Raw genomic sequence first — 57311 nt, forward strand, 5'->3', positions numbered from 1 at the left:
GAAATTTGAGGGGTTATTGCAAAGGTCTCAAGTTGCTAAAAAATTACTAGATTAAGTCGACTTAAGTTGAAATTAAATGCGACGGTTAACATCATAGTTGATTTTAAGGTGAATGAGAACGGTTATTATTCTTATTTTGATAAATTTTTAAGAATTAAAACGTTAATACTAAAAACTTCTACCTGTTATCTGCTTATCACAGTAAGCTAGCCTTGTTTTATTTAGGGCTTAGTGATGTGGTATTGAATAGCAAAGCAACCGCATTCAACATGATTCGATGTCACCCTACACACCGTATCCAATCCATTGACTAGAGGAGAAGACGGCCGGCGAGCGTATCAGTCAGTCGCGTATGCCGACCTTGATTAAGGGCTACTTAAAGCTTGGCGCCCGTATTTGCGGCGAACCTGCTTGGGGTAAAGACGTTAATGCGGTGGATTTTCCGGTGATTGTGGATAGTGAGAAGATGGATCATCGCTAGCGACGCCATGTTGGTTTTGACTGATTGGCTTGATTTGAAAGTTAAAGCCACAGGCCTCCCACAGCGCTTTTTCATTCGTTAGACTGAATTCGGTCAGTGGGTGATTTTCAAGCCAGCGCTTACCGATAGTAAGCGTGATATCCTTAGCTTCAATTTTAAGCGCCAAGTTTTCCATATGGATGGCTTGACGTTTGCGTAAAAATATTAGCGCTAAGCGTATACATAGGATGGCTTGCCATTCTTCATCGGCTAATGACTTGATATCGCTTTTGTTTAACTTGCCTTGCGACTCAAGATTCAGGCGCGCCATAATCGTTTGTTCATCTTTGGAGAAACCCGGCATATCTGCATGTTGTAACACATAGGCAGAGTGGCGATGATAGGAGGATTGGGCGATGCTTAAACCGATTTCATGCAGATCACACGCCCATTTAAGTAGCAAATGCATATCATGGGGCCAGCTTTCTTGCGCTTCCTTGCTAAGCGTTAAGGCAGACTCATAAAAAGCACTCGCTAGTTGACGCACTCGCAGAGCTTGCTTAGTATCCACCCGATAGCGGTGCATATATTGAGCCACGGTACCGGCACGAATATCGGCAGCTGATTTACGACCCAGCATATCATACAGTACACCCACTCGGAGTGCGCCATCACCCTGGTTCATCTGCTTGATTTTCAGTTCTTTAAAGGCGGCCATCATAATGGCTAAGCCTGCAGGTAGTACTTCAATACGATCAGTTTTGAGATCGAGTAGCAGCGGCGAGTTGGCTGAACCGGTTTTTATTAAGATACGCTTTAGCTTCTCCATACCCTCCATCGTAATGCCGCGTTCAGAAAAACCTGAAGCCTGTAATACGGCTACTAAGGCTTTAGCCGAACCGGAGGAACCAAAGGCCTCGGCCCAACCCATATTGCGGTAGCTTTTACTCAATACCTGGATTTGGTTGCGTGCATTAATCTCCGCTTGTTTAAATGCTTTGGCGCTGACCATACCGCCAGGGAAATAAAGCTTGGTAAATGAAACGCAACCAATGGGTAAGGACTTAACCAGCAAGGATTGAAAACCCTTGCCAATAATAAACTCCGTCGAGCCGCCGCCAATATCAATCACTAAGCGGTTTTTATCGGATAAGGGCAACTCATGCGCCACCCCGGAGAAAACCAAACGCGCTTCCTCTGGACCGGACACCACCTCTATAGGAAAACCTAGCGCAGCTTCAGCGCGTTGTAATAATACATTGCGATTTTTAGCAACCCGGAAGGTATTGGTCGCAACCGCGCGTACTTGGTGTGGATGGAAATTTTGAATGCGCTCAGCAAAGCGTTGTAGTACACCAACTGCTCGCTCAATCGCTTCGTCACTGAGTACCTTGTCCTCATCTAAGCCGGCTGCTAATCGCACGGTTTCCTTTAAACGGTCAATGGCGAAGATATAAGACTCACCATTGCGCTCCTCAATGCGTCCAACGGTCAATCGAAAGCTGTTAGAACCTAAGTCTACAGCAGCTAGTAAGTTATTATTTTCCATAAAAATCGGATCTTATAATGATGTCATTATTGTACCTAAGAAATAATGGCTTAAGAGACAATAAGTGAAGTATTTAAACGACAAACTAAATGATGATAGAGGGCGCACGTGATGTCATATTCTTGTCATATATGCTTTGTACAATTCCTTATGTAAAGTGAAACACCATGGTATGTTATTTACCCAATAATTTACCAACTTACCTAATCTGATATCAACAAAGGATGATCATGTTAAAACAAGCTTTTTCTCGCGTTACTTTAGCAGTTGCTCTTGGTGCCGCTGCGTTTTCTGTACAAGCAGCTGCTGTAACAGGTGCTGGCGCTTCTTTCCCTTATCCAATTTATGCTAAGTGGGCTGCTGAGTATAACAAAGCAACCGGTAATCAGGTTAACTATCAGTCAATCGGTTCTGGTGGTGGTCAGCAGCAAATTATTGCTAAGACAGTTGATTTCGGTGCTTCTGATGACCCATTATCAGCTGAAAAATTAAAGGATAATAATTTACTTCAGTTCCCGGCCGTTATCGGTGGTACAGTACCTGTGATTAACGTTGATGGTATCAAACCGGGTGAGTTAAAACTAACAGGTGAAGTATTAGCTAATATCTACTTAGGTAAAATCACTAAATGGGATGATGCTGCTATCGTTGCATTAAATGATGGCTTAAAACTTCCTAACGCTGACATTATCGTAGTTCATCGTTCTGATGGTTCTGGTACTACTTTCGGTTGGACTAACTACTTATCTCAAGTTTCTTCTGAGTGGAAAGAAAAAGTAGGTGAGGGTAAAGCCGTAAAATGGCCTGTTGGTCAAGGCGGTAAAGGTAACGAGGGTGTTGCTGGTTATGTGCGTCAATTAGCTAACTCTATTGGTTATGTTGAGTACGCTTACGCTAAGCAAAACAACTTGTCATGGACTCAATTACAAAACCGTGATGGTAAGTTTGTACAGCCTGAGCAGACTGCATTCGCTGCCGCTGCTGCTAACGCCGACTGGAAATCTGCTCCTGGTATGGGCGTAGTGCTTAACCAAGAGCCAGGTGCTGAGTCTTGGCCTATTACTCAAGCAACATTCATCTTATTGCACAAAACAGCTGATAAGCCTGAGCAAACTAAAGCCGTGATGGAGTTCTTTGACTGGGCTTGGGCAAATGGTGGCAAATTAGCTTCTGAGTTAGACTATGTGCCGCTTCCTAAGGAAGTAAGTGATGAGGTTCGCGGACTTTGGGCTTCGGAAGTTAAAGCAGCTGACGGCTCTGCAGTTTGGTCTAAATAATTATTAAGTACTTATTTAAGCTAATCTGAAATGATAGGGTTAAGTACCCCGCAAAGAAATTGGGGTAACACTTAACGATAGGAGTCGGGCAGTAGATGTTATAATTTGCTGTCCGACTTTTTGCATTGCAGTTGTAATAAATCTTAAATAAGTTGTAGTGATTGTTATTAAGCTAACGCTTTACGTCTTATACTGGATTGCTAATGTCGACATATTCCGAGACTATTAATCATAGTAGGTCTTCAACCCCAACTAAAGAGGCTACGGTGTCGAAGAGTTTACCACCTTCCCCCAGCAGACGCGGTTTTGCGCTAGCGGATATGATATTTGCTAATGCAGCCCGTTTTTTTGCGTTTTTTGTATTTATTTTATTAGCGGCGATTATGCTATCGTTAGTTTACGGTAGCTGGGATTCGCTCAAGGCTTTCGGTGTTTCCTTTTTGTTTAGCACCGAGTGGAATCCGGTACAAAATCAATATGGTGCTGTGGTGCCTATTATCGGTACCTTAGTGACCGCAGGTATTGCCTTGGTGATTGCAGTGCCGGCATCTTTCGGTATTGCAATGTTCCTAACCGAGTTGGCGCCCACCTGGATTAAGCGCCCATTAGGCATCGCCGTGGAGATGTTAGCGGCGATTCCTTCCATTATTTATGGTATGTGGGGTCTGTTTGTCTTCGTCCCCTTATTCCAAAAGTATATTCAAGTTCACTTGATCAGCTTTTTTGCGCCGATTCCGGTATTAAACCAGTTATTTGCCGGACCGCCGATGGGTATTGGTTTATTTACTGCCGGTTTGATTTTATCCATTATGATCATTCCGTACATTGCCTCGGTCATGCGTGACGTGTTTAGCGTGGTACCACCCATGTTTAAGGAATCTGCATACGGTCTTGGGGCAACGACTTGGGAAGTGATGTGGCGAGTTGTTTTGCCTTATACCAAAGGTGGTGTGATTGGCGGCATTATGCTGGGTTTAGGTCGTGCACTTGGTGAAACTATGGCAGTTACTTTCGTGATTGGTAATGCCTTCCGTTCACCGAACAGTATCTTTGCACCATCTAACTCCATTGCTTCAGCCATTGCTAACGAGTTTAATGAGGCCTCTGGCTTACAGTTAGCCGCATTAATTGAATTGGGCTTGATTTTATTCTTGATTACAACCGTTGTTCTCAGCTTATCACGCTGGATGTTGTATCGCATGAATAAAGGCCAAGGAACTAAGACATAGTGAGTGATCAGATGAGTTCTACTGTTTCTACCGCTTCCCCTAAACCGCCAGAGTCGGTTTTACATAATGGGAACAAAATTTATAAAAAACGACGCACCATTAACCGCGTGATGTTGACCCTCTCTTTAATTACTTTAGTCTTTGGTCTATTCTGGTTATTCTGGATTATAGGCACCTTATTAATTAAAGGCGGCGGTTCTTTATCATTCGATCTTTTTGTCGAGTCTACCCCCGGTCCTGGTGGTCAGGGTGGTTTAGCGAATGCCATCGTCGGTTCAGTGATGATGTCTGCAGTCGCGACTGCTATCGGTACACCGATTGGTATTTTGGCCGGTACCTATTTGGCTGAATATGGTGATCGCGGTTGGTTAGCCCCGGCAACTCGATTTTTAAATGATGTGTTGTTATCGGCACCGTCAATTGTTATCGGTTTGTTTATTTACTCCATTTATGTGTCACAACTCGGTCACTATTCCGGTTGGGCAGGTTCTTTAGCACTGGCTATTTTAGTGATTCCGGTGGTGGTAAGAACAACCGATAATATGTTGCTATTAATTCCTAATAGCTTACGCGAAGCCGCGGTAGCGCTTGGCTGTCCTAAGTATCGCATGATTTTATCAATTTGTTATCGTGCTGCTTTATCAGGCATTATTACCGGTGTGTTATTGGCGATTGCGCGTATTTTAGGTGAAACAGCACCGTTGCTATTTACCGCCTTAAACAACCAGTTTATGTCCTGGAATATGAATCAGCCAATGGCAAACTTACCGGTCACAATTTACCAGTTTGCTGCCAGTCCGTTTGATGACTGGAACCAATTAGCTTGGGCAGGTGCAACCTTTATTACCCTATTGGTTTTAGGTCTAAATATTGTTGCCCGTTTAGTAACCCGCTCGAAGTAATATTAGTCAAGATTATAGGATTTAAAAATGGACACTGTAGCACCAGCGAAAATCAGCCAAGCTGAATTAGATTTAGTTTCTCCAGAGGATACTAAATTAGAGGTTAAGAACTTAAATTTTTATTACGGTAAGTTCCACGCCATTAAAAATGTGAATATGCGTATTGCTCGCAACAAGGTTACCGCATTTATCGGCCCCTCTGGTTGTGGTAAATCTACCTTGTTGCGTACCTTTAACCGCATGTTCGAGCTTTATCCAGGTCAGCGCGCTGAGGGTGAGCTTAATTTAGATGGTGAGAATTTATTAACCAGTGAGACGGATATTTCATTATTGCGTGCCAAGGTTGGTATGGTTTTCCAAAAACCCACACCATTCCCAATGAGCATCTATGATAATATCGCCTTCGGTGTGCGCTTATTTGAAAATTTAAGTAAGCCAGAGATGGACGAGCGTGTTGAGTGGGCTTTACAAAAAGCAGCGCTGTGGACTGAGGTTAAGGATAAATTAAGCCAGAGTGGTCATAGTTTATCCGGTGGACAGCAGCAGCGTTTATGTATTGCTCGCGGTATTTCTGTTAAACCAGAGGTATTGCTACTGGACGAGCCTTGTTCGGCGCTAGACCCGATTTCTACTGTAAAAATCGAGGAGCTAATCACTGAACTTAAAAAGGACTACACCGTTGCTATCGTAACTCACAATATGCAGCAGGCGGCACGTTGTTCTGACTACACTGCTTATATGTACCTAGGTGAGCTCATCGAGTTCGGTGAAACCAGTCAGATGTTTGTTAAACCCCGTCGTAAAGAAACGCAGGACTATATTACCGGTCGTTTTGGTTAATAATTCCTCAGGGTTTAGGCATGCTAACAAAGCCGAGCGTTTGCTCGGCTTTGTGGCTTTCTAAAAGGCCACAGTTTGCGCTTAACTCGCCCTCAGCGGTAGTTAGAGAGAGCGTGAGCTGTTGTCCAGCTAGAATCGCTGCCACATCCGCCTCAGCAAATGGGCGTCGCTGACCATCCGCTGCTATCACCTGTATCTGTTCAAGCCATGCTGGTACATCCCGTCCAATTAACATGGCTGGTCCGACATCACTTTGGACAAAAATCCGACCCTCATCACTAAGGTACCAGTGTTTAACTGCCTTAATGGTATGCCCATGGTGTGTACTTAGGCGAGCGGCGGCCTCATCATAAAAAAGAATAAAGGGTGCATGCGGCAAGCTCAGGTAGACCCTTTGCGGACCGTTTTGCACATACCATTCACCGCCTTCATTAACACAGTAGTTACGCCCAAAAAAGGCGATCAGCTGGCTATTTTCGATGCGTTCACCCTCGGGATTAGCCTCAAAATCCCCGTTATGATGAAAACGCCATAAGCCGCGCTCATTTAATGATAACCAGCCATAGGCGGCCGGCACATGAGGCCATTTTGCCATGGCTGCAATGACTTGTTCATCCATAAGGCTACTCGCTTTGTTCTACCAATAATGTTAAAAGCTCCCATGTGTCACTTAGGGGCAAGCCCACCACACCGCTAAAGCTACCTTCAAGCCTTTCGATGAGCATCGCCCCCAAGCCTTGAATGGCATAGCCCCCAGCCTTGCCAAGGCCCTCGCCACTCTGCACATAATGCGCAATTTCCTCGGCATTAAGTTGGCGCATAGACAGGGTGTTAATGCAATTTCTTTCTAGTATGCGCTCACCATCCACTAGCACAAGATGGGTATGCACTTCGTGTACCGAAGCGGATAAGCGCTCTAAACTGCGTCGTACATCGTCGTCAGAGTGCGCTTTATCCACCACCTGACCATCTATCATGACACAGGTATCAGCCGCCAAGATAGGGTACATGGGGAGTGTGGCGCTGTTTTGTGTGATATAGTTCAAGGCACGTTGCGCTTTTTCTCGGGCGGTGCGTATCACATAGTCTGGTGGCGCTTCACCCGCTAGGATTGGCTCATCTTCCGCGTCCTCTGGGGTAGGTACCCTTAAAACTTCGTGATTTACGCCGATTTGCTTTAGCAATTCATGCCGTCTGGGACTGGCTGAGGCCAAATAAATAAAGGGTAGCTTCATGGGATAAGCTCGCTTATTCTCGATGATAGGGATGATTAGTCAGAATAGACCAAGCGCGATAAATTTGCTCAACTAATAGTACACGCACCATTGGATGGGGTAGGGTAAGGGATGAAAGTCGAATTTTTTGTGAAATACTGCGTTTAAAATCGGCATCGATACCGTCCGGACCACCGATAATTAAGGCCACATCCTGTTGATTTGCCATCCAGTCTCCTAGCATGGAAGCTAGCTTTTGGGTACTGAGATCACGCCCATGCTCATCCAAAATCACAACCATACTGCGTGCAGGAATCGCTGCTTGAATGCGTTTAGCTTCGGCCGCCATCATTTGTGCCGGGGTTTTGCCGGAGCTTCTAGGCTCTGCTTTAATTTCTTTTAATTCAATGGCGCACTCATGAGGCAAGCGCTTAGCATAATCGTCCCACGCAGTTTTGACCCAGTTCGGCATGCGGTGACCCACGGCAATAATGGTGATTTTCATTCGTCGTCAAAGGGTTGCATCGGATCAAAGCCCTGATTCACTGGAGGAACCAATTGAGACTGCGGCAAAAGCTTGACCTTAACCGGTTTTTCGCCCCAAATGGCTTCCAGATGGTAGTATTGGCGAATGGCTGGCTGCATACAATGCACCACGATATCACCTAGGTCTAGCACCACCCATTCACCCGTGTCTTCACCCTCAAGAGAAAGTACCTCAAGACCCTGTTCACGTACCGCATCATATACACTGCGTGCGATGGAGCGCGTTTGGCGATTGGAGGTACCACTGGCAATAATCACTCGGTCAAATAGACTCGTGAGTTCGGTGGTATCAAACACCTTGATGTCCTGCGCTTTAGCGTCCTCAAGCGCATCAATCACTAAACGTTGCATTTTATTTAATTGCATAGTTGATAATATCCTTTTTGTACAGCTAGTGGACTGCTTTTATTTTTTATTGATAAAGTTGGTGCTCTTTAATATAGCGTAACACCTCAGGATGAATATAGTCACTCACATCCTGATGATTACGTAAGCGTTGACGTACCTCGGTAGAGGAAATATCGATTTCATCAAAATGAATTTGGATAATTTCTTTGCCGATCACTTGCGCCGCTAGCATCTCAGCAGGGATTTCCGAGGAATAATCCGGGCGTTTAGCAACCACTAGGGTTAGCGTCTGCATAATCTCCTGCCAACCATTCCAAGTAGTAAAGTTTTGCAGCTGATCGGTGCCCATTAGCCAGTAGTAATCAATGGCTGGATCTAATTGCCTGACGGTATCAATGGTATAGGTAGGGCCATCACGTTCGATTTCCATGGTGTTGAAAAAAATCTTAGGGTGACCCTCAGCCGCAATTTTAAGCATCGCTAAACGATGCTCAGCACTCACGGATAAATTGTCTTTTTGCCAGGGTTGCCCGGCAGGTAACAACTCGACGTGCGCTAAAGGTAATTGCTCTAGCGCACTGAGCGCTAATTTAATATGCGCCTTATGGATAGGGTTAAAGCTACCGCCTAATAACCCTACCTTTGGGCGGCTTGTTATTTGATGGCGCGCCATGCGATATCGCTGCGGTACTGCATACCGTCAAAGTTAATCTCATCAATAGCGGCATAGGCTTTTTGGCGTGCCTCTTGAATCGTTTCACCTAAGGCGGTCACGCATAGGACACGACCACCAGAGGTGACAATCTCACCATCGCTGAGCTGGGTACCCGCATGAAACACCATCACCTCATCACTCTCTGCCCCTAAACCATGAATCACATCACCGGTACGTGGAGCGGCGGGATAATTATGAGCTGCTAGTACCACACCAATGGCACTGCGTGGATCCCAATCAATGGTTACTTGATCTAGCTTGCCCTGGGTGGCCGCTTCAAATAAAGGCACAAAATCATTTTTAATACGCATTAATAAAGGCTGCGTCTCTGGATCACCTAAACGGCAGTTAAACTCAAGTACCTTAATCGGGCGAGTGGCATCATCACCCTCACCGATCATGACGCCAGCATAGAGAAAACCGGTGTACTCAATACCATCCGCCCGCATACCCTCGATGGTCGGGATGATCACTTCGCTTAAAATACGTTCGTGAATGACCTCATTCACAATGGGCGCAGGGGAGTAAGCCCCCATGCCGCCGGTATTAGGTCCCTGGTCGCCGTCTAATTGACGCTTATGATCTTGGCTGGAAGCGAGTGGTAAGATGGTGTTACCGTCACACATGACGATAAAGCTCGCCTCCTCACCAGCTAAAAACTCCTCAATCACTACCAGGGCACCGGCCTGACCGAATTGACCGCCAAGCATATCATCAATGGCCTGATGCGCTTCCTCAAGCGTCATCGCTACCACCACACCCTTGCCGGCAGCTAAGCCGTCAGCTTTAATCACAATCGGTGCGCCTTGTTGTTCAACATAGGCATGGGCCGCCTCAGCCTCGGTAAAGCTGGCGTAGGCTGCGGTAGGGATTTGGTGACGCACCATAAAGGCTTTGGCAAAATCCTTGGAACTTTCTAATTGAGCCGCTGCTTTTGTCGGACCGAAAATGGCTAAGCCCGCATTGCGAAACACATCCACCACACCAGCGGCTAACGGAGCCTCAGGACCAACGACCGTCAGAGCAACGTGATTGTCCTTGGCAAATTGCAATAAATCCTCAGCAGAGCTGAGATTGATATTGCGCATCCCCTGAGTGCTAGCGGTGCCGCCATTACCCGGTGCTACAAACACCTGATCCACCTCGGATGATTTAGAAAAACGCCATGCTAAGGCATGCTCACGGCCGCCGCCACCGATCACTAAAATATTCATAAGGACTATGCTAAAACTCGTTTAAGGTTAAATGAAAAACTTGAACTATTCCTCGTCAAATACCGCATTGGTATAGACCTTTTGTACATCGTCCAAATCTTCTAAGGTATCAATAATTTTCTGCATGACGGCACCATCGGCATCACTCAGCTCAATTTCATTTTGCGGACGCATAATAATCTCTGCTACTTCGGGCTGTAGACCAGCAGCTTCAAAGGCATCACGCAACTGTGCAAAATCGCTTGGGGCGCCCAGCACCTCGGTCAGACCATCCTCGTCAGTATCAATATCATTGGCGCCGGCCTCTAAGCCCACCTCCATGATTTGCTCCTCGTCCACATCGGGTCCGAAAAGAAACTGGCTGACGTGATCAAACATAAAGGTAACGGAACCGTCTGTGCCTAGGTTGCCGCCATTTTTAGTTAAGGCGTGACGGACTTCGGAAACCGTGCGCTGACGATTATCGGTCATGCAGTCCACAATCACGGCAGCCCCCGCAACACCATAGCCCTCGTAGCGTACGAACTCATAATCCTCGCCATCAACCGCACCGGCACCGCGCTGAATGGCACGGTTAATATTGTCTTTAGGCATATTACTTGCGTTAGCCTTGTCCATGGCTAAGCGTAAGGCGGGGTTAGATTCGGGGTCTGGGCCACCGGCGCGTGCTGCGACGGTGATTTCACGAATAATTTTTGTCCAAATTTTGCCGCGTTTGGCATCCTGGCGACCCTTACGGTGCTGGATATTTGCCCATTTACTATGACCTGCCATAATACTCTGTAAAATAAAAAGGTTAAACTGATGGAATAAATTTATTATGAAGTATTTTATTGTGCCTAGATTTTACCTTGATTAGCACATTTTTTTATAGAATAGCCTGTATTATAGCCTTTTTGAGAGGAACACTTTATGCTTCAGCCAATTGCTTTGGGACGTAACTCCACAACCGATGCTGTCTTATACCCTAAACTAGCTAATCGCCATGGATGTATTACTGGTGCCACCGGTACCGGTAAAACCGTCACCTTGCAATTGATGGCGGAGGCTTTTTCTCGCATTGGTACGCCTGTTTTTTTAGCCGATGTTAAGGGGGATTTATCCGGCATTACCCAAGCAGCCTCCATGTCTGAGGGCTTACAAAAGCGACTGGATAAGTTGGGTCTGCCCGCTCCTCAGTTCGGTGCTTGTCCGACCGTGTTTTGGGATGTTTTTGGCGAAAAGGGTCACCCCGTACGCGCTACCATTAGCGATATGGGACCGCTCTTATTAGCACGGGTGATGAATCTCAATGATACCCAAACCGGTATTTTAAATATTTGCTTTAAATTGGCCGATGATGAGGGTTTGCTGCTCCTGGATCTTAAGGATTTGCGCTCCATGCTGCAGTTTGTGTCGGATAATGCCCGCAGCTTACGCCCTACTTATGGCAATATTTCCCCGGCCTCTGTGGGTGCGATTCAGCGTGCGCTCCTAGAGTTGGAGGTACAAGGCGCCGATCAGTTTTTCGGTGAACCGATGCTGGATATTTTTGATTTGATGCGTTGTGATGCGCAGGGTCAGGGCGTGGTAAATATTCTTGCGGCTGAGAAGTTAATGCAGTCACCGCGACTGTATGGCGTATTTTTATTATGGTTGCTAGCCGAGCTTTTTGACAATTTACCGGAAGTAGGGGATCTAGAACAGCCTAAGCTGGTGTTTTTCTTTGATGAGGCACATCTTTTATTTGATAATGCCCCTAAGGCCTTACTGGAACGAATTGAATTAGTTGTGCGATTAATTCGCTCAAAAGGGGTTGGGGTCTTTTTTGTCACTCAAAACCCGCTAGATATTCCGGAAGCGGTACTGGGTCAGTTAGGTAATCGGGTACAGCATGCACTACGAGCCTATACTCCACGGGATCAGCGGGCCGTCAAAACAGCAGCGGATACGATGCGCCCTAATCCACCATTAAATATCCAACAAAGCATCAGTGAGCTTGGTGTGGGTGAGGCCTTAGTATCATTTTTGGATCCTAAAGGCATACCATCGCCTACCGAAAGGGTCTGGATGTTTGCGCCCGGCAGTCGTATTGGTTTAGCCACAGAGGATGAAATTGCCCGAGTGCGAGCGACATCGCCATTTGGCAACAAATACGATCAGTCCTTTGATCGTGAATCGGCCTATGAGGTGTTGACACGTCGTGCAGAGGAGGAGTCTCAAGCCGCAGCGCTGGCAGCACAAAAAGCCCAAGCCGGTGGCGGCGTTGGCGGGCTGATTAAAGATGTGTTGTTAGGCTCTAGCGGTCCGCGTGGTGGTCGTCGTGAGGGCTTGGTTGAGCAGGTAGCAAAAACCGAGGCTCGTCGCATTACCCGTAATTTAATTCGCGGTGTGCTGGGATCCTTATTAGGTGGTGCTAAGCGACGTTAATCGCTCTCGGGGAGACGGTTACGCACTAGGCTCGTAACCGTCAGCTTGTCTGCAGCTTATTGCGATGGAGCCTTATCACATTCATCGGCAAAGATCACAGCAAACTCCGCCGGTGCATTATGCTTGAGGAGCTTTTTATTGAGTTTGCTAAATAGGGCAAATTCCTCGGCATCAAAACAGGCAAATACATGATTTAAAATATCCTCAATCACGGCCACGATTTCTGTGCGTAAATGGCGACTTTTGTCCGTTAAACTCAATTCCATCACGCGCTTATCCTTTTGTGAACGGGTGCGTGTAATCAGACCCTTGCACTCCAGGCGATCAAGTGTACGCGTCATGGCGCCCGTGTCCACACCAATCGCATCGGCTAATTGTGCCGCCGTATTGATCTTACCCTCACCCAACAGCAGAATAGGGCGCCACTGAGCCCCGGTCAAACCGAGCGCTAGTAGTCCCTCATCCAATTTCTCATTAATTGTCTTGTGTACAATGCGTAAAACATTGCCCGTGTTTTTATCCGCTGACGTAGGTGGGTTAATATCGAATTGTATGTGTTTCATCATGTCGTTGTGTTTTTGCTTAGCACTGTTTTTTTTAGCATGCTAGTATGTACTGATATTTTCCAATTAAAGTCAGTGTACACCGATTAAGCTGATTAGGCAGTGATAAGTCATATGAAGAGGATATTGTAACGGTTTTCAGGAAGATGATGACCTGATGAGGCCAATAGCATCGAGGAGATTTTTATGAGTACAAAAAGTAGCAAAATTCAAATTCAACATCATGGTGGCCCTTTCGTGATGGAGTGGGTAGATGTTGAAGTGGCAGCACCAGCGGCGAATGAAGTGCAAATTGAACAAAAAGCGGTTGGTTTAAATTTTATCGATATCTACTTCCGTACCGGACTTTACGATCATCCTTTACCTCATGGCTTGGGCTTTGAAGCAAGTGGTGTCGTGACAGCGGTGGGTAGTGAGGTGAGTCACTTAAAAGTCGGCGATCGCGTGGCCTATGGTCAAAGTCCTATCGGTGCTTATGCATTATTGCGCAATATGCCTGCCTTTCAAGTGGTTAAATTACCTGAGCAAATCTCCTTTGAGGAGGGTGCGGCGATTATGCTAAAGGGCTTAACCGCATGGTATTTATTACGACAGACCTATAGAGTACAGGCTGGAGAGACGATTTTGTTTCATGCCGCTGCCGGTGGGGTCGGTTTAATTGCAACCCAATGGGCTAAGGCCCTGGGTGTGAAGGTGATCGGTACCGCTTCAAGCGCCGAGAAAATTGCCTTAGCCAAAGCGCACGGTGCGTGGGAGATGATTAATTATCGTCAAGAGGATGTCGCAGCGCGAGTGTTAGAGCTCACGCAAGGTGATAAAGTACCCGTGGTCTATGATGGGGTGGGTAAGGATACCTTCGAAACCTCACTTAATTGCTTAAAACCACGTGGTTTATTAGTGAGCTTTGGTAATGCATCCGGTGCGGTGACTGGGGTTAATCTCGGCATTTTGGCAAGCAAGGGTTCCCTCTATGTGACGCGTCCAACCGTCGGTGCTTATGTGAATACTCGTGAGTTGATGCAGCAAGCGGCAGATGAGCTATTTGAGCAAGTGCTTGCGGGCAATATCAAGGTGCGTATCGATCAACGGGTACCTTTGGTGGATGTAGCAAAAGCGCATGAGGACTTAGCCGCAGGGCGCACCACTGGTTCAACCGTGTTGACCATTGATTAGTGCGCTTAGCCCATCATAATGAAGGCAGCTTAAACTGAGTTAAGCTGCCTTCATAAATCAAGCTTTAGGCGACATGCTCTTGATGATATTTTAAGACCAGTTCGACCTCGTTTTTAGAGCCCAAACACACGCTCACGCGTTGATGTAATTCGCTCGGTTGAATATCTAAAATACGTTGTGTGCAGTCGGTTGATAGACCACCGGCTTGCTCAATTAAAAAGCTCATAGGATTGGCCTCATACATCAGACGTAATTTACCCGCTTTTTGTGGCTCGCGCGCATCCCATGGGTACATAAAAATCCCACCACGCATTAGGATACGGTGCACATCCGCTACCATAGAAGCAACCCAGCGCATATTGAAGTTTTTCTCACGTGGACCGGTCGCACCGGCAAGGCAATCATCAATGTAATCACGCACCGGAGTTGCCCAATGGCGGTAATTCGACATATTAATAGCAAATTCCTGGGTCTCAGCGGGGATGGTAATTTGTTCTTGTGTCAGTAGCCATTGATCACTTGCTCTATCGTAGGTAAAGCCTACGACCCCCTGGCCAAGCGTCAGAATCAGAATGGTCTGTGGACCGTAAATGGCATAACCAGCAGCAACTTGTTGATGACCGGCTTGTAGAAAATCTGCTTCGCTCAGTTCTTGCGCATTGTTAGGTGATTTTAAAATAGAGAAAATTGTACCGATAGGGGCATTAATATCGATATTAGACGAACCGTCTAAGGGGTCAAAGAGTAATAAATAATTCCCCGTTTTAGGTGCCTCTTTAAGACTATAAAAAGTATCCATTTCCTCTGAGGCGACGCCGGCTAAAAAGCCATTGCGGCCACTTTCGGCTAATAAAATATCATTAGCAATCACATCCAGCTTTTTTTGCACCTCGCCTTGTACATTTTCTGAGCCTAGGGTGCCTAAGACACCGGCTAGTGCGCCTTTAGCCACTTTATTGCTGATGGTTTTGCAGGAGTTACTAACTGCCATCAGGAGTCCGTTGAGCTCCTCATTACTGTGGTTTTGGCTTTGTAAGCGGTTTAAATAATCTGATAAGCTTTGATTTGACATGGTTGGTCCTAAAAAATAAATGATTTAATCTGTATGCGTGAGATTTAAGGTTTTATGCACAATTTCACGTAAATTTTTAGAAATAGCGGGCTGAGCAGCAATTTGCTCCAAGGCATTTTTCATTAAGGACTGATAGGGTTCGGCATAATGGGTCCAATTATCCATTACCCGGGCTAGGCGCGCAGCAATTTCAGGGTTAAACTCATCAATTTGTAGTACCTGATCAGCCCAGAACAGATAGGATTTACCATCCGGACGATGGAAGCCTTTGATATTGTTTAAGCAGAATTGGAAAATCAGACTACGGGCGCGGTTCGGATTACTGAGATTGAATGCCGGGTGCGCCATCAGTCCCTGAATATCTTTTAACTCACTTTGTAGTGACGTAGCTTGCAGTGCAAACCACTTATCAATCACAAGGGCATTTTGTTGATAGGATTCGTAAAAGGTATTTAACGGCAAGCGATCGCTTGTGCTATCACCGTAATTGACGAGCGCTGACAGTGCAGCGAGGCGATCGGTCATATTGTCTGCCGTCTCAAACTGAGTCTCAGCCGCTTTTAGCGCAGCCTCATCCTGAATCGCTACTAACTGGCTTAGCGCAAGGTTTTTAAGACGACGATGTCCCGCTTCGATGGCATTGACCTTATAGGGGGTGTTGCTATTGAGTTCAACATAGCTATTCCACCATTGCTCTCGTAGTTGGTAGGCCAAGGCCTTTTGAAAAAGTTCATAAGCAGATGCTAGGCGTAGCGGATCTAGTGACTCAATTTGCTCCATCAGCATTTTAATACCGGGTAAGCTCAGTAGTACCGTACGATACGCGGCATCTAAGGCGGGATCCTGTAGGTTGCGGCGCCAAAGCGCTAGCACGTGTGGATTCAAGGGCAAGCTCGCTGCCTCATAGTCAGCTAAATTCGCTAACTCATATAAGCGCTTAATTTCAGCGGCGGCTATGCTTTGTGCTGTATACCAACGATTGTAGTGATCGCTATCATGTGCAGCAAGCAGCATTAACTCATCCTGCTGATAGGCATAATCAATGATGACAGGGGCCGAGAAGTTACGTAGTAAAGAGGGTACGGGCTTAGTCTCAACGCCTTCAAAGACAAACTCCTGGGAGGCCTCGCTTAAATGGAGCAGCACCTCCTCGTAATGACCTCCCTGATACTTAAAGGGGAGCGGCTTGCCTTCAGTATCCATCAATGCCACTTTAATCGGGATATGAAAGGGGAGTTTCTCAAACTCGAGGCTAAGCGTTTCTACACCTACCTTGGGGCAGCTTTGTTGCATACTGAGGCGGTAGCGTTTGGCGGCACTGTCATACTGTGTTTGTAGCGTGACCTTAGGTGTGCCGGCTTGTTGATACCAACGTCTAAATACGCTTAAATCAGCTGTTGCGTTGGCTTGTTGGTAGGCCCATTCCATCGCATCGACAAAATCATCGCAGGTCACTGCCTGACCATCGTGACGGCGGAAGTACTCCTTAATTCCCTGTTGGAATAGCTCCTCCCCCAAGATGGTATGAAGCATGCGGATAACCTCTGCACCTTTTTCATAAACGGTATGGGTGTAGAAATTGCTGATTTCCTCATAACTATTAGGGCGGATCGGGTGGGCCATCGGACCGGCATCCTCAGGAAACTGATATGTTTTTAACACCGTCACATCCTCAATGCGTTTAACCGCACGGGCTGTTTTGGCCGCTTCCTCAGTTAAGCCCATGCTCATCATATCGGCCGAGAACTCCTGATCTCTAAAGACTGTCAGCCCCTCTTTTAAGCTTAACTGAAACCAGTCACGACACGTGACACGGTTGCCGGTCCAGTTATGGAAGTACTCATGACCGATCACCGATTCAATGCCGGCATAGTTCGCATCGGTGGCGGTTTGTGGTTCAGCTAAGACATAGGCGGTATTGAAAATGTTTAAGCCCTTGTTCTCCATGGCGCCCATATTAAAATCACTGACCGCCACGATCATAAAACGATCGAGATCCAGACTTAAGTCAAAGCGTGTTTCATCCCAGCGGATGGATCGCTCTAAGCAGTCTAAAGCCCATTCGGTCTGTTGATAAGTGCCTTTATCGCTGTATATTTGTAATAACACCTCACGGCCGTCAGCCAGGGTGACTGTTTTTTCCCTTAAATCAAAATCGCCGGCCACTAGCGCAAAGAGATACGCGGGTTTTCTAAAGGGATCGTGCCAGATGGCCTCATGATAGCCATCGGCTAAATCCGATTGGCTAAGCAGATTGCCATTGGATAGTAAAATAGGATAATCTGCTTTAGGAGCACGTAAACTCACCTGAAACTCACTCATCACATCCGGTCGGTCAGGGTAAAAGGTGATGCGTCTAAAGCCCTCGGCCTCACATTGTGTATAAAAATAGCCACCCGACCGATATAAGCCCATCAAGGTTTTATTTTGCTCGGGTTGATTGCTGCAGCTGATTTGTAGCTCAAACTCGCCCACACAGTTGAAAATCCTTAAACCATCCTCATCTAAATGATAGTCATTTTCACTGAGTGGGATGCCGTTACGAGCGATGGCGATCAGCTCAAGCTCCTCGCCGTTTAACAACATATCCTGTGGGATATCCTGTTTGCTTTGCACCTGCATAACACTATGCACCAGTGTTTTTTCTGGTGCTAAATTGAACTCGAGACTGACTTTTTTAATTTCAAAGGGATAGGCTTGATAATCTTGACGATAGGTTGTGGTGGCTTGCTTTGTGCTCATAAGCTTAATCTATTGATGCTATAAATATAATCGTTAGGTACTTTGTACGGTATAGACTATTATAGGTGAATAGCAGAAGCGACAAAACAGCATAGAAAGTTTCTTCAGGTAAATTTCCTAAGGTTTTTTATCAATAGCAAATCCTATACAATGATTAGCAACTTTCTTATAGGTAACTAAGGCGATGAAAAGATTTAATTCACAAAGACCCCGGCGCGTGTTAGCACTTTTTGCGAGCGTGTTTTTAACGGCTTGTGCAGGCTCCAATACCTTTACCGTGCAGCAGGAGGTATTCCAGCAACTTGGCGGTGCCACGCCGGGGGCGAGTTATGCGCTTAAGCACAGTGATTCCCAGAATCTTGAGCGTAGTGCCTATGCTAATCTATTGCAGCAAAATATGCACCGTACAGGTCTATATCAAGCGACTTCTGCAGCCAAGGCCGATTATTTGGTGGATTTTAACTACAGCAGTGAGCGTCGTCAGCAGTTAGTGCGAGATTACGATCCCGATCCTTTTTTCTTTTATCCCTATATGGGCTTTGGTTATTGGCCTAGTAGCCATTTTTATGGCAGTATGATGTTCTATCCTAACTTCTACCACGGCTCTACGGTCCGCCAAGTAAATTATAATTACTACACCTTACAGGCCGTGATTAGCCGTCGCGCTGATGGTCAACCTGTTTATCAGTCAACGGTAGCCGCTAGCAGTCAAGCGTCCTTAGTGCAGGTGATGCCTTATCTAATGGCAGCGGTGTTTGACGGTTATCCTGGGCAAAGCGCAGGTGTGCGTGAGATTGTCTTTGATCTAGATGCACCGGGCGGTGGTTTGGGTGCGGCAGCTGAATTCAATACGCTTAAGCCCAAAGGCTCGCCGTCTCAGACTGCGCCCAAGTAAGTGTTTAATTGCGGTCTTTAGTTTTTTGCTCCATCGCAAAGCATTAGTACAAAAATTTATTCGAGTTAATGAGTTAAATCTACATGAGTTTACAGTCCCTAGTTAAAAATCAAGCGTCGCCGTTAGCGACACCCTTAGTCATGCCCGAGCCTGAGAGTGCCATGCTGATTGCCAAGTCCTTGCTATTAGACCCATGGGGCATTGATGAAGGCCATTTGGAAAGTGCCATGGCGGAGATGTTTAGCCATCAGGTGGATTATGCCGATCTTTATTTTCAGCATAGTAGCAGTGAGGGCTGGTCCCTAGAGGAGGGGATTGTCAAGTCAGGCTCTTTTACCATTGATCAGGGCGTGGGCGTGCGTGCGGTCGTAGATGAAAAAACCGCCTTCGCTTATTCTGATAAGCTCTCGCCCGAGGCGTTATTAGAGGCAGCGGCAACCGTTAAAACCATTGCTGATCATGGTTCCCGTGAACGTGCCGTGCAGGTTAAAACCAAGCAATCTGTCGCGCATCAGCTGTATGGCGTAGACAATCCGTTGGACTCCATGAGCGCTGAAGCTAAGGTTGCACTACTGGAAAAGGTAGAGCGTCAGGCACGTGCCCGTGACCCCCGAGTGATTCAAGTGATGGCGAGTCTCAGCGCAGTGCGTGATGTGGTGCTCATCGCCGGTAGTGATGGTCGTTTGGTGGCCGATGTGCGTCCGCTGGTGCGTTTAAATGTCAATGTCGTGGTTGAGCAAAATGGTAGGCGTGAAAGTGCGGCTGCTGGGGGCGGCGGGCGTTTTGGTTTAAACTACTTTACGGATGCACTGATTGATGAGTATGTTAATCGTGCGGTTGATGATGCTTTACTTAATCTCGAAGCCCGTCCTGCACCCGCTGGTCAGATGACGGTGGTATTAGGTCCAGGCTGGCCTGGTATTTTATTACATGAGGCAGTGGGGCATGGTTTAGAGGGTGACTTTAACCGTAAGGGCTCTAGCGTATTCTCTGGTCGTATTGGGGAGCAGGTTGCCTCCAAGGGGGTCACCGTGATTGATGACGGCACCATGAGCGATCGTCGTGGCTCTTTAAATATTGATGATGAGGGTAATCCTACCCAGCACAATGTATTAATTGAAGACGGTATTTTACGTGGCTATATGCAGGATACGCTCAACGCCCGTCTGATGAAAACCTCAGTCACTGGTAATGGTCGCCGAGAATCCTATGCGCATTTGCCGATGCCACGCATGACCAATACCTATATGTTGGCTGGCGACAAGGACCCTGAGGAAATCATTGCCTCTGTAAAAGACGGTATTTATGCGGTAAATTTTGGCGGTGGTCAGGTGGATATTACCAGTGGTAAATTCGTGTTTTCCGCCTCCGTTGCCTATCGAATTGAAGACGGTAAGGTAACTTACCCCGTCAAGGGGGCGACTCTCATCGGTAGTGGCATTGAGGCCATGAATCAAGTGTCAATGATCGGTAACGATTTACAGCTGGATTCTGGGGTAGGTACATGTGGTAAGGATGGTCAGAGTGTGCCGGTTGGTGTTGGCATGCCGAGCATCCGGATTGACGGTTTAACTGTCGGCGGTACCGCCTAATCGATTGTTTCATCAATGATTAATTGCTGAATTATTAATAAAAAATGTAGCGAGATTAGGCATTTTTCATTTTGTTGCAATACAATATATCTAAGCTTAAATAAGCATATAGATTTAAATTCATAGATTTGGAGTGATATAGGTGTCATACAATACAGATGATTTACGCATTGATGAGATCCGTGAATTAACGCCTCCCTCACATCTGATGAGGGAGTTTCCATGTACACCGGATATTGCTGGTGTGGTGCATGAGTCACGCCAAGCGATTCATAATATTCTTCACGATCAGGATGATCGTTTAGTGGTGGTGGTTGGTCCATGCTCTATTCACGATCCTAAGGCAGCCTTGGAATATGCCGATTTGCTTAAGGTTGCGCGTGATAAGTACGCCGGTGAACTAGAAGTGGTGATGCGTGTTTATTTTGAAAAACCACGTACCACGGTTGGTTGGAAGGGCTTGATTAATGACCCTGATTTGGACGCCAGTTTTAATATTAACAAGGGATTACGCATTGGGCGCCAGTTATTGCTTGATATTAACGCCAAGGGTTTACCAGCCGGTTGTGAGTTTTTAGATATGATCAGCCCGCAGTATATGGCTGACTTGGTGTCATGGGGTGCCATCGGTGCGCGTACCACCGAGAGTCAGGTGCACCGTGAGCTGTCTTCTGGGCTATCCTGTCCAGTTGGCTTTAAAAACGGTACCGACGGTAATGTCAAAATCGCCGTTGATGCGGTGCAGGCCGCTTCGCGCCCACATAGCTTCTTATCCGTGACCAAAGGCGGTCACTCAGCCATTGTCAGAACGCGTGGCAATGATGACTGCCATATTATTTTACGTGGTGGTAATGACGGCCCGAATTACAGCGCAGCGCATATTCAGGCAGCCTCAGAGGTGATTGAAAAGGCCGGTCTAAAGCCTAAAATCATGATTGATGCGAGCCATGCGAATAGCTCTAAAAAGCCTGAAAATCAGCCTATTGTGATGGATGACGTGGCGCAGCAGTTAGAAGCGGGCGATCAGCGCATTTGTGGCGTGATGATTGAAAGTCACCTGGTTGCAGGACGTCAGGATCAGGTTGAGGGTAAGCCGCTCGTTTATGGTCAGAGTATTACCGATGGTTGTATTGATTGGGAGACGACTGAGCGGGTGCTCGCTCGTTTGGCCGAAGCAGTCAAAGTTCGTCGTCAAAAAGCGGCTTAATGCGCGCTTAAAATCTACATAAGGCTTGCAGTTTATGCAAAAATGGCTAAGTGAAATTCGCATCACTTAGCCATTTCCTATTATTTTTAGATATTATCCATGAGTAATTCCCCAACACTTTCCAACGGCAAACGCGTTGTTATCGGTATGTCGGGCGGTGTAGACTCCTCCGTCAGTGCTTGGTTGCTTAAGCAGCAGGGCTATGAGGTGATCGGTCTTTTTATGAAAAACTGGGAAGACGACGATACCGATGAGTATTGCTCCAGCCGTCAGGATCTATTGGACGCCGTGAGTGTCGCTGATCTTTTAGGTATTGAGATCGAGGCGGTTAATTTTGCGGCGGAGTATAAGGATCGGGTGTTCTCTGAGTTTCTACGAGAGTACTCAGCAGGTCGTACGCCGAATCCAGATGTGCTGTGCAATGCCGAAATTAAGTTTAAGGCATTCTTAGATCATGCCATGACTTTAGGCGCTGATCATATTGCCACCGGTCACTATGCACGGGTGCGTCAGGTAGAGGGCGAGCATGGCACCGAGTTTCAGTTATTAAAGGGTGTTGATCCGAGCAAGGATCAAAGCTATTTCTTGCATCGTTTGAACCAGGCGCAATTAAGTAAGACGCTCTTTCCGCTAGGTGAAATTCATAAAAGCGATGTGCGTAGAATTGCTGCTGAGCTGCAGTTACCGAACGCGAGCAAAAAGGACTCCACCGGTATTTGTTTTATTGGCGAGCGTCCTTTTAGAGAGTTTCTTAATCGCTACTTACCAACAAAACCCGGACCGATGGTCACCGATAGTGGTGAGGTGATCGGTGAGCATATGGGCTTATCGTTTTATACCTTAGGTCAACGCAAGGGCTTGGGTATTGGTGGTCTGAAAAATTATCAAAGCGAGGATGGCACCGCGCCAGCTTGGTTCGTGGCTAAAAAAGACTTGTCATCCAATACGCTCTATGTGGTAAATGGTCACGATCATCCATGGCTTTTAAGCAAAGAAGTGGTGGCGGAGGATGTTAGCTGGATCGCAGGACAGGCACCGGCGGCGGGTAATTACGCCGCTAAGACCCGCTATCGACAAGCGGATGCGCCTTGCTCCCTAGAAGTGACAACGACGGGTATGAGTTTACGCTTTCCTGAGCCTCAGTGGGCAGTCACCCCGGGGCAGTCGGTGGTATTGTACGATGGGGATATTTGCTTAGGCGGCGGTATTATTTATTAACTATTATTTTTAAGATTATGAAAATTGCGGATCAATTAACAACACTAAACGCTTTATCACCAATTGACGGTCGTTACGCTACGCGCGCTGACGCTTTACGTCCTTTTCTCTCTGAGGCTGGTTTTATGGCTCATCGGGTCGAGGTTGAAGTGGCTTGGCTCAAGGCCTTAGCCGAAGCTGGTTTACCTGAGTTACCCGCCTTTGATGCCGAAGCAGTTGCAGTATTGGACGGTTTAGTCAGTGATTTCTCTGAGGACTGTGCTGTCCGTATTAAGGAAATTGAAAAAACCACTAACCACGATGTGAAGGCCGTAGAATATTTTCTTAAGGAAAAAGTGGCTGATCATCAGCGCTTAGCGGCAGCCGCAGAGTTTATTCACTTTGCCTGCACCTCCGAAGATATTAACAACACGTCCCACGCCTTGATGTTAGTGCGTGTAAGGGATCAGGTGCTATTGCCTAAGCTAAAAGAAGTGCTAGCTCAGATGGTGGCTTTTTCCCATGATTTAGCCGATCAGCCGATGCTTTCCCGTACCCATGGTCAACCTGCTAGCCCCACCACCATGGGTAAGGAGTTTGCTAACTTTGCGGCGCGTTTACAGCGTGCTATTGCGCAGATTGAGCAGGTGGAACCCTTAGCCAAATTAAATGGTGCAACGGGTAACTATAATGCTCACTTAAGCGCTTATCCTGAGGTAGATTGGCCAGCCTTAAGTAAAAAGGTTTTAACTGGCTTAGGTCTGACACAAAATGAATACACCATTCAGATTGAGCCACATGATTGGATGGCGCAGCTTTTTGATGCCATTGCTCGTGCTAATACCATCCTGATCGACTTTAACCGTGATATTTGGTCTTATATTTCCTTAGGTTTCTTTAAGCAGCGCCTAAAAGAGGGCGAGGTGGGTTCTTCTACCATGCCACATAAAGTCAACCCGATTGATTTTGAAAACTCAGAGGGTAATTTAGGCCTTGCTAATGCCGTATTTCGTCATCTCTCTGAAAAATTACCGATTTCACGTTGGCAGCGTGACCTAACCGACTCTACGGTGTTAAGAAACTTAGGGGTGGGTTTAGGTTATTGCATGGTGGCTTGGGATTCTTGCCTTAAGGGTATGGGCAAGTTGCAGCTTAATGCCCAGGTAATTGACGAGGATTTAGACCAGTGTTGGGAGATCCTTGCAGAGCCGGTGCAGACCGTGATGCGTCGTTATGGCTTACCACAACCTTATGAGCAGTTGAAGGCTCTAACACGCGGTCAAGGCATTACTGAAGCTGCCTTAAGCGAGTTTATCCATGGTTTAGATTTGCCTGAGGCGCCAAAGCAGTATTTATTAGCTTTAACACCGCGCAGCTATATCGGGCATGCCGCTAAACTAGCAAAAGCCTTTAAGGGTTGATTGAAATAATTTGCAATATTCTAAAACAGTAGTTACTTGTTCTTTAGTTAAAGCTTACTTATAATTGACAAGTCAATGAGGTACCGATGGGATTTTTCGCTCGGTACCAAGTTGATAATTTTGTTTTTTGATGTTGCGCACCTATTGCTACATTGATTTTAGGGGAATAGATGATGAAAAAATTATTAAGTGCTGCCATCGTGGCAAGCTGTGCTTTTGCAAGCACCGCGGCTTTAGCAGTTACACCGGCTAAGGACCATTTTGAGTCAACCGATGATGCCGTTGAGTATCGTCAAGCGGCTTTTAAGCTAATCGGTGATGTATTTGGTGCTCGTTTAGGTGGCGTAGCGCGTGGTGATATTGAGTACGATGCTGATGCAGTCAAGGCTAATGCTCAAGTATTATCAACGCTTATCAATATGCCGTGGGTTGGTTTTGCGGATGGCCGTGAGGGTGGTAAAGCCTCGGATAAGATTTGGTCTAACAAAGACGATTTTAATAAAAAGGCTCAAGCCTCGATTGATGCCGTTGCTGAGCTTGAAAAAGCCGCAGAAAGCGGTGATTTAGCTAAGTTCAAGCAAGCCTTTGCGGGCGTAGGTCAGTCCTGTAAGTCCTGTCACGACAGCTATCGTGAGAAGTAGGATTGAGATTGAAATAAAAACGGGCGGCTAGATGCCGCCCGTTAAGCTTTCTGGATTAGAAAACAAAGTAGAGTACGCCGCTAATAATCAGCCCTGACACAATGAGGGTAAAGAGGCAGAAACCCATAATATCACGTGCTTTTAGACCGGCAATCGCTAGTGCTGGTAAGGCCCAAAATGGCTGAATCATATTGGTCCAGGCATCGCCCCAAGCAATACTCATGGCCATTTTAGCCTGCTCGATATTGGCGCCCATGGCATTCATCTGATTAACCGCTTCAATCATCACCGGCGCTTGTACCGCCCATTGACCACCGCCACTTGGAATAAAGAAATTAACCAAGCCGGCACTGAGGAAAGACAGTACATAGAAGGTTTTTTCTGAGGCCACGCTGACAAAGGCATTGGTAATATTTGCTGCCAAACCGGACTGTACCATCATCGCCATAATCGCCGCATAAAAAGGGAACTGAATTAAAATAGGTCCCACCGCGCGCACGGAATCATCTACCGCATTGATGAAATTACGTGGGGTACCATGCAGCACGATGCCTGCAAAGAAGAAGATAAAGTTAATAATATTTAGGTTTAAACTACCGCCTTTAACAAAGTAACTGATGATATAAATCCAGCCTAAGACGCCGATGATCAGGTTTAAAAGACGGCTATGCTCGAGGCGCTCAGCCGGTGTCATTTGCACTGGTTTAGACTCAGGCGCTGCTTCCTCTAACAGCTTAGGATCGATAATGACACGCTCCTCCTTGGACGGGTGCATCAATAGGCAAAGAATCGGAATGCAAATTAATAGTGCCACGCAAATAATCAGATTGCCCGTAGAAAAAAGTGTCTCACTGATTGGAATCACACCAATTTGTGCTTCGTAAGGGTGCTTGGCGGTGGCAATGCTCAACGGAATGGAACCTGCAATACCGCCGTGCCAAATCACAAAGCCACTATAGGCACTGGCAATTAATAAGCGATAGTCAGTGTCATTACGTTGTCTAGCAACCTCTTTAGCAATGAGCGCGCCTAAGACTAAACCAAAGCCCCAGTTAATCCAGCAAGCGAGCGCAGTTAAAAAGGCGACCATCATAATGGCCATGCCGGCTGATTTAGGTGCTTTTGCTAAGGATATTAAAATACGTTTAAAAAATGGGCTTTTAGCCATCACCGAGCCACACAATAACACCATGGTCATTTGTACCGTAAAGGCCATTAAACCCCAAAAGCCATTACCGAAATAATCCACTACATTGAGCGGTGCTTGATTGGTAAAAGCACTTAAAACAAAAACAACTAATGACAAAAGAATGACGAAAATATAAGCGTCAGGTAAATAGCGTTCCATCAAACGTGTTGAGAGACGTGTTAAAAATCGCATGATATATTCCTCCTTGGCGTGATTTTTACGAGCCTATTTTGTCACAAAGACTTTAGTTTTTAAAGAAAAATAACATAATTAGGGTGTTTGCTTAGAATTTGACACCTTTTATTGGTAGAGGAAAAGGGCGTAACGCTTTAAAATGAAACTATCTTAGCTATTAATTAGTGGCTGAGATTACCATAAAAAGTTTTTTAAATTAAGGGGTTCTTATGAAACTAAGTAAATTAACACGCATGTTTGTATTAGCCTTAGGTTTAGCTGGCGCAGTGTTCGCTACGGGTTGTAATACAGTACACGGTGCGGGTGAAGACATTGAGGCCGGTGGCGAAGCAATTCAAAGAGCTGCTAAGTAATTAGCCACCAGCACAAGCTATCCGCAGACGGATAGCTTCCCATACCGGTGCCACAGTCATCTGTCGCACCGGTTTTTTGCGTCTAGCCTTTAGCTAAGGCACTCCTATGTTAAAATTAATCTTTTAATAATTTGATAGTTAAATCAAAGGATAGTGTTTTGGCGACTGCAATTTATCAATCTACCATCCAATCATTGCCGCTGGTTGCACGCGGTAAAGTGCGTGATATGTATGCGGTGGGTGAGGATCACTTTTTAATTGTTGCAACGGACCGTATTTCAGCCTTCGATGTGATCCTGGATGATCCCATTCCGGGTAAGGGGCAGGTGCTCACAGAGATGACGAATTTCTGGCTTAAAAAGCTAGCGCATATTGTGCCTAACCATAGTTCCGATATGCGGCTCGAGGATGTGCTATCCGGCGAGGAGCTGGCACAGGCGCAGGGTCGCTCAGTGATTGTTAAGCGCTTGCAACCGATTTTAGTTGAGGCTGTCGCACGTGGCTATATTATTGGATCTGGCTGGAAGGACTATCGCAGCACGGGTGAGATTTGTGGGGTTAAGTTACCACGTGGTTTACAATTAGCTGAAAAGCTTGAGCAACCGATTTTTACCCCAGCGGCCAAGGCTGAGGTGGGCGATCATGATATTAATGTCGACTTTAATCACGTGGTGGCCGAAGTCGGACAGGAAATGGCCGAAGAGATTCGTGATGTTACCCTAAAGCTATACACAACAGCGGCAGAATACGCTGAGACTAAGGGTGTGGTGATTGCTGACACCAAGTTTGAATTTGGTTTGGATAAAGCGGGTCGCCTACACTTGATGGATGAGGTGCTGACGCCAGACTCCTCTCGTTTTTGGCCAGCAAACCGTACTCAAAAGGGGGTGAATCCACCTTCCTACGATAAGCAGTTTGTGCGCGATTGGTTAGAGCAGCAAGATTGGGATAAGACCCCACCGGCACCGCGTCTGCCGCAAGAAGTGATTGAGAAAACCGCCGCCAAATACCGTGAAGCCTTAGTGATTTTAACTGGTCAAAGTGTTTAATTATTAAGTGAAGGATTTTATATGAGCTCTGCCAAAGAGGATGTAAAAGTCGCAGTGATTATGGGTTCCTCCAGTGACTGGGAGGTGATGCGTCATGCGGTTGAACTGTTGGAGCAGTTTGAGGTACCGCATGAGGCCAAGGTTATCTCAGCGCATCGTATGCCCTTAGATATGGTGGCTTTTGCCGAGACGGCCTATGAGCGTGGTCTGCGTTGTATTATTGCTGGTGCCGGTGGGGCAGCGCATCTACCCGGTATGGTGGCAGCCATGACAGAGGTGCCGGTCTTTGGTGTGCCTGTACCATCACGTTATCTGCGTGGTGAGGATTCCTTACATTCCATCGTACAGATGCCAAAGGGGGTGCCGGTCGCCACCTTTGCCATTGGTGAAGCCGGTGCGGCCAATGCTGCTTTACATGCTATTGCTAATTTAGCCATGACGGATGCCGCCTTGCGCGAAAGGCTCAAAGCTTATCGCTCCACTCAAACGCAAAAGGCACGTGCCATGACACTGCCACCGGAGGCGTAGTATGTCACAGCCTCCAGCCTATCATGAGAAAATCCATCCGGGCGAGTATTTAGGCATGTTGGGTGACGGTCAGTTAGGTCGTATGTTTTGCCATGCCGCTCAGGCCATGGGCTATAAGGTGATTGCCCTAGGTCAAGAGGCAGACGGTCCCACAGGACAAATTGCCGAACAGCATATTAGCGCAGATTATGAAAGCTTGGATGCGCTACAGCAAATGGCTGACGCCGTGCGTGCTGTCACCACGGAATTTGAAAATGTCCCTGCGCAATCCTTAAAGCAGTTGTCCTATACCGTGCGCACGACACCCGCAGCTTCAGCAGTAGCGGTGATACAAGACCGTATTTCTGAAAAATCCTTTATTCGTGCTACCGGTGTGCCAGTGGCTGAGCATGCTGCCATTCGTCAGCTTGAGGATTTGGATCGTGTTAAGGCAGCACTTTTCCCAGGTATTTTAAAAGCAGCGCGTTTAGGCTATGACGGCAAAGGCCAAGCGATTGTTAATAATCTCGCAGAAGCGAAGCAGGCATTTAAGGACCTCGGTGAGGTTGAGTGCGTACTTGAGGCGAAATTACCTTTAGCCTATGAGTTATCGGTGGTGCTAGCGCGTAACTTAGAGGATGACATCGTCACTTACCCAGTGGGGGTAAATCATCATATTAATGGGATTCTTTCCAGCACCACGGTGTATCCTGGTCTAGTCCCTGAGGAGCTCGCTGCCCAAGCCATTGATTATGCCAAGGCATTAGCTTCAAATTTAAACTATTTTGGCGTGATGTGTGTCGAGTTTTTTGTGCTCGATGCCGCTAAGCTGAGTCCCGACCATCCTACGCTAGTGGTTAATGAAATTGCTCCACGCCCGCATAATAGCGGTCACTACACAATGAATGCTACTTCCTGTTCACAATTTGAACAGCAAGTGCGGGTGATGGCGGGTATGCCATTAGGCGATACCCGTTTATTGCAACCGACCATTATGCTGAATATTTTGGGTGATAGTTGGTTTGTGGCGGATGAGGCGCAGGCTCAGGAGCCAGATTGGGCTGCTGTGTTATCCTTGGCAGGTGTGTCATTACATCTTTATGGTAAGGCCGAGCCGCGTCCTGGACGCAAAATGGGTCACGTTAATATTATTCATGCTGATATTGACACCTTGTATGAAACTGCTCAAAAAGTCAGTGATATTTTGCATTTGGGTGCAGAGCTAAGTAGAAACTAGTGTATCTTCATGTTGATCCATTCAATTCAAGCGGCCGCTGAGCGCTTAAACCAAGGTGACTTAGTTGCCTTTCCCACTGAGACAGTATTTGGTTTAGGCGCTGACGCTGAAAATCCACAGGCCGTTGCAAAAATCTATCAAATCAAGGAGCGACCAAGTAACCATCCAGTGATTGTGCACTTGGCGCCGGAAGCGGATTTGTCCTATTGGGCAAAGCAGATTCCTCATGAGGCGGAATTACTGATTAAGGCCTTTTGGCCTGGTCCCTTAACCTTGATTTTAGAGCGCGCTGAGCATATTCCTGCCGCTGTGAGTGGTGGTCAAAAGAGCGTGGGTTTACGTTGTCCTTCCCATCCAACGGCGCAAGCCTTATTGCGAGAGTTTGCCAGACAAAGGCCTAATGGGCAGGGTGGGGTGGCCGCACCGTCGGCTAATAAATTTGGTCAGGTTTCACCCACACAGTATCAGCACGTGCTCGCTGAGTTTGCGCGTGAGGTAGAACAGGGTGAGCTTTGGGTGTTAGCGGGTGAGGATGCTGAGGTCGGGATTGAGTCGACCATTGTGGATCTGTCGCGTATTGCTGAGGGCGTACCAGCAACCTTATTAAGACCGGGCCATATTAGCAGGCGTCAATTGGCTGAGGTTTTGGGCTATGAGCCGCGTAGTAAAGATGAGAATGCGCCGCAGGTCTCGGGTAGTCTTAAAGCACATTACGCACCTAAAACCCTGTTGCAATGGTTACCTCGCTCAGAGGCTACTATTATTCAAGTCATTAACCATATTCCTAGAGCCGAGGCTAAGCAGGTCAAAGCCACTTGGGCCGTGTTGGTGTTTGAGCCTGCGCACTTTCCTGCGCATCCTGGCGTGGATTATATTCAGATGCCGCTGGACGCAGCGCAATATGCTAAGCGTTTATATCGATTGTTGCGGGAGTTGGATCAGCAAGGCTATGCGCGTATTGCTGTACAGCCGTTGCCGGAGGATCAAAGTTGGGAGGCCGTCAACGATCGCTTACAACGAGCCGCTGCGGCCTTTGAAGATTAATTATAAAATGGCCAGAAGATTGGGATAAAGAACACGCCCAGTCCCCAGAAAATCAAGTTCAGCGGCATCCCCACTTTAAAGAAGTCAGTAAATTTATAGCCGCCTGCACCATAGACCATGGTGTTGGTTTGATAGCCAATCGGGGTAATAAAACTGGTGGAGGCGGAGAAGGTAATGGCAATTAAAAACGGCGTCGGATCGGTGCCCAGGAGCTTAGCCGTGGACATAGCCAATGGGGTTAATAGCACTGCTGCAGCCGAATTACTCATCATCTCTGCCATTAATAAGGCTAGTAAATACAAGATGGCCAACATCACATGCGGCCCGAAGTCCTGGAAATAGCCTAAGCTATTAGAAATAATAAATTCCGCTGCACCGGTTTGATTCATCGCCACACCGAGCGGCATCAAGCCAGCCATTAATATCACAATAGGCCAGTTAGTCTGTGTATACACCTCATCCGCTCGAATACTCTTAGTGAGCGTTAGCAATAGGGCGCCAATTAAGGAGCTGATCGCAATTGGAATCCAGCCAATGGCCGCAACCAAAATCACCCCAGCCACAATCGCTAAGGAGATAGGACCTTTCCAACGCTTATTGGTAGGGGCATGATTTTGTGAGAGAATAATGACGCTTTTGTCACGCCGCAGCGCTGGTAAGTCGTCCTCGGGGATAGCCATCATAATAATATCCCCCACCTGAAGCCGTACCCTATCTAATTTATTACGAATAATACTACCGCGACGTTGAATCCCTAAAATTAAGGTGTTATACGTCCACGTACGATTAAACAGCACGAGCCGTCTACCAGCAGCTGATGAGGTTGGTCCAATCATCACCTCCGTCATCATCCATTTAGCATCTTCAGGCACTTTCTTACCGTATTGGAGCTGATTATTGACCTTGAGCTTTTTGTCCTCCGTCAGCTTTAAGATGTCGGACCAGCGCCCACGCACTAATAAAATATCACCCTCATCTAGTTTGGAAGAACGTGGTGAGCTGATGATCTCCCCATTGCGTCTGGCTTCAATTAAATAAATCTTATAATCTTGGACAATGTCTTCATCGGCAAAAGAGCTATCTACTAAGGGCGAGTCCTCGGTGATGTAAAGCTCTGTCACATAGTGCCCGAACTCATAGAGGTTATCTAATTCTGAGCTTTTCACATCTGGCAGTAGCTTACGACCAAGGGTGATTAAATAAAAACAGCCAGCGATAAAACAGATCAGTCCCAGTGGTAGGAACTCAAACATGCCAAAGCCACGGTAGCCCTCCTCCTTGGCGACCGAGTTTACAACTAAGTTGGTCGAGGTACCGATAAGCGTCATCACGCCAGCCATTTGTGCCACAAAGGATAGCGGGATGAGGGTTTTGGAGGGAGAAATGCCGATTTTTAAACTGGCGCTAATCACAATTGGAATCAGTACCGCAACCACCGCCGTGTTATTAACAAATGGTGCGACGATGCCTAAGACGAGAAACAGTAATAGGTAAAAGCCAAGTGGCGACTTAACCCGACTAAAAAGCTTATCAAGAAAGTCTAAGGCTCCTGTGTCTTCAAGTGCCGCAGCCAAGATAAACATGGCAGCAATGGTAATGGTTGCCTCATTACTAAAACCAGCGAGGGCTTGCGTGGGCGTGATGAGTCCAAAGACGACCAAACTACCCAACACTAACATACCAATGCCATCAAAGCGCATTTTTTCAGTGATAAACAGCACCATGGCAACGAGGGTGATTGCAATTACAAGAAAAATCTCAAGGGTCATAAACTTCTCACGCGCCTTGTGCAGGCATGATGATTGATAAGCAGTATGTCGTTGTTGAAAACTATAGTTTGACTAAAAAAGCCACCGAATTCAATAAAGAAATGCCGGTGGCTTGATTTGTCCTGTCCTAAGTGACAGGGAATGGTCTATTTAGAATACGAATAAATAAAGCAAGATAATAACGAAGATGGGTACACCCATCAACCATAAAATAATACCTTTCATGATAATCTCCTGTTCCTAGTTGATAATGACAATTGCTTTGATAAGCAAAAATGACTTAAAACTAAGCCCTTCCAAGCTTATAAACTTTAACTTCTAACTATTGTTTACAGCTTCATAGTAACAAGGCAATCGAGCCCGTGGATTGATATTTAGTAAGTGTTTGCAAAACAGGCGTAAGAGAAGTAAGGAAGTGTAAGTAGGGGGTGTACGAAAAAGGTGTAATCACATCACATGGTAGAGGGTAATGCCCCAGCACGTTCTGCTTTCGGCCTGTGTTAAGAATGGGGTAGCTTCGCTATGTTTATTAACTTGTTTCCTGACACTGAGTGCGCAAAGCTAGATCCTTTTTACGACCTAAATTCGACCGAAGAAGAAAGAGAAATGTACTTAGAGGCATCGAAACGTGTGCGAGTCTATGAACGGGTTGCCGTTCTTTTGATCATCGCTTTTTTGCTTGCTCTGTGGTTTTTGGATGATTTGATTCAGACAGCTTTTGAAAGCTACTGAAAGGAAGCGGTGGAGGCGCGAAGCGGAATCGAACCGCTCTAGATGGATTTGCAATCCACTGCATAACCACTTTGCTATCGCGCCAACCTAAGCAGTAAATGATAGCACAACTAGTAAATAATGCAAGCTTAAAATCGTTTTTGCGAGAATAAACTCTCAGCTATAAGGCCATTGCAAGAAAAAATAGTTGTAGTAAAATCAATCAGTGATTTTAATGTCGGAGAGAAGCGGTGAAGTTTTTCAGCACAGTGGCTAGGTTTGTCTTAGTAGGTACCTTGGTAAGTTTAGCAGCTTGTGGTAGCAAGCAGACACCCACCTATGGTGGCAGCGCTGCGCCTAAAGCAGATAACCGTTGTCTATTATCACCAAGTAGTTGCCGTAAGGCTCCACCCCGTTATGAACGTGGTGAGCGCGCTTATGCAGAACAGGCAGCGGCTGATTTGAATCGTCAGCAGGCGGCGCGATTAAAGGCTGCAGGCTGGTTCCGTTAGTCTCCATCTTCGGCGGCTCACAGTCCATGTGAACAGTCGCCCCACAAATGACACTAAGCCTTATTTAGATTATTCTAAATAAGGCTTAATACTTTCCCAGCTCACCATCGGAGAGAGTGATCTAAATGGCGTACAGTCTAGGCGAATTTCGTGCCCCAGATATCATAGCAAATCGCTTCATACCAATTCGCACCGTAGTCGGCTTCACGCTTTCTAAAGTCAGCATCACCATCCATTGGGCTAACACCACCCGAACGCTCAACCATTTTACCGTCAACCGCTGTATAGGCACCAGCCACAGAAATCCCGTAATCCGGTGCGATTAAACTGTAGCAGGTATTCGCATAGTGAGCTGGCGTTGCTTCCTTGCCAGCCAGATCTGCCACAATAGCAGCAGCGGCCACTTTAGCTTGTGTATTGGCAGAAAAGCCTGATTTAGGCATTGGTGCGGCAATGGTTGCGTCACCCACCACATAAATCCCTGGTATTAAGGTAGATTCAAAGGTATTAGGATTAATCGGTGCCCACAGGCTCTCATTAGTTACGCCTGCTTGTTGAGCGATTAAGCCGGCTTGCTGTGGTGGAATCACATTTAACACATCGGCCTTAATCACATCACCAAACTCAGTTTCAGCCACTAGCGCCTTAGCATCGATACGAGTCACCTTACCACCTAAGGATAGGGGTATGCGTTCGATAATATCAGCATAAAATGTATTCCAACCCTGTTCAAACAAAGCCTGTTTGGAGAAGTTTTCCTGTGCGTCGAGGATAATTAATTTGGCCTTGGGCTTATGGTGCTTTAAATAATGGGCCACCATACTGGCCCTTTCATATGGACCAGGCGGGCAGCGGAAAGGGGCTTCTGGTACTACCATGACGAAGTTTCCATCGTCCGGCATCGCCTCTAACTGCTTTTTTAAAAGTACCGTTTGTGCACCCGCTTTCCAAGCATGTGGCGCTCGTTCGGCGGCAGCTTCATCATAGCCTTCAAGCGCATTCCAACGGAAATCAATCCCAGGGGATAATAGCAAGCGATCATAGGAAATGTCATTGTCGCTTTGGAGGCGTACGGTCTTTTTATCCGCATCAATCACCGTCACATAATCATGAATCACATCAATGCCGAAAGCTTTTAAATGATCGTAACTATGCGCAATTTGTTCCATACTTCTCAGTCCGCCTAAGACCAAATTGCTGAAAGGGCAGGTGTAGAAGGTTTTGGAAGGCTCGATTAAGGTGACTTTAATGCTTGGATTAAAGCGCTTCACATAGCGTGCGGCAGTTGCGCCACCAAAACCACCGCCGACAATAACCACATGAGCGGAGGCATTAGCGGCAATGGCTGGAAAAGCGCTAATCGCCGCACCGGCCGCACTAAACTGGGCTACTTGACTAAGCCATTGACGGCGAGATAAATTAACTTTTTTGCTCATCATTACTGTGCCACCTTCATCTTAGCAACTGCCTCAGCAATTGCTTTTAGTTCATCTTCATTAAAAGCACCTATTAACCGATTCATAATGGTGGTGTTAGGTGGAAGCGTTTCTTGTTGAAAAGCCACCAATAACTGGTAGTTTGTTTCAGCAGAATGATTAAAAATATTAGGGATCGCCATGCGTTCAGTTGAGGCTTGCGTGCCATTGGCATGATGGCAGTTTAAACAGCTATGGGCTAAAGCGGTGGCATCAAAGAGTGGCGCTTCAGCGTGGTCTTGAGCATGGGCTTGGCTGAGTCCAGCCACCGCCGTCAGCAAAAAGGCAGCGAGCTTGAGGGAGGAGAATTTCATAGATAAACCTTTAAGGAATAAATCAACTAAGCGTAATGTCAGTTTCGCTGGTGATTATCTGCTGCTCATCATCTTCCCAGCGCATGACGAGTTTGCCGGAATTTTTGGCAACAAAGGTAAATTCAAGGAAGGGGTTTTGTGCAATCGCTGTTTCCGGCTCCCATTCCAATAATAATTCACCATTAAAGGTGGCCGTAAACTTATTAACAATATTGCGCGGAATGGCTTTGCCCTCGCTATTTAGCCTAAGGCCCGTTTCCATGCGGTGCACAATGACTGCCCGTACACGCACCATTTCCCCCTTGGCGGGCGCGGCATTACTGAGCCAAATTCGTGGCTTTTTTTCTATCATCAGGCTCTCCTAAATTACATGCCGCAGGCGCCGGCAACGACCGTCACATAACGTCTGGCGCTCAGTATACGACCGTCATTCATGCGTGCTAAAGCACGGATATATTGCGCATCAATCAGGCGTGTTCTAAAGCTCACTTCCGTGGTGCCTGCGAGTGGTGTAAATTTGAAACGACAAGCAAGTGGAATCGGGTTACCCTCGGTAATAAAGATCAGCTCTTCACAATAATTGCTTTCACTCATCTCCTCATCTAACACGGCTTTTATCGGGATACTGGAGGGGTTGCTCGCTAGAGGGTCCATGATCATACGTAAACCCTCGTCGATCACTTCTTTGTCGCCGACAAAGTTGTCAATTAATGCTTGCACCTCGGCCATCGAGGCACCTTGCAACGCCTCCTCTTGAGCGACAGGGGCAGGTGCCGAGCCGCTTTGAGCCTGGGCAGTTCGTGTTAATAAGCTTAAACCTGAGATAATCCCGCCGCTATAAAGCGCGGTGCCCAAGGCCGTCATTGATAGTATGCGTAAAAACTCACGTCTTTCGTGTTTTCTGGCCATGAATAAAAACCTTGATACTTGTCTGGGTGAGTAAGTGCACAGCCCTAGTAGTAAAGAAGGGCAGTGCAACTTATAAGATGGCGTAGAAAAAAATTGGACTTATAAGAAGTCGTCGAACTTGCTTTTAATCCACTTAAAGTCTTCTTCTACAAAGTCAGGGGTTCTGACATCCATATCGATTTGAGTTTGAATCACCTTGCCGCTAGCATCTAATTCATATTCAAAGATAACGGCAATTGCTTCACGTGGCTCCGCATTAACCAGCATATAGCAGAGGTTATCGGGTAGCACCGGTACGACCTCTTGACCTTTAACGCGTTCATAGATGTTTTGTGCCACAATCTTGGCCAGCGCATTTGCTACGTGACCGCTTTTAGGATAGTAGCCGAATTGATCAGAGATAAAGCCGACAGAGTCTCCAATCACATAGACGTCCTCATCGCTATTTGCGGTAAATAAGCGTGGATGCGTATCGGCCCAATCACCGAGTTTACCGTCTTTGTCTTTAACGATTAAATCAGCGTACCAAACCATATCAGAGGCCTGATGTGGTGGCATTAATACCGCATCATCAAAAGTAAACTCACCGGCGGCGGTGACGATTTTCTTATTATATGGATCCACTTCTTTAACCACGGCATTCGGCACGTGCTGAATAATATCCGGATAAAGCTCTTCGAAAGCCATTTTGTAGCCCTCGGTAATCGGTGCGATCACTGGCTTAGGATCTAAGATAATAATCTTGGCGGGGATATTATGCTTTTTAAAGTACCACGCCATTAAGCAGGCACGCTCGTAGGGCGATGGTGGGCAGCGGTGTGGTGGTGGCGGTAAAGTCATGACAATGGTGCCACCTTTAAAGTTTTTGACCTTTTCCTTCAGCGTCAACATCTCCTGGTTGGGGATGTAGGCGTTAGGGAAGTGTTTGCGGGTAAATTCGGCAGCCTCTCTGTCTTCGCCGAACCAAGCTTCGTAATTATTGCGAATACCACCAGCTAAAATTAGGTAGTCGTAATCAATGGCGCCTCTGGCTGTGCGGACAATTTTCTTGTCGCGTTCAAAACCAGTCACCTCAACATTGATAAGTGTGTAATCGTATTTATTGGCGACGCCAATCATATCGTGATTAACAAAATCAGTATTAACCACATCAATTAGCCACTTGTTGCTCATGGGACCGGACCAGAAGGTCGGGTTTTTCTCTAAGAGAATCACATCAGCTTCAGGTAGCTTCTGCTTTAGATAGCGTGCCGCGGTCAAACCACCCCAACCACCACCGCAAATTACGATGCGTGGACCCTTGCCACGGCGTGCTAATAGGGTCGAGTTGCTGTGAATGGCTAAGGGAGCCGCAATGGCTTTATTAGGTAAAACAAGGGAGCCTAGCGCCAAAGCAGGCGGTGTCAGTAAAAAACTTCTTCTTTTCATGATAAGTGCCTCGAGTCATAACATGACATACGGGTAAAAAGCAGGAGCTCGGCTATCAAGGCCGAACCAGGTTAATTATAAAGTATCCTCTTTAAGAGTCAAGAATGCCTTTATAGATAGGCATTATATCTTTTTTTTGCATTTTTTATAAGCGTCTTGGAACTTATCCATTGTCACTCGTGGTCATGAGGATGTGATGCTTAGTGTGATGAGCAGGGCAGGGAGGTAAAATGCCAATACCACAAAGCAATGATCAGGCGTAGGCAGAAAAGCAAAAACCCGGTCAAGTGACCGGGTTTTTAAATCTGGAGCGGGAAACGAGTCTCGAACTCGCGACCTCAACCTTGGCAAGGTTGCGCTCTACCAACTGAGCTATTCCCGCATTTGTTTTAATCGTTTTGCTAATCAGTGATTAGTAAAGATTAAAATTATATATGGTGTTTTTAAGCTTGTCAACAGCTTTTTTAGTTTGTTGTAAAAAATTTACTTAAAAACTTTTTTTGTGACTTGATTACTACAAAAAGCCTAAAACATCATCGAAGCGACTTTGAATTAGTCAGGTGCTTTTGAAAAAGCTAAGTCATCAATCAAGCTAAGATATAATCTTAGCATTAAGAAATTAGTCATGTCAAAAAAATGTTATCTACATCAATTGCCTCATCTATCACCTCTCAGCAGGATTTAAGCCGTTTTAATACCTTTGCTTTGTCATCTAAAGCAAAGCAATATATTGATTTAAAAGAAAAAAAACAGTTATTGCCACTTGCTGAGTATCTGCATGAGCAGGCTTTATTAGCGCAAGTTTTTATTTTAGGTGGTGGTAGTAATGTTGTTTTAGCGCCACAAATAGATTGTTTTGTTGTGCATAACCAACTAAAAGGGATTGAGTTACTTGCAGAAGAAGCAGATTATTTTTTAATTAAAGCGGCTGCCGGTGAGCTTTGGCATGATTTTGTACAGTACTGCTTGGATCAGGGTTGGCATGGTTTAGAAAATCTTGCCCTGATACCGGGTACGGTGGGTGCAGCCCCGGTACAAAATATTGGAGCCTATGGTAGGGAGCTTAAGGATTTTTGTTACGAGGTTGAGGTCTTTGATTTTGCAACAAAGCAGTTTGCTACCTTAAGTAATGCGCAGTGTTGTTTTAGCTACAGGGATAGTTATTTTAAGCAGGGTGGACGTGGTTTATTAATTGTTTCTGTGACCTTTAAATTACCGCGTCCATGGCAGGCACAATTAAATTACCCTGATTTAAAGCCGCTCTTAGATGAAGTGGATAATGCCTGCCTTGATAGGATCACCGCTGCGCAGGTGTTTAATCAGGTTTGTGCTGTACGTCGCTTTAAATTGCCCGATCCAGCAGAAATCGGTAATGCAGGTAGTTTTTTTAAAAACCCTATCGTTGATGCTCAATGCCATCATGACTTAAAGGCGCAATACCCCACGATGCCATCTTATGAACAGGCTGATGGTCGTTATAAATTAGCGGCTGGTTGGTTAATTGATCAATGCGCTTGGAAGGGTAGAGCCTTGGGGCGTGCGGCGGTACATCAGCGACAGGCCTTGGTGCTCGTCAATGGTGGCGGCGCCACGGCTGAGGATATTGCGCAATTAGCGGATAAAATAAAAGCGGACGTGTGGGATAAATTTAACGTCCACTTGGAGCCTGAGCCTACCTTTGTGGTCTAGCTAGACCATCAGGTCGCGCATACTGTAGAAGCCCTTATTCTTGTCCCTAAGGAAGAGGGCAGCTTGTATACTGCCAGAGGCATAGATGGTGCGGTTAGTTGCCTTGTGTGTGAGCTCAATCCGCTCGCCTGGACCTGCAAAGCTTACCGTATGGTCACCAATCACATCGCCCCCGCGAAATACGCTAAAGCCAATCCGGCCTTTTTCACGTACGCCCGTCACGCCGTGACGTGCCCAATCGGCAATCTTATCTAGATCACGCCCCTTGGCTTGCGCCACCACCTCAGCCATTTTAAGGGCTGTACCTGAGGGGGCATCGACCTTGTTGCGGTGGTGAGCTTCAAAGACTTCAACATCGTAGTCGTCATTGAAAAGTTGCGCTGCTTTTTCTAAAAGTAAATAAAGCGCATTGACGCCAATACTCATATTGGGTGAAAAAAGAATAGCAATCTCGCTTGCGGCCGCTTCCAGCGTAGCTAATTGCTCGGCGCTAAAGCCCGTGGTGCCGATGACCATCTTAACCCCATGGCTTTGACATGCTGTAAGGTGATTAAGTGTACCCTCTGGTCGAGTAAAATCAATGAGACAATCAGCATGTGCGAGCACGGATAAATCGCTACTGATGGTTACGCCAGACTTCATACCAAGAAAGTCCGCCGCATCGCGCCCCTCTTCATCAGCGCCCGGCAGACAAAGTGCGGCAGCAAGGCTTAACTCAGGATGATTAATAACTGCTTCAACGAGCATGCGACCCATCCGACCATTGGCACCGGCAACTGCAATACGCATAAAAAATCCTATAACAATAAATTAATCAAATCTACTCTGCTAGCGGCGTCGTTTGAAAACCATCCTCTGTGGCTGCTGCGCTAGCATCAAACTCGGGGTTCTCAGGTGTGGCAGAAATACTTGAGCGCTGTGTCTCAAAATCGGCTGGCTGACCTTCAGGTAGGGGATCATGCGCCCAGCGCTCTAATAAGTCATTTTCATCGAACCATAAAGAAAGGTTGCGATGTACTGGCTTACCATAACCCGGCTTATAGTGATATGGGTAGTCCCAACGATTAGGGTGGAAGATGTCCACCAGAGTAGGCGTACCGAGTGCATATAGAACTTGGTCTTTAGTAAAGCCCTGGCGTAAATAGGATACCTGCTCCGCAGTTACCCAGTTACCCTGTTGTGTCGGTGCCCGATAGGGGAAGCCCCACTTGCCCGATGAGCAGCCGACTAAGGTCACGAGGGCTGCAACGGCTATCAGCTTTGCAATACCGGCGCTACCCGATTTGATCGCTACGCCTGATGGTGAGACCTTGTTATTGGCAACTTGATTCATAAGCATACTCTGTAAAATAATTTAAGCTGAAAAAAAGATTATCGCTGACCATGTATATTAACGTTTAATTCTAGCATAAGCACTAAATCACAAATTACTCTAGGGATAGCGCAAATAGATTTTTATTTAGCTAAGTGGCGCTTAGCTCATAGCGTTTATTTATAGAAAATTCTGATTAGATCGTTTTTAGCTGATAGCTTTTATCTATAGATTCGAGTTTCATTGTGTTAAAATGGGGCGTTGCAAGTTTACTAATCGTATTTATTCATTTTTTAAGCGCTTTACTGTCGTCTTATTTTTTAATTGCATTATGATCGACAGAGTGATGACTGTTAATTTTGGGGGTATACATGAGTGAATCACAGGCCTTACAAAGCATGGGTTTAAAAGCGACCTATCCTCGCTTAAAGATTTTAGAAATTTTCCAACGTCCTGATGCCGGTCATTTAAGTGCAGAGGATGTATACCGTATATTGCTTAATGAAAATACTGAGATCGGTTTAGCCACGGTATATCGTGTGCTAACGCAGTTTGAAGAAGCGGGTATTTTAACTAAGCATCAGTTTGATAATGGTCGTGCGGTCTATGAAATTGATGATGGTAGTCATCATGACCATTTGGTTTGTTCCGTTTGCAAGACAGTGGTTGAGTTTGTTGATGAGGCCATTGAGGAGCGTCAACATATCATCGCTCAAAAGTATGATTTTGTCTTAGAGAGCCATGCCTTAGTGCTTTACGGTATTTGCAGTCAATGTGCAAAGAAAATTCGCTAATGGCGTGACTTAGCAGCTTACAAATCATCGCCCCTGATAGCGTTTGCAGATTTGCTCAGCTATCAGGGGTTTATTTTTTGCTAAAGGCTTAGTGCTTAAGCATCTCTGCGGCATGTTTTAATGTGGTCTCGGAGATATTGAGGCCGCCCAGCATCCTGGCGACTTCATGTATACGCTGCTGCTCGTTGAGTGGCTTGATGCTCGAGCGGGTGGTGCCGTCTTGCTCCTCTTTACTAACCTCAAAGTGATGGTGTGCACAAGCGGCGACTTGAGCCAAATGCGTAACACAAAGTACCTGATGATCACTGCCTAATTGTCTAAGTAAACGACCGACAATTTCAGCGACACCGCCACCAATACCCGTATCCACCTCATCAAAAATAAGCGTAGGTACCTGACCCGCTTTATTGGCAATGACCGAGAGGGCAAGGGATATACGTGCTAACTCACCCCCAGAGGCGATTTTATTTAAGGGGCGCGGCGTGGTGCCAGCGTGACCAGCCACATTAAACTGCACCTGATCAATGCCGTGAATAGAAGGTGCGGCGGGTTGTAGTGCAACCTCAAAGCGACCACCTTGCATCGCAAGCGTTTGCATGACCTCAGTCACCATCTTAGAAAGTGTGGCGGCCGTTTTTTGACGTTCAGCGGATAGCTCCTCGGCTAACTGCATATAGGCCTGCTTATTTTGTGCAACCAGTTCCTGCAAGGCATCGACGTTAAGACCGAACTCCAACTCGGCTAAGCGGCTTTCTAAATCACTTAAGACAAGGTGCAATGACTCCGGTGGGCTATTAAACTTTTTGGCGGCATCAAACAATTGACGCATACGGCGCTCGGTTTCTTCTAGGCGTTGAGGATCGAGTTCCACCTCATCCAAAAAGCGATTTAAATCGTGCGTAGCCTCTACACAGCAAATACGTGCCGCGTCTAAGCTTTCAGCGATCGGGGCTAAACTCGAATCATGGCTTGAAAGCTGTTGGATCTTCTGTAGGCAGCGATTAAGCATGGTGATAATGCTTTGCTCCTCGCCGTCAAGCTGTTCCACCACCGCACCCGCACCTTCTAATAGCGCAGCGGCATTGGAGAGGCGATTAAAGGATTGGTCAATCTGCTCCCACTCATCGGCTTGAGGCTTAAGATTGCTTAGCTCTTGAACTTGCCATTGCAAATGCTCTTGCTCTAATTTGCGTTGCTGCTCGTTCTTTAAAAAATCATCTAATTTTTGTTGATTTTCTTGCCAAGTACGCCAACGTTCAGCTAATGAGGTTAATAATCCGCCAAGCTGTGCATGGGCATCAAGTAATTGCCGTTGAGCTGTGTTTTGAAGTAGGCTCTGGTGCTGATGCTGCCCATGAATATCGACCAGCATCTCACCTAGTGCCTTAAGTTGCGACAGGGTGCAAGGACTATCATTAATAAAGGCACGGCTCTTGGCTTGTTGCGTGATAATGCGGCGTACGATCAACTCCTCATCACGGAAACCATTGGCTTTTAGCCAGTCGGCAACGGCCGGGCTGGGATCAAAAACGGCACTGATTTCAGTGCGCTCACAGCCCTCGCGAATCACACCCACATCGGTGCGACCACCCAGTGCCAGGCTCAGGGCATCAATTAAAATTGATTTACCGGCGCCGGTCTCACCGGAAAACACAGTAAAACCGTCCTCAAAATGTAGATCGGTTTTTTCGACGATAACAAAATCACGAATATGTAGGGAGCTAAGCATAGGAGAATGATCGTTTAGTTGGTAGGCATGACATTCCAATTCATCTTATGGCGTAGGGTGCCAAAGAAACTATAGCCGATGGGATGTAAAAAAGTCATCTTATGCCGGGCTTTTTTGACCACCACCTTGTCGCCTATATGCAAATTAATCCAGGTTTGCATATCAAAATGTACACTTGCACCGTAACCACCACGGCTAATATCCTGTAGGGTGAGGGTTAAGACACCGTTATCCGGTACCACAATCGGGCGTGCCGAGAGTGTTTGTGGCGCCACGGGTACCAGTAAAAAGGCCTCCAGCGCTGGGTGCATAATCGGTCCGTTGGCGCTGAGTGAGTAGGCGGTTGAGCCGGTCGGGGTTGATACAATGAGGCCGTCTGCGCGCTGCTTATACATCAAATCGTCGTCATACAGCACCTCGATTTCGATCATGCCGCCGTAGCCGGAGCGATTTAGCACCACGTCATTAATCGCCAGATCACTGGTCAGCACTGCCTCATCACGGATCACTTCCCCACTGAGAAGGCTGCGACTTTCTTTAGAAAACTTACCCTCAAGTACCGCCTCCAGCGCTTCGGTCGCATTTTCCATGGGGATATCGGTAATAAAGCCCAAACGACCGTGGTTAATGCCAAGAATGGGGATGTTGTAGGGTGAAAGCTTGCGACCGACGCCTAGCACCGTACCGTCACCACCCATCACCACCGCTAAATCCACCTTGCCGCCCATCTCTGAGGCTTCGATAGCAGGATACTCCTTGACCCCGGTGTGTATGGCCGTGTCTTTGTCAAGGACGACGGATAATCCGGCATGCTTGAGAATCTCAGCCATCCTGCGTAAGGGGGTGTCCATACCCGAGTCCTGATACCGACCAAATAAAGCCACCGTTGAAAAATGCATAAGTAGACCCAACTAGTAAATATATAATGAATTTTACATCATACCCAAAAGCTTTAATATAAGTGCAACCGCCCCATTATCAAAGCAAAAATACACCGTTTCTGAATTAATCATGTTAGATGAGCGCGCACACGCTTTATTGCAAGCGATTGTTGAACGATATATACAAGAGGGCTCCCCTGTGGGCTCCAAATCCCTGTCTTCTTTATTTTCCTTGTCGCCAGCGACCATTCGCAGTGTGATGGGTGAGTTGGAGAGTGTGGGTTTGATTCATAGCCCGCACACCTCCGCTGGGCGTGTGCCTACGCCTAAGGGCTATCGTTTATTTGTGGATCATCTACTTTCCTCGAATGCGGATAAGTTTAATCAGGACTTTAATTTGGAGCAGGACTTTAGTCAGGCGTTGTTGCAGGACCTTTTTTGTGAAATAAAAATCGACTCGGGTCGGGATGTGGCCAAAGAGCCTTTTATGACTCAGGGTGCAGCGACAGACCTTGCCGCTAGTTTGGTGCATGCCTTTGATGGTGTGGATCCAAAAACGGCCTTTAGTACAGCCGTTGATATGGTCTCTGAATTAACAAAGTTTGCCGGTGTGGTGATGATCCCGCAACCCTCACAGGTGGTGAAGCACATTGATTTTATACAGCTCTCAAAGACGCGTGTGTTGTTGGTGATTGTGACACCTGAGGGTGATGTGCAAAATCGCATTTTCTATGTGGATAAAGAGTACCAGAGCTCGGAGCTGCAATATGCGGCCAATTACTTTAATCAGCATTTTTCGGGCAAATCCTTTGCTGAGGTGCTGACGGCACTGAGTAGTGAGTTAAATCAATTGCAAAGCGATATTAGCCATCTAATGCGGGCGGCGTTTGAGGGTAGCGTACAAGCCAAGGAGGAGTCAGAGTCGGTGCATATCCGCGGCGAGCATCGTTTGTTAGGTGTCAGTGATTTAACCGCTGATATGGATAGATTACGCCAGCTATTTCAACTCTTTGAGGAAAAAACAGAGCTTTATCAATTGATGGATGTGTCTAGTCGTTCACAAGGTGTGCAAATCTTTATCGGTGGTGATTCGCAATTGCTGCCGATGGGGGATATGTCGGTGATTGCAGCACCCTATCAGCTTAATGGTAAAATCATCGGGGCCTTGGGCGTTATTGGTCCAAGTCGCATGGCATATCAACGAGTCATTACCATTGTTGATGTAACTGCTAAATTATTGTCTAAAGCGGTCAGTCGCTAGTATTAAGTTTTTTTAAGCTGATTATTTTAAGCTTGAAGTTTGTTGAGAGTAGGTATGAATCAAGCAAGCGCACAAACCAAGCCAATTGGGGTGTTACTGGTGAATCTGGGCACCCCTAAGGAGCCTACACCCGCTGCGGTTAAGGCTTATTTGGATGAGTTTTTATCCGATCCAAAGGTCGTGGAATTGCCACCATGGTTATGGCAACCCTTATTGAAGTTTGTGATTACACCACGTCGCTCCAAGCCCGTGGCAGCGAATTATCAATTAATCTGGATGCCGCAGGGCTCACCGCTCTATGTCCACACCAAAGCACAGGCAGACAAGTTACAGCAGCGTTTATCCGCTGCGTGCCAAGCAGAGCAAGCGCCAGTGCTAGTAGACTTTGCCATGCGCTATGGTGAGCCACGGCTGAATGAAAGATTAGATGCCTTGCGTGCTCAGGGCTGTGAAAATATCTTGGTGGTGCCGATGTATCCGCAGTTTTCCGGTAGTACCACCGGTACCATTTTGGACTATCTCGGGCGTTACAATGTCAACTTGCGCGACCCGGTTAATTTTCGTGCCATCAAGCATTACACCGACCACCCCCGCTATATTGAGGCCTTAGCGCGCAGTATTGAGAATTATTGGTCGCAGCATGGTAAAGCGGAGCATTTATTATTGAGTTTTCATGGCTTGCCCCAGGCCATGGCGGATAAGGGCGATCCCTATTGGGACCATTGCCATTTAACGGCAGCGTTGTTGCGTGAGGCCTTACAAGCGCAGGGGGTGCCCTTGGCAGTAAGTTTCCAAAGTCGCTTTGGCAAGGCCAAGTGGATTGGTCCCAGCACAGAAGAAACGGTTAGAAAATGCGCCCAAGCGGGTATCAAAAAACTTGATGTGATTTGCCCTGGGTTTAGTGTGGATTGCTTAGAGACCCTAGAAGAAATTGCCATGGGCTGTAAGGAAATCTTTGAACAAGAGGAAGGGGGCGAGGCGCTACGCTATATCCCATGCCTGAATGCCGAGGACGACTGGATGCATGCCTTGCAATCGTTGGTAGAAACGAACCTCCAAGGGTGGCGTTAAGCGCTTTAGCTCAAAAAGATTTACTTGATACCTTGAAAAAGGGCTAAGTCATACCATATACAAAGTATATTCGGTTGCAAAGTGACGCCGGACCTAGTAGGGCGATTGGTCGTGACTTTGCTTTTTGTTATTTATATTATTTCAGGAATGCTTTTATGACTGATAAGAACCAAGAGCAAGAGCAGCCTCAAACAACGGCTGAGCACCTCGTGAGTGAGGAGGAGTTAAGTCAAGCTGAGCCCATTACGGAAGAGGAATTGGCGGAGAGCTTGGGCGTTGAGACTGAGGAAGCGAGTGAGGATTTAGGCGCGATGGTGACTGAGCTGCAAAGCGAGGTCGCACGCTTACATGATGAGCTGTTAAGAGCCCGTGCTGAGGTTGAAAATATTCGCCGTCGCAGCGAGGAAGAAGTGTCTAAAGCACGTAAGTTCTCATTAAAGTCCTTTGCTGAGAGCTTGATTCCGGTACGTGATAGCTTAGAAGCTGCGTTAGCGCATGAGCAGCAATCTACTGAGAGCTATAAAGAGGGTACTGAGACCACCTTGCGTCAATTAACTCAAGCCTTTGAGCGCAATAGCTTAAAAGAAGTGGCGCCTGCCGTGGGTGATGTGTTTGATCCTAATGTGCATCAGGCCATTTCATCAGTCAGTGATCCAAACCATGCGGCCAATACTATTGTGCAAGTATTGCAAAAGGGCTATTGCCTCTCCGAGCGCGTGGTGCGTCCGGCGCTCGTTGTGGTTGCGGTATAAAAATTTATAAAAAATCTCTTGAAATACAAATTTTCAACCCTATCTTGTTTAGGTCAGAAATTAAATTGTTTTCGTAAGGAAAATTACATATGTCTAAAATTATTGGTATTGACTTAGGTACTACCAACAGCTGCGTCTCATTATTAGACGGTAAGCAAATCAAGATTATCGAAAATGCAGAGGGCGGTCGTACTATGCCATCCGTCGTGGCTTATTTACAAGACGGAGAGATTTTAGTCGGTGCGCCGGCCAAGCGTCAGGCAGTGACTAATCCTAAAAATACACTTTACGCAATTAAGCGTTTAATCGGTCGTCGTTTTGATGATGCCGAGGTACAAAAAGACATCCAAATCACCCCTTACCAAATCGTTAAGGCGGACAATGGTGACGCCTGGGTTGAGGTCAATGGTAAGAAAATGGCGCCGCCACAGGTGTCTGCTGAGGTACTTCGCAAGATGAAGGAAACGGCCGAAGCTTTCTTAGGTGAGCCGGTAACTGAAGCGGTGATTACCGTACCTGCCTACTTTAACGACAGTCAGCGCCAAGCCACTCAGGACGCTGGTCGTATTGCGGGTCTGGAAGTTAAGCGTATTATTAACGAGCCAACTGCGGCAGCCTTAGCCTTTGGTATGGACAAAGTAGACGCAGGCGATCGTAAGATTGCGGTGTTTGACTTAGGTGGTGGTACCTTTGACGTGTCAATCATTGAGATTGCCGACGTTGATGGTGATAAGCAGTTCGAAGTACTCTCGACTAACGGTGATACCTTCCTAGGTGGTGAGGACTTTGACCAGCGTATTATTGAGTACATCATCGATGAGTTCAAAAAGGAACAGGGCGTTGATTTATCTAAAGACGTATTGGCATTACAGCGTCTAAAAGAGGCGGCTGAAAAGGCTAAGATTGAGCTTTCTTCAACCACTCAAACAGACGTTAACTTACCATACGTGACGGCTGATGCTTCAGGTCCTAAGCACTTGAATATCCGCTTAACACGTGCCAAGTTAGAGGCTTTAGTTGAGGACTTGGTTGAGCGTACGCTTGAGCCTTGCCGTGTGGCGATTAAGGATGCCGGTATTAAGCTCTCTGAAATCGACGACGTGATCTTGGTTGGTGGTATGACTCGTATGCCAGCCGTTCAGGAAAAGGTGAAGGAGTTCTTTGGTAAGGATCCGCGTAAGGATGTGAATCCAGATGAAGCAGTAGCGCAGGGTGCAGCCCTACAGGGTTCGGTCTTATCGGGTGATCGCACTGACGTTCTTTTATTAGACGTTACGCCATTATCCTTAGGTATTGAAACCTTGGGCGGTGTGATGACTAAGATGATTGAGAAAAACACAACCATCCCAACGCGTCACCAGCAAACCTTCTCAACTGCGGATGATAACCAGCCTGCGGTTACCATTAAGGTGTACCAAGGTGAGCGTGAGATTGCTTCAGGTAATAAGCTCTTAGGTGAGTTTAACCTAGAGGGTATCCCGCCGGCACCGCGTGGTTTACCTCAGATTGAAGTGACCTTTGATATTGACGCTAACGGTGTGTTACACGTTTCAGCGAAGGATAAGGGTACTGGTAAGGAAAATCAGGTGACCATTAAGGCCAACTCCGGTTTATCGGATGAGGAAGTTGAGCGCATGATTAAAGACGCGGAGGCCAATGCCGAAGAGGATAAGCGCACCGCTGAATTAGTCAGTGCACGTAACCAGGCAGACGTTTTAGTGCACAGCACTCGCAAGTCTTTACAGGAGTACGGCGACAAGCTGGAGGCTTCTGAAAAAGAAGCGATTGAGAGCGCTATCAAGGACTTGGAAGAAGCGATCAAGGGTGACGATAAGGCTGCCATTGATGCGAAGACTGAGGCCCTAGGCGTTGCTTCTCAAAAGCTTGGCGAAAAGATGTACGCTGATATGCAAGCGCAAGCGGCGGCTCAACAGGGCGCAGCGGGTGCGGATGCTCAGCCACAGGACGAGAATGTCGTCGACGCTGACTTCAAAGAAGTAAAGCGTGAAGACTAAGTAGTCTTGGCTTAAGAAAATGCTCCCAGCACGGTTCTTTCCTTGCGGGAGCATTTTGTTTGTAAAAATACAAAGGTTAAATTCAAATGGCAAAAGCTGATTATTATGAATCCTTAGGCCTCGGTAAAAACGCAACGGAAGACGAGATTAAAAAGGCCTTCCGTAAACTCGCCATGAAGTACCACCCCGATCGTACCCAAGGGGATAAGGCGGCAGAAGAAAAGTTTAAAACGATCAAAGAGGCCTACGATGTGCTTTCCGACCCGGAAAAGAAGGCAGCCTACGATCGTTTTGGTCATGCCGGCGTTGATCCGAATGCAATGGGCGGTGGTGCAGGTTTTGATGACTTGGGTGATATTTTTGGCGGTATTTTTGGCGATATCTTCGGTCAGAGTGGTGCCCGTCAAAGCGGTCCGCGTGTAAGTCGCGGTGCGGATTTGCGTTATCGCATGGAGATTACGCTTGAACAGGCAGCTGCAGGCTATAAGACCGAGATCCGTGTACCGAGTTGGGAAATTTGTGAGACCTGTCACGGTAGCGGCGCCAAAGAGGGTACTGAGCCGACCACATGTAGTATGTGTCATGGTAGCGGGACCATGAATGTGCGTCAAGGCATTTTCCATATGCAGCAGACGTGTCCTAAATGTCACGGTTCTGGCAAGGAGATTAAGGATCCTTGTAAAACATGTGACGGTGTGGGTCGCGTACGCAAGCATAAAACCTTGGCCGTGGACATTCCTGCTGGTATTGACAGCGGCATGCGTGTACGCTCTGCTGGCAATGGCGAACCGGGCGAAAATGGCGGCCCTCCGGGTGATTTATACATTGATGTATTGATTAAACCGCATGATATCTTTACCCGTGATGGCGATGATTTGCATTGCGAAGTACCGCTGTCTTTTGTTACCGCGGCACTGGGTGGTACGCTAACCGTTCCAACCCTTAACGGTAAGGGCGAGATTAAAATCCCTGAAGGCACACAAACTTCCAAGGTGTTCCGCCTACGTGGCAAGGGTATTAAGGGTGTTCGTGCTGGTTACCCGGGCGATTTATATTGTCATGTGGTGGTTGAAACCCCGGTGCGTCTAAGTGATGAGCAAAAAGACTTACTCAAGAAGTTTGCTGATTCTGTGGAAAAAGATGCAGATAAGCATTCACCGCAAAATAAGTCTTGGGGCGATCGCTTAAGAAATTTTTTCAATTAATGATTCAATAAATCAAAAGCCTCTTTTGTATACTAAGCAAAAGAGGCTTTTCTTATCAATGAAGGAGTGGCTAATGATGAAAGCGATTGAGATTAAGGGAGCGGGTGGTCCTGAGGTATTGCACGTGTGCGAGCGCGAAAAACCATCACTCAAGGCTGGTGAGGTGTTAATTCGAGTCAAGGCGGCCGGTATTAATCGCCCCGATGTGGCGCAACGTCAAGGTAGCTATCCTCCTCCTAAGGGCGCTTCCGATCTGCCCGGTTTAGAGGTAGCAGGGGTGATTGTTGAGGGTGATCTGAGCGGCACGAATCTCAACATCGGTGATGCGGTCTGTGCCTTAACACCGGGTGGCGGTTATGCAGAATATGTCGCAACGCCCGCCGCACATTGCCTACCCATTCCGCAGGGCTTAAGCATGGTTGAGGCCGCTGGTTTGCCCGAGACTTACTTTACGGTGTGGGTGAATGTCTTTGACCGCGCGGGCTTAGCTGAGGGCGAAACTTTACTGGTTCACGGGGGTGCAAGCGGTATTGGTACGACAGCGATTCAAATCGCTAAGGCAATGGGTCATACGGTGTATGCAACGGCAGGTTCAGATGAGCGCGTGCAAGCGATTGAAGCCTTGGGTTGTGATAAGGGCATTAACTATAAAACTCAGGACTTTGTTGATGTGATTGCTGAACTGACAAATAAGCGAGGCGTGGATGTGATCCTGGATATGGTCGCCGGTGATTATATTAGTAAAAATATCCGTTGCTTGGCGGAAGATGGTCGTTTATCAATGATTGCGATTATGGGTGGTCGTATGGGCGAGCTGGATGCAGCGCGGCTTGTGTTTAAACGACTGACCGTCACTGGCTCCAGTCTCAGACCGCGGAGCGATGAATATAAGGCAAAAATTGCCCGTGCGCTGCAAGAAAAGGTCTGGCCATTGATTGAGGCAGGGAAGATTAAGCCGGTGGTGCATGCGGTACTTGATTATCAAGAGATTCGCCAAGCGCATGAAATGATGGATGCGGGTGAGCAAATCGGTAAAATTATCATCACTTTTCCGGACAGCGAATAGATTTTCAAGCTATAATTACGGGTTATCTTGGAATACCGAATTACTAATTCATTAATAGTGACTGTGACTGATCATCATCTTAATGCGCTTGCCACCACGCCCCAAATCCTTAGGGATGGTCGAGGCGGTCGATTAATTCTTGGCAACTGGAAAATGCACGGTAGTATTAAAGAAAACCGTGAGTTAATGCGTCGATTATTAGAGGGGGCGGAGGCGCTACCTGCCGCTGTGGCGTTAGGTGTCTGTGTGCCGTTTCCCTATTTGGCCCAAGCCAGAGAGTTGCTCTACGCCAGTGATATTAGCTGGGGCGCGCAGGATGTGAGTTGTCATGCGCAGGGCGCCTATACAGGTGAGGTTTCGGCGCAAATGCTATGCGATTTTGGCGCCACTTGGGTGTTGGTTGGTCATTCGGAGCGTCGCACCATGCACGGTGAGACCAGCGCACAGGTTGCCGAAAAGGCACAAAAAGCACTTAAGCGTGGTTTGACGCCGGTCGTCTGTGTGGGGGAATCCTATAAAGCGCATGAGGATGGTGCTGCTTTGGAGGTGATCCGTGAGCAGCTTAAACCAATCTTAGCCTTAGGTGCTGAGCAGGTATCAAAGATGGTCATTGCCTATGAGCCGATCTGGGCCATTGGTACAGGACTGACAGCGACACCCGAGCAGGCGCAGACAGTGCATGCCTATATTCGTTCCCTGCTAGAGGCAATTGGGGTGTCAGAACTATTTATTTTATACGGTGGTAGTGTAAAGCCGGATAATGCTGCCAGTTTATTTGCCATGCCAGATATTAATGGTGCCTTAGTCGGTGGTGCATCACTGGATGCCAAGGATTTTTTAGCGATTGCTAACGCTGGCTTAAAGTAGTATCCGGCTGCGGTTTTGCATGTCGTGTTATTTGTTTTTAATTTTTAAAGTTTTGAGCTAATTGCTCTTATTCCTTCGTTGGAGTTTTTAATGCCGTCATTTATTTTTCCAGTATTGATTGTGGTGCAAGTGATTGCTGCTTTTGCCGTGATTGTTCTTGTCATGTTGCAACAAGGCAAGGGCGCTGATATGGGTTCGGCGTTTGGTAGTGGTTCTGCAGGTAGTATTTTCGGTTCTGCCGGTGCCTCAAACTTTTTCTCTCGCATGACCAAGTGGGCTGCCATCATCTTCTTTATTTGTACTTTAGGTTTAGCCTATATTGGTAGCACTTCAATGGCACCGACGCAATCCTCGGGTGGCACTGATGCTGGCTTGATGGAGCAGTATAATGAGCTTCCGGTCGCTCCAGGCGCTAGTGGTGCCAGTGTACCTGCAACGCCAGATGCGACGGATAGTGCTGTTCCAGCAGCACCGTCTATGGCTACGCCGGTAGCGCCAGCAACAGAAAACACGACTCCAGCTACTGAGTAGTCGCCGTTAATAATGGTGTGTGGTTTTTTTGCTGATCACGCGCTTTTAAGCAGGTAGATTTTGGGTGATGGCGGAAATTAAGCCTTGCGGAATCGCCAAAGCCATGATAGAATCTACCTCTTTATCGCAAGATAAAAATTCAATCATCTACATAATTGCTCACGTGGTGGAATTGGTAGACACGCTACCTTGAGGTGGTAGTGGCGAGAGCCTTGGGAGTTCAAGTCTCCCCGTGAGCACCATCAGTCAAATTTACTCCCCTTTTATTCCCTTTAAAAATCTTCAATAAGACCCATGAAATCAAAGGGTTGTGGTATTTTTGCAGCTTAAATTTCTGTAATTTCCTTTAAGTTTTTTTAGTCTTATTTTGGGCTATTCCCATAAATTTGTTGGGATCATAAACTGTTGATCCCAACACTTTATAAAATTAATAAAATGATTTATGGTGTGCATCACGGTAGAGAGTTATGCTGGGTCATTGCACCTATCTGGTCGGATAAGGAGCGACAGGAGTTCATTGATTGGCTTGCGTGCAATCCTGAAGTTGGTGACGTTATTCCGGGTTCTGGTGGTTTACGTAAAGTACGTTGGGGAAAACAAGGCTCTGGCAAACGGGGTGGTGTAAGAGTTATCTATTTCAACCCGTCCGTAGGTGAAATAACATTACTAATAGCGTACACAAAAGCAAAATTCGACAACCTTTCTACTGAGTTTTTGCTTAAACTGAAAAATGAGGTGTCCAAATGCATGATAAAGAGATGAAACAGTTTGAAGAAGACCTTCTTCAATCCGTAAGAGAAATGAAAAACCGGAAGTTTGCTTCATCAACCAAAGTCAATGTGACAGAAGTCACTAAAGCTCGTATCAATGCAGGTTTATCTCAAGACTCTTTTGCCAAATTGATGGGGATTTCCATTCGCACCTTGCAAGAATGGGGGCAAGGTAGACGAAAACCCAGTGGTGCTGCGCAAACATTGTTAAAAATAGCTAATCGGTATCCAGAGGTATTACGTGAGTTAAACGGTGTATGACCCCCATTTTTAGGAACACCTTTTGTGGAATGATATGGATTTTAAACCGCTTTAAGTTGCGGGGGTACGCCTCCTATAGTCATGGCAGGCTGTACGTTATTCTCTGGGTCACTATATCAGGCTACACAAAGGCTCCCGTATACTCAACTTATATATCTACGGAACGATAACTGATTATGCAAAAAACACCCCAGCATGTCTCTAAGTTCGTAAGACTCTTTATTTTTTTAGTTTTTTTTATTCTTACTTTTTTATTGCTTGCCCCTATTTACTCTTGGCTTGGTGATTTGTTTCTGGCGGAAAGTGTTTTATGGTTTACCATAAAGTTCGGTTTGGGGGATGTTAGTTATTTTGGTTTTTTGGTATTAATAGCCATTAATTTGATACCAGCACTAGTAAGCTATAAGTTATTCTTGTATTTGCATTCTCGTAAATTAGCCAGTTGTGATAAATGTTATCGGTAATGATTTAGGGGATGGTTACCCTCAAACTAGCAAATCACGTTCCGTACAGTGTTTACTGGCTAGCAAATTATCCCTCATTTGAAGCATCTGCTTATGTCTGTTATAATCATCATGTTAGTATCAGTACTAGTATTGATTGATGCTATGTAATTATCTTACGCTGCAGAGATTTGCGGCGATCAGTTAGGGTGTTGTTAGTGCCCTGTCAAATTTTTTCTATTAATCAGTAATCACACGCTCTGATGTAGATAGCATAGAGCGTATAAATAATTGGTGGTATCTTATTTTGAATAAACGTAAAACGAGAATTGCTATTTTAGGTGCGGGTCCAAGTGGTTTAGCCCAACTACGTGCGTTTGAGGCGTTGCGTAAAGCAGGCGTCACCGATTTGCCAGAAATTGTCTGTTATGAAAAACAAAATGACGTGGGCGGTATGTGGAACTACACATGGCGTACAGGTCTTGATAAAAACGGCGAACCCGTGCACGGGAGTATGTACCGTTATCTGTGGTCTAACGGTCCTAAAGAGTGTTTAGAGTTTGCGGACTACTCTTTTGATCAGCATTTTGATCAACCAATTCCTTCTTATCCGCCGCGTGAGGTGCTTAAAGACTACATCATGGGACGTCTAGATAAACGTGCGATCTTTAATTATATCCGTTTCGAGTGCCCTGTACGTTGGGTGACCTTTGATGATGAAACCCAACTGTTTACCGTAACGGTAATGAATCACAAAACCGGTGAGCAAGAATCTGAAGAGTTTGATTATGTAATTGTTGCCACAGGTCATTTCTCTACTCCAAATATGCCTTATTATGAGGGTTTGGAGCAGTTCCCTGGTCGTGTTTTGCATGCTCATGACTTCCGTGATGCCTTAGAATTTGAAGGCAAGGATGTATTATTAGTGGGCGGTAGTTATTCGGCAGAAGATATTGGTTCACAATGTTATAAGTATGGTGCCAAGACAGTTACTATCAGTCAGCGCAGCGGCACGTTTGGTTATGAATGGCCTGAAAGCATTTTTGAAAAGCCGGGTTTAGATCGTATTGAAGGTAATGTGGTTTATTTTACGGATGGTAGTAGTCAGCCATTTGATGCCATTATTATGTGTACCGGCTATATTTTCCACTTCCCATTCTTACCGGATGAGCTGCGTTTGGAGACGCATAACTGTTTGTATCCAGATAACCTTTATAAGGGTATCTTTTTCCAAAGTAATCCAAAGTTGATGTACTTAGGCATGCAGGATCAGTGGTTCACATTTAATATGTTTGATACCCAAGCTTGGTATGCGCGTGATTTCATGATGGGTAAAATTGAATTGCCGGATGAAGCCACTCGTCGTAAAGACATTGACTCATGGTTAGCACGTCACGAGTTGTTGGATACGGATGAAAAGTCAATTGACTTCCAAGCAAGCTACATTCAAGATTTGTTAGAAGCAACCGATTATCCAAGTTTTCCAGTTCATGAGCAGGCTGAGTTATTCAAGCGCTGGTTACAGGATAAACAGGCTGATATCATGGGCTTTAGAAATAAGTCTTATCCTTCAGCAATTACTGGAACAATGGCAGCTCAGTTGCCAAGACCTTGGTTAGAGATTAAGGACGATTCGCTTGAAGGGTTTATGTCGTTGAAGTTTAAAAAAGCGAGCTAATCCTCAGATCGATTATATAAAGCATTTTGCCTTATTGACTTCTATTGACAAATGGATTCCGGAGTAAGTACATCATTTTATTTACTCCGGATTTTTTGTACGTCACTGGTCAATTGTTCGCAGGTGCTTTAGTGCTTACCAGGATCGCCATGATATAGGCAGCAAAACAGTCAGTCTGTGAATACAATTTAACTGTGGAAGCCTTGCTACTTGTTGAAGTGCGGGTTGCTTTGATGAAATAGGAGCGTGAGTTGAATCGATCCATAGTCCATCAGTTAAGCATTCGTCCGCTTAAGCAAGAAGAGCTAGTAGATGCCGTGGCAATTTGTGCGCAGGCCATGCGTGATAACCCATTACATACAAAGGTATTTGGGCAGGCTGAAGAAAAACGCCAGCGTCGACTGCAACGTTTCTTTCCCGGGATGCTCGCCTATGTGGCGCGTAAAGGTTGCTTGTACGGCGCCTTTGTTGAGCGGCGTTTAGTCGGGGTACTTGGGGTTTTGGCCCCTGGGCATTGTAGCCCCTCACTTATGGATATGATGCGGCTACTACCTTCGATGGTGTTTTCAAATAGCTTGTTAGGGCAATTGCGCTTGGCTATCTGGCTAGGCAGTTGGGCTAAACTACACCCCCGTAGCCCGCATTGGCACTTGGGTCCCCTGGCTGTTGATCCAGCTTGGCAAGGGCAGGGTATTGCTCGACAATTATTGACGCGGGCTTGTGAGCAGGCCGAGCTGCGGGCACCAAGTGCTCCCCTCTATTTAGAAACTGATAAACCAGAAAATGTACGCTATTATAAACGTATTGGTTTTTATACGCTAGACAGCCCACGGATTTTAGGCACTCAAAGCTGGTTGATGCTTAGATTTAACAGTGTCGAGCAACGTTAGCCCTGACAGCTCTCAGCGGCAGCTAGCGGTCAAGGCTAGAGCAGTGCGAGCTCCTAAGTGATTGTTTTAAATCCAATGCAACGTGGGGCTTATTGCTTTTTAGTCGGCGTATAAATCATCGTGCCGACTACGCGCCGCAAGATTGGCAGAATGATTAGAACTAATGGAAAGGCGATTAACCAAGACTGAAGCCAGTTA

General features: G+C 46.5%; 54 protein-coding genes, 3 tRNA genes and 1 pseudogene (1 of these 58 running past the window's edge). 33 read left to right on the plus strand and 25 right to left on the minus strand.

What is annotated here, in order from left to right; genetic code table 11:
* Positions 1 to 346: 346 nt before the first annotated feature.
* Positions 347 to 481: pseudogene (locus HMPREF3144_RS11925) on the plus strand (GNAT family N-acetyltransferase); the annotation flags it as partial.
* Here HMPREF3144_RS11925 and HMPREF3144_RS10495 read toward each other — a convergent pair.
* Positions 426 to 2009 (minus strand): Ppx/GppA phosphatase family protein, encoded by a 1584-nt coding sequence (locus HMPREF3144_RS10495; RefSeq protein WP_018025669.1) that lies wholly within the window; start codon positions 2007 to 2009, stop codon positions 426 to 428. The pseudogene HMPREF3144_RS11925 and the gene HMPREF3144_RS10495 overlap by 56 nt on opposite strands.
* A 230-nt stretch (positions 2010 to 2239) precedes the next feature.
* Here HMPREF3144_RS10495 and pstS point away from each other — a divergent pair, with 230 nt between their 5' ends.
* The 4 genes from pstS to pstB all read left to right on the plus strand — a co-directional run bounded on the left by pstS (position 2240) and on the right by pstB (position 6257).
* Entirely contained in the window at positions 2240 to 3286 is a 1047-nt protein-coding gene (gene pstS, locus HMPREF3144_RS10500) for a phosphate ABC transporter substrate-binding protein PstS (protein ID WP_018025670.1), read from the plus strand.
* 203 nt (positions 3287 to 3489) lie between these two features.
* On the plus strand, positions 3490 to 4515 hold the full coding sequence (pstC, locus tag HMPREF3144_RS10505; RefSeq protein ID WP_070477835.1) for a phosphate ABC transporter permease subunit PstC: 1026 nt from the start codon (positions 3490 to 3492) through the stop codon (positions 4513 to 4515).
* A gap of 11 nt (positions 4516 to 4526) precedes the next feature.
* Positions 4527 to 5417 (plus strand): phosphate ABC transporter permease PstA, encoded by an 891-nt coding sequence (gene pstA / locus HMPREF3144_RS10510; RefSeq protein WP_081606588.1) that lies wholly within the window; start codon positions 4527 to 4529, stop codon positions 5415 to 5417.
* Positions 5418 to 5444: 27 nt separating this feature from the next.
* Entirely contained in the window at positions 5445 to 6257 is an 813-nt protein-coding gene (pstB, locus tag HMPREF3144_RS10515) for a phosphate ABC transporter ATP-binding protein PstB (protein WP_018025673.1), read from the plus strand.
* Between the two features lie 7 nt (positions 6258 to 6264).
* Here the strand turns inward: pstB and HMPREF3144_RS10520 are convergent, their stop codons facing one another.
* From HMPREF3144_RS10520 to HMPREF3144_RS10550, 7 genes are read right to left on the minus strand one after another with little or no spacing between them, the layout of a single operon-like run.
* Entirely contained in the window at positions 6265 to 6876 is a 612-nt protein-coding gene (locus tag HMPREF3144_RS10520; protein ID WP_018025674.1) for a DUF2946 family protein, read from the minus strand.
* Between the two features lie 4 nt (positions 6877 to 6880).
* Positions 6881 to 7492: a Maf family protein gene (locus tag HMPREF3144_RS10525; protein WP_018025675.1), complete on the minus strand. Its 612-nt coding sequence runs from the start codon at positions 7490 to 7492 to the stop codon at positions 6881 to 6883.
* 13 nt (positions 7493 to 7505) lie between these two features.
* On the minus strand, positions 7506 to 7976 hold the full coding sequence (gene rlmH / locus HMPREF3144_RS10530; protein WP_018025676.1) for a 23S rRNA (pseudouridine(1915)-N(3))-methyltransferase RlmH: 471 nt from the start codon (positions 7974 to 7976) through the stop codon (positions 7506 to 7508).
* Positions 7973 to 8383: a ribosome silencing factor gene (gene rsfS / locus HMPREF3144_RS10535; protein ID WP_018025677.1), complete on the minus strand. Its 411-nt coding sequence runs from the start codon at positions 8381 to 8383 to the stop codon at positions 7973 to 7975. Before rsfS ends, rlmH begins: the two co-directional genes overlap by 4 nt.
* A gap of 46 nt (positions 8384 to 8429) precedes the next feature.
* Positions 8430 to 9038, minus strand: a complete 609-nt coding sequence (gene nadD / locus HMPREF3144_RS10540) for a nicotinate (nicotinamide) nucleotide adenylyltransferase (protein ID WP_018025678.1) — start codon at positions 9036 to 9038, stop codon at positions 8430 to 8432.
* The gene (purD, locus tag HMPREF3144_RS10545; protein ID WP_018025679.1) at positions 9020 to 10294 is read right to left on the minus strand and encodes a phosphoribosylamine--glycine ligase; all 1275 of its coding nucleotides are present in this window, start codon (positions 10292 to 10294) and stop codon (positions 9020 to 9022) included. Before purD ends, nadD begins: the two co-directional genes overlap by 19 nt.
* Before the next feature lie 45 nt (positions 10295 to 10339).
* Complete coding sequence (locus HMPREF3144_RS10550; protein WP_036558466.1) at positions 10340 to 11068, minus strand: YebC/PmpR family DNA-binding transcriptional regulator; 729 nt, start codon at positions 11066 to 11068, stop codon at positions 10340 to 10342.
* A gap of 138 nt (positions 11069 to 11206) precedes the next feature.
* Between HMPREF3144_RS10550 and HMPREF3144_RS10555 the strand changes: the two genes are divergently transcribed.
* Positions 11207 to 12703, plus strand: coding sequence for a helicase HerA-like domain-containing protein (locus HMPREF3144_RS10555; RefSeq protein WP_018025681.1), 1497 nt, complete (start codon positions 11207 to 11209; stop codon positions 12701 to 12703).
* A 56-nt stretch (positions 12704 to 12759) separates the two neighbouring features.
* Here the strand turns inward: HMPREF3144_RS10555 and HMPREF3144_RS10560 are convergent, their stop codons facing one another.
* Entirely contained in the window at positions 12760 to 13269 is a 510-nt protein-coding gene (locus HMPREF3144_RS10560) for a MarR family winged helix-turn-helix transcriptional regulator (RefSeq protein ID WP_246823962.1), read from the minus strand.
* A gap of 183 nt (positions 13270 to 13452) precedes the next feature.
* Here HMPREF3144_RS10560 and HMPREF3144_RS10565 point away from each other — a divergent pair, with 183 nt between their 5' ends.
* Positions 13453 to 14439, plus strand: a complete 987-nt coding sequence (locus HMPREF3144_RS10565) for a quinone oxidoreductase family protein (RefSeq protein WP_018025683.1) — start codon at positions 13453 to 13455, stop codon at positions 14437 to 14439.
* 64 nt (positions 14440 to 14503) lie between these two features.
* Here HMPREF3144_RS10565 and HMPREF3144_RS10570 read toward each other — a convergent pair whose 3' ends face one another.
* Together HMPREF3144_RS10570 and pepN are read right to left on the minus strand one after the other, a co-directional pair.
* Positions 14504 to 15511: a class 1 fructose-bisphosphatase gene (locus tag HMPREF3144_RS10570; RefSeq protein ID WP_070477839.1), complete on the minus strand. Its 1008-nt coding sequence runs from the start codon at positions 15509 to 15511 to the stop codon at positions 14504 to 14506.
* Positions 15512 to 15535: 24 nt separating this feature from the next.
* Positions 15536 to 18253 (minus strand): aminopeptidase N, encoded by a 2718-nt coding sequence (gene pepN, locus HMPREF3144_RS10575; protein ID WP_070477841.1) that lies wholly within the window; start codon positions 18251 to 18253, stop codon positions 15536 to 15538.
* Between the two features lie 184 nt (positions 18254 to 18437).
* Between pepN and HMPREF3144_RS10580 the strand changes: the two genes are divergently transcribed.
* From HMPREF3144_RS10580 to HMPREF3144_RS10605, 6 genes are all read left to right on the plus strand, one after another.
* On the plus strand, positions 18438 to 19148 hold the full coding sequence (locus HMPREF3144_RS10580) for a DUF4136 domain-containing protein (protein WP_070477843.1): 711 nt from the start codon (positions 18438 to 18440) through the stop codon (positions 19146 to 19148).
* A 140-nt stretch (positions 19149 to 19288) separates the two neighbouring features.
* On the plus strand, positions 19289 to 20740 hold the full coding sequence (gene tldD, locus HMPREF3144_RS10585; RefSeq protein WP_048769316.1) for a metalloprotease TldD: 1452 nt from the start codon (positions 19289 to 19291) through the stop codon (positions 20738 to 20740).
* Positions 20741 to 20882: 142 nt separating this feature from the next.
* The gene (gene aroG, locus HMPREF3144_RS10590; RefSeq protein WP_036558450.1) at positions 20883 to 21947 is read left to right on the plus strand and encodes a 3-deoxy-7-phosphoheptulonate synthase AroG; all 1065 of its coding nucleotides are present in this window, start codon (positions 20883 to 20885) and stop codon (positions 21945 to 21947) included.
* Positions 21948 to 22046: 99 nt separating this feature from the next.
* Positions 22047 to 23165: a tRNA 2-thiouridine(34) synthase MnmA gene (mnmA, locus tag HMPREF3144_RS10595; protein ID WP_048769046.1), complete on the plus strand. Its 1119-nt coding sequence runs from the start codon at positions 22047 to 22049 to the stop codon at positions 23163 to 23165.
* 17 nt (positions 23166 to 23182) lie between these two features.
* The gene (gene purB / locus HMPREF3144_RS10600; protein ID WP_018025690.1) at positions 23183 to 24565 is read left to right on the plus strand and encodes an adenylosuccinate lyase; all 1383 of its coding nucleotides are present in this window, start codon (positions 23183 to 23185) and stop codon (positions 24563 to 24565) included.
* Between the two features lie 170 nt (positions 24566 to 24735).
* Positions 24736 to 25206: a c-type cytochrome gene (locus HMPREF3144_RS10605; RefSeq protein ID WP_083290448.1), complete on the plus strand. Its 471-nt coding sequence runs from the start codon at positions 24736 to 24738 to the stop codon at positions 25204 to 25206.
* Between the two features lie 55 nt (positions 25207 to 25261).
* On the opposite strand, the gene HMPREF3144_RS10610 is transcribed toward HMPREF3144_RS10605, so the two are convergent.
* Entirely contained in the window at positions 25262 to 26587 is a 1326-nt protein-coding gene (locus tag HMPREF3144_RS10610; RefSeq protein ID WP_070477845.1) for a short-chain fatty acid transporter, read from the minus strand.
* 212 nt (positions 26588 to 26799) lie between these two features.
* Here HMPREF3144_RS10610 and HMPREF3144_RS10615 point away from each other — a divergent pair, with 212 nt between their 5' ends.
* The 5 genes from HMPREF3144_RS10615 to HMPREF3144_RS10635 all read left to right on the plus strand — a co-directional run bounded on the left by HMPREF3144_RS10615 (position 26800) and on the right by HMPREF3144_RS10635 (position 30780).
* Positions 26800 to 26943, plus strand: coding sequence for an entericidin A/B family lipoprotein (locus HMPREF3144_RS10615; RefSeq protein ID WP_036558439.1), 144 nt, complete (start codon positions 26800 to 26802; stop codon positions 26941 to 26943).
* Positions 26944 to 27101: 158 nt separating this feature from the next.
* Positions 27102 to 27992, plus strand: coding sequence for a phosphoribosylaminoimidazolesuccinocarboxamide synthase (locus tag HMPREF3144_RS10620; RefSeq protein WP_070477847.1), 891 nt, complete (start codon positions 27102 to 27104; stop codon positions 27990 to 27992).
* 21 nt (positions 27993 to 28013) lie between these two features.
* Positions 28014 to 28520 (plus strand): 5-(carboxyamino)imidazole ribonucleotide mutase, encoded by a 507-nt coding sequence (purE, locus tag HMPREF3144_RS10625; protein WP_018025695.1) that lies wholly within the window; start codon positions 28014 to 28016, stop codon positions 28518 to 28520.
* Between the two features lies 1 nt (position 28521).
* Positions 28522 to 29736, plus strand: a complete 1215-nt coding sequence (locus HMPREF3144_RS10630) for a 5-(carboxyamino)imidazole ribonucleotide synthase (protein WP_048769032.1) — start codon at positions 28522 to 28524, stop codon at positions 29734 to 29736.
* A 9-nt stretch (positions 29737 to 29745) separates the two neighbouring features.
* On the plus strand, positions 29746 to 30780 hold the full coding sequence (locus HMPREF3144_RS10635; protein WP_048769029.1) for an L-threonylcarbamoyladenylate synthase: 1035 nt from the start codon (positions 29746 to 29748) through the stop codon (positions 30778 to 30780).
* Here HMPREF3144_RS10635 and HMPREF3144_RS10640 read toward each other — a convergent pair.
* Together HMPREF3144_RS10640 and HMPREF3144_RS10650 are read right to left on the minus strand one after the other, a co-directional pair.
* A complete protein-coding gene (locus tag HMPREF3144_RS10640; RefSeq protein WP_018025698.1) occupies positions 30777 to 32549 on the minus strand; it encodes an SLC13 family permease in 1773 nt (590 codons plus the stop codon). The two genes, HMPREF3144_RS10635 and HMPREF3144_RS10640, sit on opposite strands and share 4 nt — an antisense overlap.
* A 742-nt stretch (positions 32550 to 33291) precedes the next feature.
* Positions 33292 to 33365: transfer RNA gene (locus HMPREF3144_RS10650), tRNA-Cys, on the minus strand.
* A 146-nt stretch (positions 33366 to 33511) separates the two neighbouring features.
* On the opposite strand from HMPREF3144_RS10650, the gene HMPREF3144_RS10655 reads away from it, so the two are divergent.
* Entirely contained in the window at positions 33512 to 33772 is a 261-nt protein-coding gene (locus tag HMPREF3144_RS10655) for a hypothetical protein (RefSeq protein ID WP_018025701.1), read from the plus strand.
* 137 nt (positions 33773 to 33909) lie between these two features.
* On the opposite strand, the gene HMPREF3144_RS10660 is transcribed toward HMPREF3144_RS10655, so the two are convergent.
* The 6 genes from HMPREF3144_RS10660 to HMPREF3144_RS10685 form a co-directional block, all read right to left on the minus strand.
* The gene (locus tag HMPREF3144_RS10660; RefSeq protein ID WP_083290449.1) at positions 33910 to 35211 is read right to left on the minus strand and encodes an NAD(P)/FAD-dependent oxidoreductase; all 1302 of its coding nucleotides are present in this window, start codon (positions 35209 to 35211) and stop codon (positions 33910 to 33912) included.
* Positions 35211 to 35561, minus strand: a complete 351-nt coding sequence (locus tag HMPREF3144_RS10665) for a c-type cytochrome (protein ID WP_036558640.1) — start codon at positions 35559 to 35561, stop codon at positions 35211 to 35213. The genes HMPREF3144_RS10660 and HMPREF3144_RS10665 overlap by 1 nt, the downstream gene beginning before the upstream one ends.
* A gap of 22 nt (positions 35562 to 35583) precedes the next feature.
* Positions 35584 to 35913, minus strand: coding sequence for a thiosulfate oxidation carrier complex protein SoxZ (soxZ, locus tag HMPREF3144_RS10670; protein ID WP_052043592.1), 330 nt, complete (start codon positions 35911 to 35913; stop codon positions 35584 to 35586).
* A gap of 14 nt (positions 35914 to 35927) precedes the next feature.
* Positions 35928 to 36470: a thiosulfate oxidation carrier protein SoxY gene (locus HMPREF3144_RS10675; RefSeq protein ID WP_036558638.1), complete on the minus strand. Its 543-nt coding sequence runs from the start codon at positions 36468 to 36470 to the stop codon at positions 35928 to 35930.
* A 99-nt stretch (positions 36471 to 36569) separates the two neighbouring features.
* Positions 36570 to 37898 carry an FAD-dependent oxidoreductase gene (locus HMPREF3144_RS10680; protein WP_036558635.1) on the minus strand — a complete coding sequence of 443 codons (1329 nt, stop codon included), beginning with the start codon at positions 37896 to 37898 and terminating at the stop codon, positions 36570 to 36572.
* 306 nt (positions 37899 to 38204) lie between these two features.
* A tRNA-Gly gene (locus tag HMPREF3144_RS10685) sits at positions 38205 to 38280 on the minus strand.
* Between the two features lie 254 nt (positions 38281 to 38534).
* Here HMPREF3144_RS10685 and murB point away from each other — a divergent pair.
* Positions 38535 to 39587 carry a UDP-N-acetylmuramate dehydrogenase gene (murB, locus tag HMPREF3144_RS10690; protein WP_018025707.1) on the plus strand — a complete coding sequence of 351 codons (1053 nt, stop codon included), beginning with the start codon at positions 38535 to 38537 and terminating at the stop codon, positions 39585 to 39587.
* Here murB and dapB read toward each other — a convergent pair whose 3' ends face one another.
* The gene (gene dapB, locus HMPREF3144_RS10695) at positions 39588 to 40376 is read right to left on the minus strand and encodes a 4-hydroxy-tetrahydrodipicolinate reductase (protein WP_018025708.1); all 789 of its coding nucleotides are present in this window, start codon (positions 40374 to 40376) and stop codon (positions 39588 to 39590) included.
* Positions 40377 to 40407: 31 nt separating this feature from the next.
* The gene (locus tag HMPREF3144_RS10700) at positions 40408 to 40920 is read right to left on the minus strand and encodes an outer membrane protein assembly factor BamE (protein WP_018025709.1); all 513 of its coding nucleotides are present in this window, start codon (positions 40918 to 40920) and stop codon (positions 40408 to 40410) included.
* A 350-nt stretch (positions 40921 to 41270) separates the two neighbouring features.
* Between HMPREF3144_RS10700 and fur the strand changes: the two genes are divergently transcribed.
* On the plus strand, positions 41271 to 41693 hold the full coding sequence (gene fur / locus HMPREF3144_RS10705; protein WP_018025710.1) for a ferric iron uptake transcriptional regulator: 423 nt from the start codon (positions 41271 to 41273) through the stop codon (positions 41691 to 41693).
* Positions 41694 to 41781: 88 nt separating this feature from the next.
* Here fur and recN read toward each other — a convergent pair whose 3' ends face one another.
* Together recN and HMPREF3144_RS10715 are read right to left on the minus strand one after the other, a co-directional pair.
* On the minus strand, positions 41782 to 43422 hold the full coding sequence (recN, locus tag HMPREF3144_RS10710; RefSeq protein WP_070477851.1) for a DNA repair protein RecN: 1641 nt from the start codon (positions 43420 to 43422) through the stop codon (positions 41782 to 41784).
* Positions 43423 to 43436: 14 nt separating this feature from the next.
* Positions 43437 to 44321 carry an NAD kinase gene (locus HMPREF3144_RS10715; RefSeq protein ID WP_036558630.1) on the minus strand — a complete coding sequence of 295 codons (885 nt, stop codon included), beginning with the start codon at positions 44319 to 44321 and terminating at the stop codon, positions 43437 to 43439.
* A gap of 112 nt (positions 44322 to 44433) precedes the next feature.
* Here HMPREF3144_RS10715 and HMPREF3144_RS10720 point away from each other — a divergent pair, with 112 nt between their 5' ends.
* From HMPREF3144_RS10720 to HMPREF3144_RS10785, 12 genes are all read left to right on the plus strand, one after another.
* On the plus strand, positions 44434 to 45564 hold the full coding sequence (locus HMPREF3144_RS10720; RefSeq protein WP_018025713.1) for an HrcA family transcriptional regulator: 1131 nt from the start codon (positions 44434 to 44436) through the stop codon (positions 45562 to 45564).
* A gap of 54 nt (positions 45565 to 45618) precedes the next feature.
* Positions 45619 to 46635: a ferrochelatase gene (hemH, locus tag HMPREF3144_RS10725; RefSeq protein ID WP_070477853.1), complete on the plus strand. Its 1017-nt coding sequence runs from the start codon at positions 45619 to 45621 to the stop codon at positions 46633 to 46635.
* A 155-nt stretch (positions 46636 to 46790) separates the two neighbouring features.
* Entirely contained in the window at positions 46791 to 47387 is a 597-nt protein-coding gene (gene grpE, locus HMPREF3144_RS10730; protein WP_018025715.1) for a nucleotide exchange factor GrpE, read from the plus strand.
* 89 nt (positions 47388 to 47476) lie between these two features.
* Positions 47477 to 49402 (plus strand): molecular chaperone DnaK, encoded by a 1926-nt coding sequence (gene dnaK, locus HMPREF3144_RS10735; protein WP_018025716.1) that lies wholly within the window; start codon positions 47477 to 47479, stop codon positions 49400 to 49402.
* Between the two features lie 86 nt (positions 49403 to 49488).
* Positions 49489 to 50607 carry a molecular chaperone DnaJ gene (gene dnaJ / locus HMPREF3144_RS10740; RefSeq protein WP_018025717.1) on the plus strand — a complete coding sequence of 373 codons (1119 nt, stop codon included), beginning with the start codon at positions 49489 to 49491 and terminating at the stop codon, positions 50605 to 50607.
* 76 nt (positions 50608 to 50683) lie between these two features.
* On the plus strand, positions 50684 to 51673 hold the full coding sequence (locus HMPREF3144_RS10745) for an NAD(P)H-quinone oxidoreductase (RefSeq protein ID WP_070477885.1): 990 nt from the start codon (positions 50684 to 50686) through the stop codon (positions 51671 to 51673).
* Between the two features lie 105 nt (positions 51674 to 51778).
* Entirely contained in the window at positions 51779 to 52540 is a 762-nt protein-coding gene (gene tpiA / locus HMPREF3144_RS10750) for a triose-phosphate isomerase (RefSeq protein ID WP_256388369.1), read from the plus strand.
* Between the two features lie 90 nt (positions 52541 to 52630).
* Complete coding sequence (secG, locus tag HMPREF3144_RS10755) at positions 52631 to 53071, plus strand: preprotein translocase subunit SecG (protein WP_036558623.1); 441 nt, start codon at positions 52631 to 52633, stop codon at positions 53069 to 53071.
* A 157-nt stretch (positions 53072 to 53228) separates the two neighbouring features.
* A tRNA-Leu gene (locus HMPREF3144_RS10760) sits at positions 53229 to 53313 on the plus strand.
* A gap of 501 nt (positions 53314 to 53814) precedes the next feature.
* The gene (locus HMPREF3144_RS10770) at positions 53815 to 54102 is read left to right on the plus strand and encodes a helix-turn-helix domain-containing protein (RefSeq protein ID WP_070477855.1); all 288 of its coding nucleotides are present in this window, start codon (positions 53815 to 53817) and stop codon (positions 54100 to 54102) included.
* A gap of 750 nt (positions 54103 to 54852) precedes the next feature.
* Positions 54853 to 56223 carry a flavin-containing monooxygenase gene (locus HMPREF3144_RS10780; protein WP_018025725.1) on the plus strand — a complete coding sequence of 457 codons (1371 nt, stop codon included), beginning with the start codon at positions 54853 to 54855 and terminating at the stop codon, positions 56221 to 56223.
* Positions 56224 to 56474: 251 nt separating this feature from the next.
* Positions 56475 to 57113 carry a GNAT family N-acetyltransferase gene (locus tag HMPREF3144_RS10785; RefSeq protein WP_070477857.1) on the plus strand — a complete coding sequence of 213 codons (639 nt, stop codon included), beginning with the start codon at positions 56475 to 56477 and terminating at the stop codon, positions 57111 to 57113.
* A gap of 89 nt (positions 57114 to 57202) precedes the next feature.
* On the opposite strand, the gene HMPREF3144_RS10790 is transcribed toward HMPREF3144_RS10785, so the two are convergent.
* Positions 57203 to 57311, minus strand: the final stretch of a protein-coding gene (locus HMPREF3144_RS10790) for a DUF2798 domain-containing protein (protein WP_070477859.1). The gene runs 170 nt beyond the window's last position; the window shows 109 of its 279 coding nt (coding positions 171-279); the start codon falls outside the window, past its right edge; the stop codon is at positions 57203 to 57205.

It is taken from the genome of Oligella sp. HMSC05A10 (assembly GCF_001808335.1).
Classification (GTDB): domain Bacteria; phylum Pseudomonadota; class Gammaproteobacteria; order Burkholderiales; family Burkholderiaceae_B; genus Oligella; species Oligella urethralis.

Bases quoted from the DNA above. Each gene is read 5' to 3' on its own strand.
- HMPREF3144_RS10495 (WP_018025669.1), bottom strand. From the start codon at position 2,009: ATGGAAAATAATAACTTACTAGCTGCTGTAGACTTAGGTTCTAACAGC.
- pstS (WP_018025670.1), top strand. From the start codon at position 2,240: ATGTTAAAACAAGCTTTTTCTCGCGTTACTTTAGCAGTTGCTCTTGGT.
- pstC (WP_070477835.1), top strand. From the start codon at position 3,490: ATGTCGACATATTCCGAGACTATTAATCATAGTAGGTCTTCAACCCCA.
- pstA (WP_081606588.1), top strand. From the start codon at position 4,527: ATGAGTTCTACTGTTTCTACCGCTTCCCCTAAACCGCCAGAGTCGGTT.
- pstB (WP_018025673.1), top strand. From the start codon at position 5,445: ATGGACACTGTAGCACCAGCGAAAATCAGCCAAGCTGAATTAGATTTA.
- HMPREF3144_RS10520 (WP_018025674.1), bottom strand. From the start codon at position 6,876: ATGGATGAACAAGTCATTGCAGCCATGGCAAAATGGCCTCATGTGCCG.
- HMPREF3144_RS10525 (WP_018025675.1), bottom strand. From the start codon at position 7,492: ATGAAGCTACCCTTTATTTATTTGGCCTCAGCCAGTCCCAGACGGCAT.
- rlmH (WP_018025676.1), bottom strand. From the start codon at position 7,976: ATGAAAATCACCATTATTGCCGTGGGTCACCGCATGCCGAACTGGGTC.
- rsfS (WP_018025677.1), bottom strand. From the start codon at position 8,383: ATGCAATTAAATAAAATGCAACGTTTAGTGATTGATGCGCTTGAGGAC.
- nadD (WP_018025678.1), bottom strand. From the start codon at position 9,038: ATGGCGCGCCATCAAATAACAAGCCGCCCAAAGGTAGGGTTATTAGGC.
- purD (WP_018025679.1), bottom strand. From the start codon at position 10,294: ATGAATATTTTAGTGATCGGTGGCGGCGGCCGTGAGCATGCCTTAGCA.
- HMPREF3144_RS10550 (WP_036558466.1), bottom strand. From the start codon at position 11,068: ATGGCAGGTCATAGTAAATGGGCAAATATCCAGCACCGTAAGGGTCGC.
- HMPREF3144_RS10555 (WP_018025681.1), top strand. From the start codon at position 11,207: ATGCTTCAGCCAATTGCTTTGGGACGTAACTCCACAACCGATGCTGTC.
- HMPREF3144_RS10560 (WP_246823962.1), bottom strand. From the start codon at position 13,269: ATGATGAAACACATACAATTCGATATTAACCCACCTACGTCAGCGGAT.
- HMPREF3144_RS10565 (WP_018025683.1), top strand. From the start codon at position 13,453: ATGAGTACAAAAAGTAGCAAAATTCAAATTCAACATCATGGTGGCCCT.
- HMPREF3144_RS10570 (WP_070477839.1), bottom strand. From the start codon at position 15,511: ATGTCAAATCAAAGCTTATCAGATTATTTAAACCGCTTACAAAGCCAA.
- pepN (WP_070477841.1), bottom strand. From the start codon at position 18,253: ATGAGCACAAAGCAAGCCACCACAACCTATCGTCAAGATTATCAAGCC.
- HMPREF3144_RS10580 (WP_070477843.1), top strand. From the start codon at position 18,438: ATGAAAAGATTTAATTCACAAAGACCCCGGCGCGTGTTAGCACTTTTT.
- tldD (WP_048769316.1), top strand. From the start codon at position 19,289: ATGCCCGAGCCTGAGAGTGCCATGCTGATTGCCAAGTCCTTGCTATTA.
- mnmA (WP_048769046.1), top strand. From the start codon at position 22,047: ATGAGTAATTCCCCAACACTTTCCAACGGCAAACGCGTTGTTATCGGT.
- purB (WP_018025690.1), top strand. From the start codon at position 23,183: ATGAAAATTGCGGATCAATTAACAACACTAAACGCTTTATCACCAATT.
- HMPREF3144_RS10605 (WP_083290448.1), top strand. From the start codon at position 24,736: ATGATGAAAAAATTATTAAGTGCTGCCATCGTGGCAAGCTGTGCTTTT.
- HMPREF3144_RS10610 (WP_070477845.1), bottom strand. From the start codon at position 26,587: ATGCGATTTTTAACACGTCTCTCAACACGTTTGATGGAACGCTATTTA.
- HMPREF3144_RS10615 (WP_036558439.1), top strand. From the start codon at position 26,800: ATGAAACTAAGTAAATTAACACGCATGTTTGTATTAGCCTTAGGTTTA.
- purE (WP_018025695.1), top strand. From the start codon at position 28,014: ATGAGCTCTGCCAAAGAGGATGTAAAAGTCGCAGTGATTATGGGTTCC.
- HMPREF3144_RS10630 (WP_048769032.1), top strand. From the start codon at position 28,522: ATGTCACAGCCTCCAGCCTATCATGAGAAAATCCATCCGGGCGAGTAT.
- HMPREF3144_RS10635 (WP_048769029.1), top strand. From the start codon at position 29,746: ATGTTGATCCATTCAATTCAAGCGGCCGCTGAGCGCTTAAACCAAGGT.
- HMPREF3144_RS10640 (WP_018025698.1), bottom strand. From the start codon at position 32,549: ATGACCCTTGAGATTTTTCTTGTAATTGCAATCACCCTCGTTGCCATG.
- HMPREF3144_RS10660 (WP_083290449.1), bottom strand. From the start codon at position 35,211: ATGATGAGCAAAAAAGTTAATTTATCTCGCCGTCAATGGCTTAGTCAA.
- HMPREF3144_RS10665 (WP_036558640.1), bottom strand. From the start codon at position 35,561: ATGAAATTCTCCTCCCTCAAGCTCGCTGCCTTTTTGCTGACGGCGGTG.
- soxZ (WP_052043592.1), bottom strand. From the start codon at position 35,913: ATGATAGAAAAAAAGCCACGAATTTGGCTCAGTAATGCCGCGCCCGCC.
- HMPREF3144_RS10675 (WP_036558638.1), bottom strand. From the start codon at position 36,470: ATGGCCAGAAAACACGAAAGACGTGAGTTTTTACGCATACTATCAATG.
- HMPREF3144_RS10680 (WP_036558635.1), bottom strand. From the start codon at position 37,898: ATGAAAAGAAGAAGTTTTTTACTGACACCGCCTGCTTTGGCGCTAGGC.
- murB (WP_018025707.1), top strand. From the start codon at position 38,535: ATGTTATCTACATCAATTGCCTCATCTATCACCTCTCAGCAGGATTTA.
- dapB (WP_018025708.1), bottom strand. From the start codon at position 40,376: ATGCGTATTGCAGTTGCCGGTGCCAATGGTCGGATGGGTCGCATGCTC.
- HMPREF3144_RS10700 (WP_018025709.1), bottom strand. From the start codon at position 40,920: ATGAATCAAGTTGCCAATAACAAGGTCTCACCATCAGGCGTAGCGATC.
- fur (WP_018025710.1), top strand. From the start codon at position 41,271: ATGAGTGAATCACAGGCCTTACAAAGCATGGGTTTAAAAGCGACCTAT.
- recN (WP_070477851.1), bottom strand. From the start codon at position 43,422: ATGCTTAGCTCCCTACATATTCGTGATTTTGTTATCGTCGAAAAAACC.
- HMPREF3144_RS10715 (WP_036558630.1), bottom strand. From the start codon at position 44,321: ATGCATTTTTCAACGGTGGCTTTATTTGGTCGGTATCAGGACTCGGGT.
- HMPREF3144_RS10720 (WP_018025713.1), top strand. From the start codon at position 44,434: ATGTTAGATGAGCGCGCACACGCTTTATTGCAAGCGATTGTTGAACGA.
- hemH (WP_070477853.1), top strand. From the start codon at position 45,619: ATGAATCAAGCAAGCGCACAAACCAAGCCAATTGGGGTGTTACTGGTG.
- grpE (WP_018025715.1), top strand. From the start codon at position 46,791: ATGACTGATAAGAACCAAGAGCAAGAGCAGCCTCAAACAACGGCTGAG.
- dnaK (WP_018025716.1), top strand. From the start codon at position 47,477: ATGTCTAAAATTATTGGTATTGACTTAGGTACTACCAACAGCTGCGTC.
- dnaJ (WP_018025717.1), top strand. From the start codon at position 49,489: ATGGCAAAAGCTGATTATTATGAATCCTTAGGCCTCGGTAAAAACGCA.
- HMPREF3144_RS10745 (WP_070477885.1), top strand. From the start codon at position 50,684: ATGAAAGCGATTGAGATTAAGGGAGCGGGTGGTCCTGAGGTATTGCAC.
- secG (WP_036558623.1), top strand. From the start codon at position 52,631: ATGCCGTCATTTATTTTTCCAGTATTGATTGTGGTGCAAGTGATTGCT.
- HMPREF3144_RS10770 (WP_070477855.1), top strand. From the start codon at position 53,815: ATGCATGATAAAGAGATGAAACAGTTTGAAGAAGACCTTCTTCAATCC.